At 60.4% G+C, this 54,870-nt stretch carries 60 protein-coding genes and 4 tRNA genes (2 of these 64 cut by a window edge); 42 read left to right on the top strand and 22 right to left on the bottom strand.

Annotated elements, in window-relative coordinates:
* Positions 1 to 1,017, bottom strand: the start of a protein-coding gene (locus BJN45_RS07285; protein ID WP_076093501.1) for an Rne/Rng family ribonuclease. Its footprint begins 1,638 nt before the window's first position; the window shows 1,017 of its 2,655 coding nt (coding positions 1-1,017); the start codon lies at positions 1,015 to 1,017; the stop codon falls past the left edge of the window.
* Positions 1,018 to 1,416: 399 nt separating this feature from the next.
* Here BJN45_RS07285 and BJN45_RS07280 point away from each other — a divergent pair, with 399 nt between their 5' ends.
* The 4 genes from BJN45_RS07280 to BJN45_RS07265 are packed head-to-tail and all read left to right on the top strand — an operon-like array spanning position 1,417 to position 4,358.
* Positions 1,417 to 2,421 carry an RluA family pseudouridine synthase gene (locus BJN45_RS07280; RefSeq protein ID WP_076093499.1) on the top strand — a complete coding sequence of 335 codons (1,005 nt, stop codon included), beginning with the start codon at positions 1,417 to 1,419 and terminating at the stop codon, positions 2,419 to 2,421.
* Positions 2,418 to 3,068: an HAD family hydrolase gene (locus BJN45_RS07275; protein ID WP_076093497.1), complete on the top strand. Its 651-nt coding sequence runs from the start codon at positions 2,418 to 2,420 to the stop codon at positions 3,066 to 3,068. The genes BJN45_RS07280 and BJN45_RS07275 overlap by 4 nt, the downstream gene beginning before the upstream one ends.
* Positions 3,047 to 3,406 (top strand): Rieske (2Fe-2S) protein, encoded by a 360-nt coding sequence (locus BJN45_RS07270; RefSeq protein ID WP_076093495.1) that lies wholly within the window; start codon positions 3,047 to 3,049, stop codon positions 3,404 to 3,406. Before BJN45_RS07275 ends, BJN45_RS07270 begins: the two co-directional genes overlap by 22 nt.
* Positions 3,399 to 4,358, top strand: a complete 960-nt coding sequence (locus BJN45_RS07265) for a S49 family peptidase (protein WP_076093494.1) — start codon at positions 3,399 to 3,401, stop codon at positions 4,356 to 4,358. Before BJN45_RS07270 ends, BJN45_RS07265 begins: the two co-directional genes overlap by 8 nt.
* Here the strand turns inward: BJN45_RS07265 and BJN45_RS07260 are convergent, their stop codons facing one another.
* Together BJN45_RS07260 and BJN45_RS07255 are read right to left on the bottom strand one after the other, a co-directional pair.
* Positions 4,359 to 5,066, bottom strand: coding sequence for an SAM-dependent methyltransferase (locus BJN45_RS07260; protein WP_076093492.1), 708 nt, complete (start codon positions 5,064 to 5,066; stop codon positions 4,359 to 4,361).
* Complete coding sequence (locus tag BJN45_RS07255) at positions 5,066 to 5,647, bottom strand: Maf family protein (protein ID WP_083650999.1); 582 nt, start codon at positions 5,645 to 5,647, stop codon at positions 5,066 to 5,068. Before BJN45_RS07255 ends, BJN45_RS07260 begins: the two co-directional genes overlap by 1 nt.
* A gap of 110 nt (positions 5,648 to 5,757) precedes the next feature.
* On the opposite strand from BJN45_RS07255, the gene BJN45_RS07250 reads away from it, so the two are divergent.
* From BJN45_RS07250 to BJN45_RS07210, 9 genes are all read left to right on the top strand, one after another.
* Positions 5,758 to 6,246 carry a YceD family protein gene (locus BJN45_RS07250; protein WP_076093489.1) on the top strand — a complete coding sequence of 163 codons (489 nt, stop codon included), beginning with the start codon at positions 5,758 to 5,760 and terminating at the stop codon, positions 6,244 to 6,246.
* A gap of 21 nt (positions 6,247 to 6,267) precedes the next feature.
* A complete protein-coding gene (gene rpmF / locus BJN45_RS07245; protein ID WP_076093488.1) occupies positions 6,268 to 6,447 on the top strand; it encodes a 50S ribosomal protein L32 in 180 nt (59 codons plus the stop codon).
* 54 nt (positions 6,448 to 6,501) lie between these two features.
* Positions 6,502 to 7,530: a phosphate acyltransferase PlsX gene (plsX, locus tag BJN45_RS07240; RefSeq protein ID WP_076093486.1), complete on the top strand. Its 1,029-nt coding sequence runs from the start codon at positions 6,502 to 6,504 to the stop codon at positions 7,528 to 7,530.
* The gene (locus BJN45_RS07235) at positions 7,531 to 8,490 is read left to right on the top strand and encodes a beta-ketoacyl-ACP synthase III (RefSeq protein ID WP_076093484.1); all 960 of its coding nucleotides are present in this window, start codon (positions 7,531 to 7,533) and stop codon (positions 8,488 to 8,490) included. It begins immediately after the preceding gene.
* Between the two features lie 17 nt (positions 8,491 to 8,507).
* Positions 8,508 to 9,434: an ACP S-malonyltransferase gene (gene fabD, locus BJN45_RS07230; RefSeq protein WP_076093482.1), complete on the top strand. Its 927-nt coding sequence runs from the start codon at positions 8,508 to 8,510 to the stop codon at positions 9,432 to 9,434.
* Positions 9,435 to 9,438: 4 nt separating this feature from the next.
* Complete coding sequence (gene fabG, locus BJN45_RS07225) at positions 9,439 to 10,179, top strand: 3-oxoacyl-ACP reductase FabG (protein WP_076093480.1); 741 nt, start codon at positions 9,439 to 9,441, stop codon at positions 10,177 to 10,179.
* Between the two features lie 72 nt (positions 10,180 to 10,251).
* Positions 10,252 to 10,488: an acyl carrier protein gene (gene acpP / locus BJN45_RS07220; RefSeq protein ID WP_028995618.1), complete on the top strand. Its 237-nt coding sequence runs from the start codon at positions 10,252 to 10,254 to the stop codon at positions 10,486 to 10,488.
* 75 nt (positions 10,489 to 10,563) lie between these two features.
* The gene (gene fabF / locus BJN45_RS07215) at positions 10,564 to 11,799 is read left to right on the top strand and encodes a beta-ketoacyl-ACP synthase II (protein ID WP_076093478.1); all 1,236 of its coding nucleotides are present in this window, start codon (positions 10,564 to 10,566) and stop codon (positions 11,797 to 11,799) included.
* A 23-nt stretch (positions 11,800 to 11,822) separates the two neighbouring features.
* Positions 11,823 to 12,260 (top strand): protein YgfX, encoded by a 438-nt coding sequence (locus tag BJN45_RS07210; RefSeq protein WP_076093476.1) that lies wholly within the window; start codon positions 11,823 to 11,825, stop codon positions 12,258 to 12,260.
* Here the strand turns inward: BJN45_RS07210 and nadB are convergent.
* Positions 12,235 to 13,812 (bottom strand): L-aspartate oxidase, encoded by a 1,578-nt coding sequence (gene nadB, locus BJN45_RS07205; protein WP_430793414.1) that lies wholly within the window; start codon positions 13,810 to 13,812, stop codon positions 12,235 to 12,237. The two genes, BJN45_RS07210 and nadB, sit on opposite strands and share 26 nt — an antisense overlap.
* Before the next feature lie 163 nt (positions 13,813 to 13,975).
* Between nadB and rpoE the strand changes: the two genes are divergently transcribed.
* From rpoE to recO, 10 genes are read left to right on the top strand one after another with little or no spacing between them, the layout of a single operon-like run.
* Positions 13,976 to 14,575, top strand: a complete 600-nt coding sequence (rpoE, locus tag BJN45_RS07200; RefSeq protein WP_076093473.1) for an RNA polymerase sigma factor RpoE — start codon at positions 13,976 to 13,978, stop codon at positions 14,573 to 14,575.
* Positions 14,575 to 15,036: a SoxR reducing system RseC family protein gene (locus BJN45_RS07195; protein ID WP_076094204.1), complete on the top strand. Its 462-nt coding sequence runs from the start codon at positions 14,575 to 14,577 to the stop codon at positions 15,034 to 15,036. Before rpoE ends, BJN45_RS07195 begins: the two co-directional genes overlap by 1 nt.
* Complete coding sequence (locus tag BJN45_RS07190; protein ID WP_076093472.1) at positions 15,033 to 16,460, top strand: DegQ family serine endoprotease; 1,428 nt, start codon at positions 15,033 to 15,035, stop codon at positions 16,458 to 16,460. Before BJN45_RS07195 ends, BJN45_RS07190 begins: the two co-directional genes overlap by 4 nt.
* A gap of 10 nt (positions 16,461 to 16,470) precedes the next feature.
* Positions 16,471 to 16,695 (top strand): glutaredoxin family protein, encoded by a 225-nt coding sequence (locus BJN45_RS07185; RefSeq protein ID WP_076094202.1) that lies wholly within the window; start codon positions 16,471 to 16,473, stop codon positions 16,693 to 16,695.
* 57 nt (positions 16,696 to 16,752) lie between these two features.
* Positions 16,753 to 18,543 (top strand): translation elongation factor 4, encoded by a 1,791-nt coding sequence (gene lepA / locus BJN45_RS07180; RefSeq protein ID WP_076093470.1) that lies wholly within the window; start codon positions 16,753 to 16,755, stop codon positions 18,541 to 18,543.
* Between the two features lie 16 nt (positions 18,544 to 18,559).
* Positions 18,560 to 19,348, top strand: coding sequence for a signal peptidase I (gene lepB, locus BJN45_RS07175; RefSeq protein ID WP_076093468.1), 789 nt, complete (start codon positions 18,560 to 18,562; stop codon positions 19,346 to 19,348).
* Between the two features lie 10 nt (positions 19,349 to 19,358).
* A complete protein-coding gene (locus BJN45_RS07170; protein ID WP_076093466.1) occupies positions 19,359 to 19,709 on the top strand; it encodes a DUF4845 domain-containing protein in 351 nt (116 codons plus the stop codon).
* Positions 19,710 to 19,711: 2 nt separating this feature from the next.
* Complete coding sequence (rnc, locus tag BJN45_RS07165; RefSeq protein WP_076093464.1) at positions 19,712 to 20,380, top strand: ribonuclease III; 669 nt, start codon at positions 19,712 to 19,714, stop codon at positions 20,378 to 20,380.
* Entirely contained in the window at positions 20,377 to 21,261 is an 885-nt protein-coding gene (gene era, locus BJN45_RS07160; protein ID WP_076093463.1) for a GTPase Era, read from the top strand. Before rnc ends, era begins: the two co-directional genes overlap by 4 nt.
* 15 nt (positions 21,262 to 21,276) lie before the next feature.
* Positions 21,277 to 22,005: a DNA repair protein RecO gene (gene recO, locus BJN45_RS07155; RefSeq protein ID WP_076093461.1), complete on the top strand. Its 729-nt coding sequence runs from the start codon at positions 21,277 to 21,279 to the stop codon at positions 22,003 to 22,005.
* Here recO and BJN45_RS07150 read toward each other — a convergent pair whose 3' ends face one another.
* Positions 22,006 to 22,743 carry a trypsin-like serine peptidase gene (locus BJN45_RS07150; RefSeq protein WP_076093459.1) on the bottom strand — a complete coding sequence of 246 codons (738 nt, stop codon included), beginning with the start codon at positions 22,741 to 22,743 and terminating at the stop codon, positions 22,006 to 22,008. It lies immediately after the preceding gene.
* A gap of 203 nt (positions 22,744 to 22,946) precedes the next feature.
* On the opposite strand from BJN45_RS07150, the gene BJN45_RS07145 reads away from it, so the two are divergent.
* Genes BJN45_RS07145 through nagZ form a run of 3 tightly spaced genes read left to right on the top strand, consistent with a single transcriptional unit; the run spans position 22,947 to position 25,077 of the window.
* Positions 22,947 to 23,702, top strand: coding sequence for a pyridoxine 5'-phosphate synthase (locus BJN45_RS07145; protein WP_076093457.1), 756 nt, complete (start codon positions 22,947 to 22,949; stop codon positions 23,700 to 23,702).
* Entirely contained in the window at positions 23,699 to 24,070 is a 372-nt protein-coding gene (acpS, locus tag BJN45_RS07140) for a holo-ACP synthase (RefSeq protein WP_076093455.1), read from the top strand. Before BJN45_RS07145 ends, acpS begins: the two co-directional genes overlap by 4 nt.
* Complete coding sequence (gene nagZ / locus BJN45_RS07135; protein ID WP_083650985.1) at positions 24,067 to 25,077, top strand: beta-N-acetylhexosaminidase; 1,011 nt, start codon at positions 24,067 to 24,069, stop codon at positions 25,075 to 25,077. The genes acpS and nagZ overlap by 4 nt, the downstream gene beginning before the upstream one ends.
* On the opposite strand, the gene arfB is transcribed toward nagZ, so the two are convergent.
* Positions 25,074 to 25,478 carry an alternative ribosome rescue aminoacyl-tRNA hydrolase ArfB gene (gene arfB, locus BJN45_RS07130; protein WP_076093453.1) on the bottom strand — a complete coding sequence of 135 codons (405 nt, stop codon included), beginning with the start codon at positions 25,476 to 25,478 and terminating at the stop codon, positions 25,074 to 25,076. The genes nagZ and arfB overlap by 4 nt on opposite strands.
* 103 nt (positions 25,479 to 25,581) lie before the next feature.
* On the opposite strand from arfB, the gene BJN45_RS07125 reads away from it, so the two are divergent.
* A complete protein-coding gene (locus BJN45_RS07125; protein ID WP_170873045.1) occupies positions 25,582 to 26,604 on the top strand; it encodes a class I SAM-dependent methyltransferase in 1,023 nt (340 codons plus the stop codon).
* A gap of 33 nt (positions 26,605 to 26,637) precedes the next feature.
* Here BJN45_RS07125 and BJN45_RS07120 read toward each other — a convergent pair whose 3' ends face one another.
* The 5 genes from BJN45_RS07120 to earP form a co-directional block, all read right to left on the bottom strand.
* On the bottom strand, positions 26,638 to 27,480 hold the full coding sequence (locus BJN45_RS07120; protein ID WP_076093449.1) for a putative RNA methyltransferase: 843 nt from the start codon (positions 27,478 to 27,480) through the stop codon (positions 26,638 to 26,640).
* A gap of 8 nt (positions 27,481 to 27,488) precedes the next feature.
* Positions 27,489 to 29,162, bottom strand: a complete 1,674-nt coding sequence (locus tag BJN45_RS07115) for an ABC-F family ATP-binding cassette domain-containing protein (RefSeq protein ID WP_076093448.1) — start codon at positions 29,160 to 29,162, stop codon at positions 27,489 to 27,491.
* A complete protein-coding gene (gene argC / locus BJN45_RS07110) occupies positions 29,159 to 30,109 on the bottom strand; it encodes an N-acetyl-gamma-glutamyl-phosphate reductase (RefSeq protein WP_076093446.1) in 951 nt (316 codons plus the stop codon). The genes BJN45_RS07115 and argC overlap by 4 nt, the downstream gene beginning before the upstream one ends.
* 129 nt (positions 30,110 to 30,238) lie before the next feature.
* Complete coding sequence (gene efp / locus BJN45_RS07105; RefSeq protein ID WP_076093444.1) at positions 30,239 to 30,796, bottom strand: elongation factor P; 558 nt, start codon at positions 30,794 to 30,796, stop codon at positions 30,239 to 30,241.
* Between the two features lie 39 nt (positions 30,797 to 30,835).
* Entirely contained in the window at positions 30,836 to 31,930 is a 1,095-nt protein-coding gene (gene earP / locus BJN45_RS07100) for an elongation factor P maturation arginine rhamnosyltransferase EarP (protein ID WP_076094197.1), read from the bottom strand.
* Between the two features lie 39 nt (positions 31,931 to 31,969).
* Between earP and uvrC the strand changes: the two genes are divergently transcribed.
* From uvrC to BJN45_RS17625, 9 genes are all read left to right on the top strand, one after another.
* On the top strand, positions 31,970 to 33,787 hold the full coding sequence (uvrC, locus tag BJN45_RS07095) for an excinuclease ABC subunit UvrC (protein ID WP_240494513.1): 1,818 nt from the start codon (positions 31,970 to 31,972) through the stop codon (positions 33,785 to 33,787).
* 6 nt (positions 33,788 to 33,793) lie between these two features.
* Entirely contained in the window at positions 33,794 to 34,372 is a 579-nt protein-coding gene (pgsA, locus tag BJN45_RS07090; protein WP_076093442.1) for a CDP-diacylglycerol--glycerol-3-phosphate 3-phosphatidyltransferase, read from the top strand.
* 54 nt (positions 34,373 to 34,426) lie between these two features.
* Positions 34,427 to 34,502, top strand: a tRNA-Gly gene (locus BJN45_RS07085).
* A 52-nt stretch (positions 34,503 to 34,554) separates the two neighbouring features.
* A tRNA-Cys gene (locus BJN45_RS07080) sits at positions 34,555 to 34,628 on the top strand.
* Positions 34,629 to 34,635: 7 nt separating this feature from the next.
* Positions 34,636 to 34,711 (top strand) — tRNA-Gly (locus tag BJN45_RS07075).
* Positions 34,712 to 34,777: 66 nt separating this feature from the next.
* A tRNA-Leu gene (locus tag BJN45_RS07070) sits at positions 34,778 to 34,862 on the top strand.
* 9 nt (positions 34,863 to 34,871) lie between these two features.
* Positions 34,872 to 35,330 carry a DUF1178 family protein gene (locus BJN45_RS07065; protein WP_076093440.1) on the top strand — a complete coding sequence of 153 codons (459 nt, stop codon included), beginning with the start codon at positions 34,872 to 34,874 and terminating at the stop codon, positions 35,328 to 35,330.
* A 171-nt stretch (positions 35,331 to 35,501) separates the two neighbouring features.
* Entirely contained in the window at positions 35,502 to 37,868 is a 2,367-nt protein-coding gene (locus tag BJN45_RS07060; RefSeq protein ID WP_076094194.1) for a phosphoketolase family protein, read from the top strand.
* Positions 37,869 to 38,007: 139 nt separating this feature from the next.
* Positions 38,008 to 38,157: a lmo0937 family membrane protein gene (locus BJN45_RS17625; protein WP_139326312.1), complete on the top strand. Its 150-nt coding sequence runs from the start codon at positions 38,008 to 38,010 to the stop codon at positions 38,155 to 38,157.
* 42 nt (positions 38,158 to 38,199) lie between these two features.
* On the opposite strand, the gene BJN45_RS07055 is transcribed toward BJN45_RS17625, so the two are convergent.
* The 3 genes from BJN45_RS07055 to BJN45_RS07045 are packed head-to-tail and all read right to left on the bottom strand — an operon-like array spanning position 38,200 to position 39,130.
* A complete protein-coding gene (locus BJN45_RS07055) occupies positions 38,200 to 38,487 on the bottom strand; it encodes a hypothetical protein (protein WP_076093438.1) in 288 nt (95 codons plus the stop codon).
* Positions 38,488 to 38,520: 33 nt separating this feature from the next.
* Entirely contained in the window at positions 38,521 to 38,940 is a 420-nt protein-coding gene (locus BJN45_RS07050; protein ID WP_076093436.1) for a BON domain-containing protein, read from the bottom strand.
* A 31-nt stretch (positions 38,941 to 38,971) separates the two neighbouring features.
* Positions 38,972 to 39,130, bottom strand: coding sequence for a DUF3309 family protein (locus tag BJN45_RS07045; RefSeq protein WP_076094192.1), 159 nt, complete (start codon positions 39,128 to 39,130; stop codon positions 38,972 to 38,974).
* A gap of 398 nt (positions 39,131 to 39,528) precedes the next feature.
* On the opposite strand from BJN45_RS07045, the gene tssA reads away from it, so the two are divergent.
* The gene (gene tssA / locus BJN45_RS07040) at positions 39,529 to 40,626 is read left to right on the top strand and encodes a type VI secretion system protein TssA (RefSeq protein WP_076093434.1); all 1,098 of its coding nucleotides are present in this window, start codon (positions 39,529 to 39,531) and stop codon (positions 40,624 to 40,626) included.
* 9 nt (positions 40,627 to 40,635) lie between these two features.
* On the opposite strand, the gene BJN45_RS07035 is transcribed toward tssA, so the two are convergent.
* From BJN45_RS07035 to BJN45_RS07010, 6 genes are read right to left on the bottom strand one after another with little or no spacing between them, the layout of a single operon-like run.
* The gene (locus tag BJN45_RS07035) at positions 40,636 to 41,412 is read right to left on the bottom strand and encodes an OmpA family protein (protein WP_083650981.1); all 777 of its coding nucleotides are present in this window, start codon (positions 41,410 to 41,412) and stop codon (positions 40,636 to 40,638) included.
* Positions 41,413 to 41,414: 2 nt separating this feature from the next.
* Positions 41,415 to 42,398 (bottom strand): type VI secretion system-associated protein TagF, encoded by a 984-nt coding sequence (tagF, locus tag BJN45_RS07030; protein WP_076093429.1) that lies wholly within the window; start codon positions 42,396 to 42,398, stop codon positions 41,415 to 41,417.
* Positions 42,395 to 46,222, bottom strand: a complete 3,828-nt coding sequence (gene tssM / locus BJN45_RS07025; RefSeq protein WP_083650978.1) for a type VI secretion system membrane subunit TssM — start codon at positions 46,220 to 46,222, stop codon at positions 42,395 to 42,397. Before tssM ends, tagF begins: the two co-directional genes overlap by 4 nt.
* 16 nt (positions 46,223 to 46,238) lie before the next feature.
* Entirely contained in the window at positions 46,239 to 47,645 is a 1,407-nt protein-coding gene (locus tag BJN45_RS07020; RefSeq protein WP_139326311.1) for a hypothetical protein, read from the bottom strand.
* 26 nt (positions 47,646 to 47,671) lie between these two features.
* Positions 47,672 to 47,938, bottom strand: a complete 267-nt coding sequence (locus BJN45_RS07015; RefSeq protein WP_076093425.1) for a PAAR domain-containing protein — start codon at positions 47,936 to 47,938, stop codon at positions 47,672 to 47,674.
* Between the two features lie 40 nt (positions 47,939 to 47,978).
* Entirely contained in the window at positions 47,979 to 48,791 is an 813-nt protein-coding gene (locus tag BJN45_RS07010) for a M15 family metallopeptidase (protein ID WP_240494512.1), read from the bottom strand.
* Positions 48,792 to 49,031: 240 nt separating this feature from the next.
* On the opposite strand from BJN45_RS07010, the gene BJN45_RS07005 reads away from it, so the two are divergent.
* Complete coding sequence (locus BJN45_RS07005) at positions 49,032 to 49,547, top strand: PepSY domain-containing protein (protein ID WP_139326310.1); 516 nt, start codon at positions 49,032 to 49,034, stop codon at positions 49,545 to 49,547.
* An 11-nt stretch (positions 49,548 to 49,558) separates the two neighbouring features.
* Positions 49,559 to 50,539 (top strand): extracellular catalytic domain type 1 short-chain-length polyhydroxyalkanoate depolymerase, encoded by a 981-nt coding sequence (locus tag BJN45_RS07000; RefSeq protein ID WP_076093419.1) that lies wholly within the window; start codon positions 49,559 to 49,561, stop codon positions 50,537 to 50,539.
* 13 nt (positions 50,540 to 50,552) lie between these two features.
* Here the strand turns inward: BJN45_RS07000 and BJN45_RS06995 are convergent, their stop codons facing one another.
* Together BJN45_RS06995 and BJN45_RS06990 are read right to left on the bottom strand one after the other, a co-directional pair.
* On the bottom strand, positions 50,553 to 50,945 hold the full coding sequence (locus tag BJN45_RS06995) for a group II truncated hemoglobin (RefSeq protein ID WP_076093417.1): 393 nt from the start codon (positions 50,943 to 50,945) through the stop codon (positions 50,553 to 50,555).
* An 18-nt stretch (positions 50,946 to 50,963) separates the two neighbouring features.
* Positions 50,964 to 53,105, bottom strand: a complete 2,142-nt coding sequence (locus tag BJN45_RS06990) for a YgiQ family radical SAM protein (RefSeq protein ID WP_240494511.1) — start codon at positions 53,103 to 53,105, stop codon at positions 50,964 to 50,966.
* A 169-nt stretch (positions 53,106 to 53,274) separates the two neighbouring features.
* On the opposite strand from BJN45_RS06990, the gene BJN45_RS06985 reads away from it, so the two are divergent.
* The 3 genes in view from BJN45_RS06985 to BJN45_RS06975 are tightly spaced (each overlapping or abutting the next) and all read left to right on the top strand, a layout consistent with a single transcriptional unit that may run on beyond the window.
* Positions 53,275 to 53,625 (top strand): STAS domain-containing protein, encoded by a 351-nt coding sequence (locus tag BJN45_RS06985; RefSeq protein WP_205750555.1) that lies wholly within the window; start codon positions 53,275 to 53,277, stop codon positions 53,623 to 53,625.
* Positions 53,622 to 54,584: an MBL fold metallo-hydrolase gene (locus tag BJN45_RS06980; RefSeq protein ID WP_076093413.1), complete on the top strand. Its 963-nt coding sequence runs from the start codon at positions 53,622 to 53,624 to the stop codon at positions 54,582 to 54,584. The genes BJN45_RS06985 and BJN45_RS06980 overlap by 4 nt, the downstream gene beginning before the upstream one ends.
* Positions 54,581 to 54,870: the 5' end (the start) of a CHASE2 domain-containing protein gene (locus BJN45_RS06975; protein WP_076093410.1), read on the top strand. 1,837 nt of this gene lie beyond the right edge of the window; the window shows 290 of its 2,127 coding nt (coding positions 1-290); it begins with the start codon at positions 54,581 to 54,583; its stop codon lies beyond the right edge, outside the window. The genes BJN45_RS06980 and BJN45_RS06975 overlap by 4 nt, the downstream gene beginning before the upstream one ends.

Raw genomic sequence — 54,870 nt, 5'->3', positions numbered from 1 at the left:
ACCACCCAGGTCGCGCAGACGCAACTGGCGGGCCAGTTCGTCGGCAGCTTCGAGGTTGGTCTTCAGCGCCGTTTCCTCGATGTCGGCACCCTTGGTAGCACGACCGGAGTTGACGTCGACGGCAACCAGGGCTTCGGTGTGATCGATGACGATGGCGCCACCGGACGGCAGGTTGACCTGGCGAACGAAAGCGGTTTCGATCTGGTGCTCGATCTGGAAGCGTGAGAACAACGGCACGTCGTCGCTGTAGCGCTTGACGCGATTGATGTTGCCCGGCATCACCGTCTCCATGAAGGCACGGGCCTGCTCATAGACTTCGTCGGTGTCGATCAGGATTTCGCCGATGTCCGGCTGGAAGTAATCGCGAATGGCGCGGATCACCAGGCTGCCTTCGAGGTAAATCAGGAAGGCGCCGTTCTGCTGCTTGGCTGCGCCTTCGATGGCGCTCCACAGTTGCAGCAGATAGTTCAGGTCCCATTGCAGTTCTTCAGCCTGACGGCCGATGGCTGCGGTACGGGCGATCAGGCTCATGCCACCGGGGACTTCCAACTGATCCATGATCTCACGCAGTTCGGCGCGCTCGTCGCCATCGACACGGCGCGAAACGCCACCGCCACGCGGGTTGTTCGGCATCAGCACAAGGTAACGGCCGGCCAGGGAAACGTAGGTGGTCAGGGCTGCGCCCTTGTTGCCACGTTCGTCCTTGTCGACCTGAACGATCAGTTCCTGACCTTCCTTGAGGGCGTCCTGGATACGGGCCTTGCCCGGTTCGACGCCGGCCTGGAAATAGGCGCGGGAAACTTCCTTGAAGGGCAGGAAACCATGGCGGTCGGCACCGTAGTCGACGAAGCAGGCTTCGAGCGACGGTTCGATGCGGGTAATGACCCCCTTGTAAATATTGCTTTTACGTTGTTCCTTGGCGGCGGATTCAATGTCGAGATCAATCAGTTTCTGACCATCGACAATGGCGACACGGAGTTCTTCCGCCTGTGTCGCATTGAAAAGCATGCGTTTCATTGTTTTTTGGGCTCCAGCTCGCTGGTGCACACTGCAACGAAACGCCCATGCAGGCAGCGACAGGTTCAGTTATCGGGTTGCGTCATGTTGTGGAGGCAAAGGCGATGATGAATGTGCTGATCGTTAGTTAATCGCGAGTCTTTTTATGAAATGCGCGATCTGGAATTCCTGCAACGGGCGATCCGTGCGTGCTTATGGCGAGCTAATCCGTTAACATCACTACTTTTGGTGAGTGAACTTAACCAGTCGTTTCACGTTGGTTTGTCCCGGGCAATTGGCACAGGAGAGACTTCGTAGCCTGCCGCATGGCGGTCGCGCATGGAGCGCGAGGGCGGACGGTCTGACGGTTCGGCATCCCTTGCAAACAGAGACGTAAAACGCAGGCAGTATATTAGAAAAATGAATGGCGCAGGTAACAATTCGGTCACCCATGTCGTGATCGGCGAAGAAGCCCAAGGCCAGCGCCTTGACAACTACTTGCTCAGGCATTGCAAGGGGGTGCCGAAGAGCCATGTCTATCGCATCCTGCGCAGTGGCGAGGTGCGGGTCAACAGCGGTCGTGTCGATGCAACCTATCGCCTGCAGCTTGGCGACAATGTGCGCATTCCGCCGATCCGCATTGCCGAGCGGCCGCAGAACGAGGTCGAGGAAGCCGCCAAGGCCCGCGTCGATCTGCCGATCATTTTCGAAGACGACGCGATGCTGGTCATCGACAAGCCCGAGGGCATTGCCGTGCATGGTGGCAGCGGCGTCAGCTTTGGCGTCATTGAAGCCTTGCGCCGGCAGCGGCCGCAGGCGAAGTTCCTCGAACTGGCGCACCGGCTCGACCGCGAAACCTCGGGCATCCTGCTGGTCGGCAAGAAGCGGCTGGCGCTGACGGCGCTGCACGACATGTTCCGCGAGCACGGCGCCGGCGCCGACAAGCGCTACCTGGTGCTGGTCAAGGGGCGCTGGATGAACAACACCCAGCACGTCAAGGCGCCGCTGCTCAAATACCTGACCGACAGCGGCGAGCGCCGGGTGTCGGTGCACGCCGAGGGCAAGGCATCGCACACGGTATTCCGGCTGCTCGCCCGCTGGCCGGAAATGAGCCTGCTTGAGGCACAGTTGAAGACCGGGCGGACGCACCAGATCCGCGTGCATCTGGCGCATCTCGGCTTTCCCATTCTTGGCGACGAAAAATATGGCGATTTCAATCTCAACAAGCGGCTGCGGCCGGCCGGCCTGAAACGGATGGCGCTGCACGCCTGGCGCATGGCTTTCCGGCATCCGCTGCTGGGGACACCGGTGGAGTGCGTGGCGCCGCTGCCCGATGGTATCCGTAGCTACATTGCTGCGGTCGACGCGGCAAATTCGCGCGAATTCGTCGCCGACAACCTGCAACACATCCTGGAGCAACAATGAAATACGAACTCGTGGTCTTCGATTGGGACGGCACACTGCTGGATTCCGCCGGTGCCATCGTCAAGGCCATTCAGGCCGCCTGTCGCGACCTGGGTCTGCCGGTACCCGATCGCGAGCGGGCCAGCCACGTGATCGGCCTCGGTCTGGCCGATGCGATGCGGCACGCGGTGCCCGATCTGGCGCCGGAGAACTACCAGGCGATGATCGACCGTTACCGCTTCCATTACCTGTCCGGCGACCACGAGCTGACGTTGTTTGACGGCGTACCGGCGATGCTGGCACGCTTGCAGGCGGCTGGTCACATCCTGGCGGTCGCCACCGGCAAAAGCCGGATGGGTCTTGAGCGCGCCTTTGATCACGCCGCGCTGCGTCCATATTTCTCCGCCTCGCGCTGCGCCGACGAATGCCACTCCAAGCCGCACCCGCAAATGCTTGAGGAACTGATGGCGGAATTTGGCGTTTTACCGGCGTCGACCGTAATGATCGGCGATACCTCGCACGATCTGCTGATGGCCCGCAATGCCGGAGTCGATGCACTGGCGGTAACCTACGGCGCACACCCGCACGACCATCTGCTTGAACATGCGCCGCTGGCCTGCCTGCACGACGTCCGCGAGCTTGATGCATGGCTGAAGACAAACGCCTGATCTGTGCCGGCTGCGAACTGGCCGAGGCAGGAAAAGGCGTGCGATTCAGTGTCGAACGCTACGGCCGCAACGTTCCCGCCTTCGTCATCCGCTACCGGGGTCGCGTCCATGCCTACCTCAACGAATGCGCCCATGTGCCGGTTGAGCTGGATTGTCAGCACGGCGAGTTCTTCGATCATTCCAAGCTATACTTGATTTGCGCCGTACATGGCGCGCTTTATGCACCGGATAGCGGACGCTGCCTCGGCGGACGCTGCCAGGGCAGGGGCTTGAAATCCCTGCCGGTGATTGAATCCGATGGCAATGTCTTTTTGGTGCTGGAAAACAGAAATGGATAATTCCCAACGTCCCGACAACGATCCCGCCTGGGAGCGCAAGACGCTCGAGAAGCTGGCTTTCGCCACGCTCAGCGAACAGCGCGCCCGCCGTCGCTGGGGCATTTTCTTCAAGCTGCTCGGCTTCGGCTACCTGGCTTTCATCCTGTTCGCCATGGTCGAATGGGACAGCACCAAGGTCGAGGACAAGCACGTTGCGATGATCGACCTGCAAGGCGTCATTGCCCCCAAGGCCGAAGCCAGTGCCGAAAGCCTGATTTCAGCGCTCAACGCCGCTTTCGATGCGCCGAACTCGCAGGCGGTCGTGCTGCGCATCAACAGCCCCGGCGGCAGCCCGGTGCAGGCGGGGATGGTCAATGACGAAATCCGTCGCCTGCGCGCCAAATTTCCGGACAAGCCGCTCTACGCCGTCGTTGAGGATGTCTGCGCATCCGGCGGCTACTACGTTGCTGCGGCGGCTGACCGCATCTACGTCAACAAGGCCAGCGTCGTCGGCTCGATCGGCGTGCTGATGGACGGTTTCGGCTTCACCGGCACGATGGAAAAGCTCGGCGTCGAACGCCGCCTGCTCACCGCCGGCGAAAACAAGGGCTTCCTTGATCCGTTCTCGCCCCAGGCCGAAGAGCACAAGGCACACGCCCGCGTTCTGCTGGCCGATATCCATGCGCAGTTCATCGAGGTCGTCAAGGCCGGACGCGGCGAACGCCTGAAGGACAATCCCGAGATTTTCTCCGGCCTGATGTGGACCGGCGCACAAAGCATCCAGCTCGGGCTGGCCGACGATTTCGGTACCGTCGAGTCGGTGGCCCGCGATGTCGTCAAGCTCGAGAACGTGCTTGACTACTCGGTCAAGGAAAACATCGCCGAACGTTTTGCCAAGCGCCTCGGCGCTGGTGCGGTCGACAGCTTCTGGCGCGGATTTTCCAGCAGCGCTTCCGGGGTCCGTTTGAACTGATCAGGCCAGCAGCAGGAAAACCGTCGGACGCCGCTCGATTTCGGGCGGCGTTTGTTTTTTCCACTGGGCGATGGTTTGCGTACGGACCGACTCACCGGGCAAGGTCAGATCGGTGGCGACGCATAGCCGGGTCGCCGGCTGGCAGGCCTGCAGGACAGCATCGAACATTGCCCGGTTGCGGTAAGGCGTTTCAATGAATAACTGCGTCTGCCGGTGCTTGCGTGATTCGCTCTCGAGTTCGCGCAGCGCCTTGTTGCGGTCAACGTCCTTGGCGGGCAAATATCCCAGAAAGGCGAAACGCTGACCGTTGAGCCCGGAAGCCATCAGCGCCAGCAGCAGCGACGAGGGGCCGACCAGCGGTACGACGCGGATGTTCTCGCGCTGGGCCAGCGCTACCAGATCGGCGCCGGGATCGGCGACAGCCGGACAACCGGCTTCGGACAGCAGACCGACGTCGTGACCCTCGCGCAGCGGCGCGAGCAGGCGATCCAGGGCATCGGCCCGGGTATGTTCGTTCAGTTCTTCGAGTTGCAATTCCTGCAACGGCAAGTCGGTGCCGGCGGCCTTCAGGAAGGCGCGGGCAGTTTTGGCCTGCTCGACGACAAAGTGGCGCAAAGGACGGATGCACGCCAGGACGCCGGCGTGCAGGTTGTCCTGCGGCGACACCGGGCCGAGCGGGACAGGAATCAGGAACAGTGTGCCGGTCATCAGAGTACCGCCACGCCCTGCTGGCGCAGCATGTCGCACAAGGCAATCAATGGCAGCCCGACCAGGGCGTTGGGGTCATCACCTTGCATGGCGGCGAGCAGGGCAATGCCCAGTCCTTCCGATTTGGCCGAACCGGCACAGTTGTAGGCCGGTTCGCGCCGCAGGTAATTCTCGATCTCGGCATCACTGAGCTGACGGAAGGTGACCAGTGTCGACACCCCTCGGACCAGGCTTTCGCCAGTGCGTGTGTTGTGCAGACACAGGCCGGTGAAGAAATTGACGGTCTTGCCGGACAGTTCGCGCAACTGCGCGACGGCACGCTCGTGCGTGCCGGGTTTGCCATAAATCTTGCCGTCGACCGTGGCAACCTGGTCGCTGCCGATGATCAGTGCGTCGGGGTGGTCGCCGGCAACGGCCCGGGCTTTCGCCTCCGACAGACGCAGGGCGAGGGCGTCTGGGGCTTCGCCGGGCAGGGCGCTTTCGTCGGTTTGCGGATTGGCAACCGAAAACGGCAGACCCAGGCGGCCGAGCAATTCGCGGCGGTAAGGCGAGGTTGAAGCGAGAATGAGGTTTGGCATCATGAAAGTTTTTGTGCAACAAGGCGTTGCGTCGATTACTTGAAGCAGCACTTTGTTTTGACTTGGCGAGCCAAAAATAATATCATCCCTCGTTTAAGTCGCACAGGTTCAGTTTGAAAAGGATCAATGACGCCTTCGCCTTTGCCAGGGACGCGCGTGTTCTGCAAGGAACACTGGCGGTTTCGGCGATGGAACGCCTGCATGATTTGCTGGCAGAAGTGTCCGGGGAGGTTTCCTGGCAACTCGAAGGATTCAGGGGCGAACGTGGCGAACCCATGCTGCACTTGACGGTTGGCGGATGTATTCCGCTGGCGTGTCAGCGTTGCCTGGAAGCCATCCCTTTTGAACTGGGGGTCGATAGTCTGCTGGAAGTTGTTCCGGCAAATGCCGATCTGTCGCAAGACGAACTGGAAGACGATAGCCGGGATTTTTTGCCGGTGGAAAAAGAACTGGATGTGGCTGAACTGGTCGAGGACGAAATACTTTTGTCCCTGCCCGTTGCGCCACGGCACGAAAGATGTGGTTTGCCTGGCGCAGCCGGCGCCGGCGAGCGGATCAATCCGTTTGCCGCACTGGCCGAGCTCAAAGGCAAGCCGAACTGATTTTTTTTGGAGTAACACAAAATGGCCGTTCAACAGAACAAGAAGTCCCCGTCCAAGCGTGGCATGCACCGCGCTCATGATTTCCTGACCGCTCCCCCGCTGGCCGTTGAAACGACCACGGGCGAAACGCATCTGCGTCACCACATCTCTCCGAACGGTTTCTACCGTGGCAAGAAGGTCCTGAAGGCCAAGGGCGAGTAATCGTTCAGCAAAGGGCAGGTGGCTCCTTCGGGAGAGCCTGCCTTTTCTTTTGCCATGACAACCCGCATCGCCATTGATTGCATGGGGGGTGACCACGGACCGTCAGTGACGGTACCGGCGGCTATCCGTTTTCTTGCAGAACACCCGGCGGCTCATCTCGTCCTGGTCGGTCAGGAGGAGGTCTTGCGCCCGCTTCTCGCTGCCAGGATCGACGACCCGCGCCTGCGTCTTGTGCATGCCAGCGAAATCGTTGGCATGGACGAGTCGCCCGCGCTCGCCCTGCGCAACAAAAAAGATTCGTCGATGCGCGTGGCCATCAACCTCGTCAAGTCTGGCGAGGCGGATGCCTGCGTTTCCGCCGGCAACACCGGCGCGCTGATGGCGATCTCACGCTTCGTGCTGAAAATGCTGCCCGGCATCGACCGGCCGGCAATCTGCGCGCCGCTGCCGACGGTCAACGGCCATACGCACATGCTGGACCTTGGCGCCAATGTCGATTGCGCACCGGAGCACCTGCTCCAGTTCGGCATCATGGGCGCCATGCTGGTAGCCGCGATGGAACACAAGGAACGGCCGACGGTCGGCATCCTCAACATCGGCGAAGAAGAGATCAAGGGTAACGAAGTGGTCAAGGCCGCAGCCGAACTGCTGCGTGGCTCGGATCTCAACTTCATCGGCAATGTCGAGGGAGACGGCATCTACAAGGGTGAAGCGGACGTCATCGTCTGCGACGGCTTTGTCGGCAACGTCGCCCTGAAGACATCCGAAGGCTTGGCGCAGATGCTTGCGTCGTCGCTGCGCAGCGAATTCAAGCGCAACTGGCTGACCAAGCTGGCCGCACTGATCGCCATCTCTGTCCTGAACAACTTCAAGCGGCGTTTCGACCATCGCCGCTACAACGGCGCGATCCTGCTGGGGCTCAAGGGCATCTCGGTCAAGAGCCACGGCTCGGCCGACGAGTTGTCTTTTGGCAATGCCATATCCCGCGCCTACGATGCCGCGGAAAATCGCGTGCTGGAGCGCATTACCGGGCGCCTGACCCAAACAAGTGCGGCACCGCTCGCCACTGTGGAGAATGTCTGAATGTATGCACGTGTGATTGGCACCGGCAGCTATCTGCCGGGCAGCCCGGTCAGCAATGCCGATCTGGCGGCACGCGGTATCGAGACCAACGACGAGTGGATCGTGACGCGTACAGGCATCCGCAGCCGTCATCTGGCAGAGCCTGGTACGACCTCGAGCGAACTCGGCCTGATCGCCGCGCAGCGTGCGCTGGAAATGGCTGGTATCGCTGCCGCCGACCTCGATTTGATCATCGTCGCAACCTCGACCCCGGACTACATATTCCCAAGCACCGCCTGCATCATCCAGGGCAGGCTCGGCAACAAGGGCGCCGCGGCTTTCGACGTCCAGGCCGTGTGTGCCGGTTTCACCTACGCACTGGGCATTGCCGAGAAATTCATCGCATCCGGCAGCCACAGCAAAGCGCTGGTGATCGGCGCCGAAGTCTTTTCCCGCATCCTTGACTGGAGCGACCGTGGCACCTGCGTGCTGTTCGGCGACGGCGCCGGCGCCGTCGTGCTGGGAGCCTCCGACAAGCCTGGTATCCTGGCCACCGCGATGCACGCCGACGGCAGCCAGAGCGGCATCCTCAACGTCCCGGGGCAGATCTGTGGTGGCCAGGTGACCGGCGACCCCTTCCTGCGCATGGATGGTCAGGCCGTTTTCAAGTTTGCCGTGAAGGTGCTGGCCGAGGTCGCCGAAGAAGTCTGTGCAACCGCCGGCATTGCCACCACCGCGGTTGACTGGCTGATTCCGCATCAGGCCAATATCCGCATCATCGAGGCCACCGGCAAAAAGCTGGGTGTTGATCGCGAACGGGTGATCGTCTCCGTCGATCGCCATGGCAATACCTCTGCCGCCTCGGTGCCGCTGGCGCTTGACGAGGCCGTCCGTGACGGACGCATCCAGCGTGGCCACAAGGTCCTGCTTGAAGGCGTCGGTGGCGGTTTCACCTGGGGCGCAGCCCTGCTCGAATTCTGACATCAGGAGACTGGACCATGTCTTTTGCTTTCGTATTTCCCGGCCAGGGCTCGCAGAGCGTTGGCATGATGGCCGCCTACGGCGATGCCGCAGTGGTTCGCGCCACCTTTGACGAAGCCTCCGCCGCCCTCGGCGACGACCTGTGGGCGATGGTTGCCGAAGGTCCGGCCGAAGTGCTGACACAAACCGTCAATACCCAGCCGGTGATGCTCACCGCCGGTATCGCCGCCTGGCGTCTGTGGTGCGAGAAGGGCGGCAAGATGCCGACCGTCGTCGCAGGGCACAGCCTCGGCGAATATTCGGCGCTGGTCGCCGCCGGTGTCATCGACTTCAAGGATGCCGTGCCGCTGGTTCGCCTGCGCGCCGCTGCCATGCAGGAAGCCGTGCCGCTCGGCACCGGTGCGATGGCTGCCGTGCTTGGCCTGGACAACGCCGGCATCGTTGCCGCCTGTGCCGAAGCCGCGCAGGGTGAAATTGTCGAACCGGTCAATTTCAACGCCAACGGTCAAACCGTGATCGCTGGCCACAAAGGCGCCGTCGAACGCGCCATGGATGCCTGCAAGGCACGGGGTGCCAAGATGGCCAAGGCCCTGCCAGTGTCGGCGCCGTTCCATTCGTCGCTGATTCGCCCGGCTGCCGACAAGCTGGCGGCACGATTGGCCGAACTGACGCTGAACGCGCCAAAAATTCCGGTGATCAACAATGTCGATGTCGAGATCGAGATCGATCCAGCCCGGATCAAGGATGCGCTGGTGCGCCAGGCCTACAACCCTGTGCGCTGGGTCGAGACCATCCAGAAAATGGCCGCCATGGGCGTGTCGACCGTAGCAGAGTGCGGCCCGGGCAAGGTCCTGGCCGGACTGACCAAGCGTTGTGCCGATGGCGTTACTGGCGTTGCGCTGGCTGACGCTGCGGCTATCGAAGCCAACCTCGGCCTGGAGTGATCGCATGCTGAATGACAAGATTGCGCTGGTTACTGGCGCCACTCGCGGCATCGGCCGCGCCATCGCGCTCGAACTGGGTCGCCAGGGGGCAACGGTGATCGGCACGGCGACCAGCGAAGCCGGCGCCGGACAGATTTCGACTTACCTCGGCGAAGCCGGCATCAAGGGCCGTGGCGTAGTGCTCAACGTCACCGATACAACCCAGACCGATGCCGTCCTGGCTGAAGTCGCCAAGGAATTCGGCGCCATCACCGTGCTCGTCAACAACGCCGGCATCACCCGCGACAACCTGACGATGCGCATGGGCGACGACGAATGGGATGCCGTCATCGATACCAACCTGAAAGCGGTCTTCCGCCTGTCGCGTGGCGTCATGCGCGGCATGATGAAGGCCCGCTTCGGCCGTATCGTCAATATCTCGTCGGTGGTCGGCTATTCCGGCAATGCCGGGCAGGCCAATTACTGCGCGGCGAAGGCCGGTGTCGCCGGTCTTTCCCGGTCGCTGGCCCGCGAACTGGGCAGCCGCAACATCACGGTCAACTGTGTTGCGCCAGGTTTTATTGCGACCGACATGACGCATGCCTTGACCGAAGAACAAAAAGCCACGATGCTGGCCTCGATTCCGCTGGCGCGTGCCGGCACACCTGAAGACGTCGCCGGTGCGGTCGGCTTCCTGGTTTCTCCCGCTGCCTCTTATGTTACGGGTACCACCGTGCATGTGAATGGCGGCATGTTCATGGATTGATTTCACCAAGTCCCGGCTTTTGGTAGAATCAACACGTTTTTTTTCGTACCCCGAGGGGAAGGAGTTTTTCGAATGGATAACATCGTAGAGCGCGTCAAGAAGATCGTCGCCGAACAACTGGGCGTGAACGAAGCGGACATCAAGAACGAGTCCTCTTTCGTCGACGATCTGGGCGCGGATTCCCTGGACACTGTCGAGCTGGTCATGGCGCTGGAAGAGGAATTCGAATGCGAAATTCCGGATGACCAGGCCGAGAAGATCACGACCGTCCAGCAGGCTGTCGATTACATCCTCGCTAACAAGCAGTAAGCCAATTCCGGTTTCAACCAGGCAAGGCCGGCCACCAAGGCCGGCTTTGCTATTTTTGCTTTCGGAGTGCATATCTTGGCACGTCGTAGAGTCGTCATCACCGGCCTCGGGCTGATTTCCCCGGTCGGCAACAGCGTTGAAGAAGGTTGGCAGAACATCATTGCCGGCCGTTCCGGTATCGCCCCTGTTACCCGCTTCGACACCTCCACCTTCCCGGTCCAGTTTGCCGGCGAGGTCAAGAATTTCGACATAACCCAGTACATTTCCGCCAAGGATGCCCGCCGGATGGACCGGTTCATCCATTACGGACTGGCTGCCGGCATGCAGGCCGTACGTGACGCTGGTCTCGACCAGGAAGGCGCTGCCGACCCCGAGCGCGTCGGTGTTGCCATCGGTTCCGGCATCGGCGGTCTGCCGCTGATCGAGGAAACCAAGGACGAATACAACGCCGCCGGTGTGCGCAAGGTCTCGCCGTTCTTCGTTCCCGGTTCGATCATCAACATGATCTCCGGCAACCTGTCGATCGAGTTTGGTTTCAAGGGGCCGAACCTGGCCATCGTCACCGCCTGCACGACCGGTACGCACTCCATCGGCGAAGCTGCCCGCATCATCGAGTACGGCGACGCCGACGTGATGGTTGCCGGTGGTGCCGAATCGACCGTTTCGCCGCTGGGCATGGGCGGTTTCTGCGCGGCCCGTGCGCTGTCCACCCGCAACGACGACCCGGCAACCGCCAGTCGTCCGTGGGACAAGGATCGCGACGGCTTCGTGCTGGGCGAGGGCGCCGGCGTTCTGGTGCTCGAAGAGTACGAGCACGCGAAGGCCCGTGGCGCAAAAATCTACGCCGAAGTGGCTGGATACGGTCGCAGTGCCGATGCTTATCACATCACCGCACCGAACATGGATGGCCCGCGTCGCTCCATGGTCAACGCACTGAAGAATGCCGGCATCGCGCCGTCCGACGTCCAGTACGTCAACGCTCACGGCACCTCGACGCCGCTTGGCGACAAGAACGAGTCGGATGCCATCAAGGCCGCTTTCGGTGACGCAGCCTACAAGATCGTCGTCAATTCGACCAAGTCGATGACCGGTCACCTGCTCGGTGGCGCCGGTGGCGTTGAATCGTTGTTCACGGTGCTGGCGATTCATCACCAGATCTCGCCGCCAACCATCAACATCTTCAACCAGGATCCGGAATGCGACCTGGACTACTGCGCCAATGTGGCGCGGCCAATGAAGATCGACGTGGCGCTGAAGAACAACTTCGGCTTCGGCGGGACCAACGGTTCGCTGGTTTTCAAGCGCATCTGACGGTCTTTGCAAGGAAGCGAACGTTGCAGTTTCCGATCACCCTCGGACTGCACCGTTCGCTTTTTCTCGATCGCGCGCTGTTCGGCCTGATGCTTGGCGGCTCGCTGGTCATCCTGTTTTATCCGCGCGATACCGGGCTGCAGGCACTCCTGCTGGCTATTTTCTGGGGTATCGGCATTCACGCCTGGCGGCAACTCGAACCAGCAGTTTCCGCGTTGCGACTGGCCCGCGACGGTAGCCTGCAGGCCCTGCTGACGGGCGAAACCGACTACCAGCCTGTTTCCTGCCTGCCAGGTGCGACGGTGCATCCCTGGCTGAGCGTGCTCCGGCTGAAACTGGCCAGCAACAGGAAAACGACGCTGCTGATTGCGGTCGACAGCACAAATCCTGAAGATTTCCGACGCCTGCGGGTATTCCTGCGCTGGCGCGCCGGATTCAACGACCCCGTCGACGCTGCCTGAGCAGCGTGTTGCGCGGCTTGCTGGCAGTTTCCGGATAATCGCGGGAGTAGTGCAGACCGCGACTTTCCTTGCGCAGCATTGCACAGCGGATGATCAGTTCGGCCGTCAACACCAGGTTGCGCAATTCGATCAAGTCGTGGCTAACGCGGAAGTGCGAGTAGAACTCGTGAATTTCGCGCTTGAGCAGGCGTACGCGATGTTCGGCACGCTTCAGGCGCTTGGTTGTGCGGACGATGCCGACGTAGTCCCACATGAAGCGGCGCAATTCGTCCCAGTTGTGGGAAATGACCACTTCCTCATCGGCATCGGTGACGCGGCTCTCGTCCCATTGCGGCAACTCGGGAAGTTCCTGCGTTTCTTTCGCCAGCATGTCGTTGACCGCAGCTTCCGAAAACACCAGGCACTCCAGCAGCGAATTGGAAGCCAGGCGATTTGCACCGTGCAGGCCGGTGCATGAAGCTTCGCCGGCGACGTAAAGGCCTTCGACGTCGGTATGTCCCTTCAGGTCGCAGACGATGCCACCGCACGTGTAATGCGCCGCCGGCACGACCGGGATCGGCTCGCGCGCGATATCGATGCCAAGTTCCAGACAGCGTGCGTGGATGTTCGGGAAATGCTCGAGGATGAAAGCTTCGCCCTTGTGCGAAATATCCAGATAAACGCAGTCAAGGCCGCGTTTCTTCATTTCGAAGTCGATGGCACGGGCGACGATGTCGCGCGGCGCCAGTTCCTCGCGTTCGTCGTGTTCGGGCATGAAACGCGTACCATCCGGCAGCTTGAGCAGACCGCCTTCGCCACGCACGGCTTCCGAGATCAGGAAGGACTTGGCCTTGGGGTGGTACAGGCAGGTCGGATGGAACTGAATGAATTCCATGTTGGCGACCCGACAACCGGCCCGCCAGGCCATGGCGATGCCGTCGCCGGTCGAGGTGTCGGGATTGGTGGTGAACAGATAGACCTTGCCGGCACCGCCGGTGGCGAGCAGGGTGCTTGAGGCGCCGATGGTCAGCACTTCGCCGGACTGGCTGTTGAGCACGTAAGCGCCGTAACAGCGGTTTTCGCTGGTGCCGATTTTTGGACCGGTAATCAGGTCGACCGCAATATGGTCCTCGAACACCGTGATATTCGGATTCTTGCGGACTTTTTCGGTCAGCGTCTGCTGCACCGAGGCGCCGGTGGCATCGGCCACGTGGATGACGCGGCGGGCGCTGTGGCCGCCTTCACGGGTCAGGTGATAGCCCGACTCGTCCTTGGTGAAGGGAACACCCTGTTCGATCAGCCAGTCGATGGCGCGGCGGCCGTTTTCAACGACGAAGCGGGTCGCCTTCTCGTCGTTCAGCCAGGCGCCGGCAACAAAGGTGTCCTGAATGTGGGCTTCGATCGAATCACGGTTATCAAGTACTGCGGCAATACCGCCTTGCGCCCATCCCGAAGCCGAATCCTCAAGCTTGCGTTTGCTGATCAGTGCAACGCGTCGATGGTCGGCAAGCCGTAAAGCAGCCGACTGGCCGGCAAGGCCGCTGCCGATGATGAGCACATCAAAGTTACGCACGATGATTCCCGGAGATATTTGATCCGGCGCGCAATATAGCACGCAGGAAAGGATTCATGCCGTTACAGAAAAATCACAATTAAGGATAACTACCTAGGCTTGAGGCCAAATAGCCTGCGTTATACTGCGCCTCAACAAGAACATTCCCCGGGAAAACAGAGTCATGAGCGAGCGCGAGGTCGATCAGTTGCTGGTCGAGCGGGCGCAAGGCGGCGACCAAGGCGCCTTCGACCAATTGGTGAACAAGTACCAGCGCAAGCTGGGTCGCTTGTTGTCGCGTTACATCCGCGACTCGGCCGAGGTCGAGGATGTCTCGCAGGAAGCATTCATCAAGGCCTACCGCGCCTTGCCTTCCTTCCGCGGCGATAGCGCCTTTTACACCTGGCTGTACCGGATTGGCATCAATACAGCCAAGAACTATCTGGTATCGCAAGGACGCCGGGCGCCGACCAGCACCGAATACGACGCCGACGAGGCCGAAGGCTTCGAGGATGCAACGCTGTTGCGTGACATCAACACGCCGGAAAGCCTGTTGATGTCGAAACAGATCGGCCAGACGGTCAACAGCGCCATGGACGCCTTGCCGGAAGAATTGCGCACCGCCATCGTGCTGCGCGAAATCGAAGGCCTGTCGTATGAAGAGATCGCCGGCATCATGGATTGCCCGATCGGCACGGTGCGTTCGCGGATATTCCGCGCCCGCGAAGCCGTCGCGTTGAAACTTCGCCCCTTGCTCGACACGGCTCCCGACAGGCGCTGGTGATGACCGGGGAAGCCAACACCATCCAGGCGGTGGTACGGCACGTCGACGGCGGCCAGGCTACCGTTGAAGTGGCGCAGGGCGGTTGCGGCCGTTGCCACGAAGAAGGCGGTTGCGGCGGCCAGCATCTGACCCAGATGTTTTGCGGCGGGCCGCGCCACTACCATGTGGACAATGCAATCGGTGCCGAAGTCGGCGAACGCGTGCTGGTTGCAGTATCAGCCGGCAGTCTGCGGCGCGGCGCGAACCTGGCCTACGGCCTGCCGATCCTCGGCCTGATTGGCGGCGCCTTGCTCGGCGGCCAGGTGTTTGACGACACCGGGGCAATGTTCGGCGGGGCATTCGGGCTGATCCTGGCCTTCGTGCTGGTGGTGCAAAAATCCCGTCGCCCGGCTGGAAATTCCGACAGCCATCCCCATATCATTTCCCGTTTGCCACGGAAACAGGAGGAGCGCAGCCAATGAAACGTCTTCTTGCCCTTTGTTCACTGCTATTCGCTTTCAATCTCGCCAGCGCCCAGATGCGTGGCTTGCCGGACTTCACCGAACTGGCCGAAAAGCAGGGGCAGGCCGTCGTCAATATCAGCACCACCCAGGTGATGCGCGGACAGAGTCAGGTGATGCCTTTCCCGTTCGACGAGAACGATCCGGCCTTCGAGCTGTTCAAGCGGTTCTTCCCGCGCGTTCCCGGTGGTGGTGCGGCACCGCGCGAATTCGAGAACAAGTCGCTGGGTTCGGGTTTCATCATCAGCGGCGACGGCTACATCCTGACCAACGCCCACGTGGTCGACGGTGCCGATGAAGTTACCGTACGCCTGACCGACAAGCGCGAATTCAAGGCCCGTACCATCGGTGCCGACAAGCGTACCGATGTCGCGCTGCTCAAGATCGAGGCCACTGGCCTGCCGGCGGTCAAACTGGCCGACCCATCGCAACTCAAGGTCGGCGAATGGGTGGTGGCGATCGGCTCGCCTTTCGGTTTCGACAACTCGGTGACCGCCGGCATCGTCTCGGCCAAGGGCAGGGCATTGCCGCAGGAAAACTACGTGCCCTTCATCCAGACCGATGTGGCGATCAATCCCGGCAATTCCGGTGGCCCGCTGTTCAACCTGAACGGCGAGGTGGTCGGCATCAATTCCCAGATCTACAGCCGCAGCGGTGGTTACATGGGCGTTTCCTTCGCCATTCCGATCGATGTCGCGATGGAAATACAGCAACAACTGCGGTCGACCGGAAAAGTCAGCCGTGGCCGGTTGGGCGTGGTCATTCAGGAAGTCAGCAAGGAGCTGGCCGAGTCGCTCGGGCTGTCGCGGCCGATCGGCGCCGTGGTCAATGCCGTCGAGCGCGATGGTCCGGCGGAAAAGGCCGGTATCGAAGCCGGTGACGTCATCCTCAAGTTCGATGGCAAGGTCGTGAACAATTCGGCCGACCTGCCGCGCATGGTTGCCGCGACCAAACCGGGAACACGTTCGGTGGCCCAGGTCTGGCGCAAGGGCAAGGTGCGCGACATTCCGGTACTGGTCGGCCAGATCGTCGACGAACGCCAGGCCAGCAGCCGCCCGACTCGCGGTGGACGGGCGCCGGAACAGGCTGCCAACCGGCTGGGGCTGGTTGTCAGCGAGCTGTCGCCGGAGCAGCGACGCGAATTGCGTCTGGAGGGCGGCCTGCTTGTCGAAGAGGTGCGCGGCACCAGCGCCCGTTCCGACCTGCGCCAGGGCGACATCATCGTCGCCGTGATCAGCCGCGGCAGCACCACCGAGGTCAGGACGGTCGAGCAAATGAACAAGCTGCTCGCCCAATTCGACAAGGGTGCCAATGTGACGCTGCTGATCCGCCGGGGCGAGATGCAGACTTTCGTGACGATCCGGGGCCTGAACGGTGGCAATTGAACTGACCCTGATGAGCCGCGGCTACTGCCACCTCTGTCACGACATGGAGGTGGCGCTGGCACCGCTGGCGGCCGAGTTCGGCGCAACGGTGACAGTGCTCGACGTCGATGCCGACCCGGCGCTGGAAGCAAAGTACGACGAACTGGTGCCGGTATTGCTGCATGGCGACACCGAGCTCTGTCACTACTTCCTCGACGCGGCCAAAACCCGTGAATATTTGGCCCAAATCCGCTAGAATTCAGGGTCTTCCGAATCGCTAGGGCGCCGTTAGCGCCCTTTTTTACTGGCTGCAATGGACCACATCAGAAACTTCAGCATCATCGCCCACATCGACCACGGCAAATCAACCTTGGCCGATCGCATCATCCATCTCTGCGGCGGCCTGTCCGACCGGGAAATGGAGGCGCAGGTGCTCGATTCGATGGATATCGAGCGCGAGCGCGGCATCACCATCAAGGCGCAGACAGCGGCGCTCCAGTACAAGGCGCGCGACGGCAAGGTGTACAACCTGAACCTGATCGATACGCCGGGACACGTCGACTTCTCCTACGAGGTCTCGCGTTCGCTGTCGGCCTGCGAAGGCGCGCTGCTGGTCGTCGATGCCTCGCAGGGTGTCGAGGCGCAGACGGTGGCGAACTGCTACACGGCGCTCGAACTCGATGTCGAAGTGCTGCCGGTGCTGAACAAGATCGATCTGCCGTCGGCTGATCCGGACAACGCCCGCCAGGAAATCGAGGACGTGATCGGCATCGATGCCACCGACGCCGTGCTGTGCTCGGCCAAGACGGGTCTCGGCGTCGAGGATATTCTCGAAGCCGTGATTGCCCGCGTGCCGGCTCCCAGGGGCGATCTTTCGGCACCGCTGAAGGCGCTGATCATCGATTCGTGGTTCGACAATTACGTCGGCGTCGTCATGCTGGTGCGCGTGGTTGATGGCGAGCTGAAGCCGAAAGACAAGCTGCAGTTCATGTCGACCGGCACCACCCAGCTGTGCGAGCAGGTCGGCGTATTCACGCCGAAGTCGCTGCAGCGTACTTCGCTGAAAGCCGGCGAGGTTGGTTTCGTGATCTCCGGGATCAAGGAACTGAAGGCCGCCAAGGTTGGCGACACGATCACTCTGGCCGACCGCAAGGCAGCCGAACCGCTGCCGGGTTTCAAGGAAATCAAGCCGCAGGTTTTCGCCGGTCTGTACCCGGTCGAATCCAACCAGTACGATTCGCTGCGCGAAGCGCTGGAAAAACTCAAACTCAACGACGCCTCGCTACAGTACGAGCCGGAAGTCTCGCAGGCGCTGGGCTTCGGCTTCCGTTGCGGCTTCCTCGGCCTGCTGCACATGGAAATCGTCCAGGAACGCCTCGAGCGCGAATTCGACCAGGATCTGATCACCACGGCACCGACGGTGGTCTACGAGGTGGTCAATCGCGACGGCTCGATCATCCAGGTCGAGAATCCGGCCAAGCTGCCCGAACTGAGCAAGGTCGAAGAAGTCCGCGAGCCGATCATCACCGCGACCATCTTCGTGCCCCAGGATTACCTGGGCAACGTCATCACGCTGTGCAACCAGAAGCGCGGCAACCAGGTGGACATGCACTACCACGGCCGCCAGGTGAAGCTGATCTATGAAATGCCGATGGCCGAAGTGGTCATGGATTTCTTCGACAAGCTGAAGTCCTGCTCCAAGGGCTACGCCTCGCTCGACTACGATTTCAAGGAATATCGCGCGGCCGATGTGGTCAAGCTCGACATCCTGATCAACAGCGAGAAGGTCGATGCATTGTCATTGATCGTGCACCGCTCGAATTCGCAGTACCGCGGCCGCGAACTGGCGTCGAAGATGCGCGAACTGATTCCCCGGCAGATGTACGACGTCGCCATCCAGGCGGCCATCGGCTCGCACATCATCGCTCGCGAGAACGTCAAGGCAATGCGCAAGGACGTGCTGGCCAAGTGTTACGGCGGCGACATCAGCCGCAAGAAGAAGCTGCTGGAAAAGCAGAAGGCCGGCAAGAAACGCATGAAGCAGGTCGGCAGCGTGGAGATTCCGCAGGAAGCCTTCCTGGCCGTATTGCGCGTCGATAACTGAGAACCGGACAAACCCGATGAATTTTGCCCTGATCCTCCTTGTCCTGGTTGTCCTGACCGGCATTCTTTATGCGGTCGACATCCTGAAATTCCGGAAATTGCGCGCTGCCAATGACAAGCAGCCATTGTGGGTGGAGTGGGGCGCCGATTTCTTCCCGGTCATCCTGATCGTCTTCGTGCTCCGCTCCTTCCTGTTCGAACCGTTCAAGATTCCCTCTGGGTCGATGATTCCGACGCTGCTGGTCGGCGACTTCATCCTGGTCAACAAGTTCACCTACGGCATCCGCCTGCCGGTGATCAACACCAAGATCATCGACATCAACGAACCGCAGCGTGGCGATGTCATGGTCTTCCGCTACCCGGAAGATCCGTCGCTCGATTACATCAAGCGCGTCGTCGGCATGCCGGGCGACACGGTGGCCTATCAGGACAAGAAGCTCAGCATCAACGGGCAAGCCGTCGAGATGAAGCAGGTCGCCGATTTTCTCCATCCCGAGCGCCTCTATTACTCCGAGCAATACACCGAGAAGCTGGGCGATGTCGAACACCGCGTGCTCAACGACGCGGATGCGCCGGCATACATCCCCGGGGTTTCTTCCTTCCCTTACCGGGAAAATTGCACTTACAATGCCAGTGGCGTGATCTGCAAGGTGCCGGACGGGCATTATTTCATGATGGGTGACAACCGCGACAACAGCCGTGACAGTCGCGCCTGGGGCTTCGTACCGGAGCAGAACATCGTTGGCAAGGCATTTTTCATCTGGCTGAACTTCAGCGATTTCAGCCGTATCGGTGCATTCAGGTAAGGTGAGAACAATGAAATATCAACGTGGCGTGGCACTTTCCGGCTTGATCTTCTGGGGCATAGTCCTGATTCTCGTCGCTGTGCTCGCGATGAAAGTGACACCGACGGTCATCGAGTATTACAAGATTCTCCAAGGCAGCAAGGCCGTTGTCGGCCAGGCGTCGCCCGAGGCAACAGTGGCGGAATTGCGCCGGTCATTCGACAAGTATGCAGAAGTCGACCATCTTGCCTTCTCATCGAAGGAACTCGAGATCTATAAGGACAAAGGGCAGATCGTCATTGAATTCGGCTACGAAAAGCGCATTCCGCTGTTCGCCAACGTCAGCCTTTTGATCGATTACAAGGGGTCGACCGCGAAATAGGCATGACTGCGCAGACCATCGCCCAGGAACTCGGCCATTCGTTTTCCGATCCCTCCCTGTTACGTACGGCGCTGACGCATCGCAGCTTCGGCACGCCGAACAATGAACGCTTGGAGTTTCTCGGCGACGGCATCCTCGACTGCGTCATCGCCGCCGTACTCTATCGCCGCTTCCCGGAACTGCCGGAAGGCGACCTGTCGCGTCTGCGTGCCAACCTGGTACGCCAGGAAGCGCTGCATGGCCTGGCACTCAAGCTCGACATCGGCAACAGCCTGCGGCTGGGCGAGGGCGAACTGAAAAGCGGTGGCGCCAGCCGTCCGTCCATCCTGGCGGATGCACTCGAAGCCCTGTTCGGTGCCATCTATCTCGACGCCGGTTTCGACGCCGCCAGCGCGGTCATCGCCCGTCTCTACGCGCCGCTGCTGGAAGGCCTGAAACCCGGGCAGTTCCAGAAGGATGCAAAAACCCGCCTGCAGGAACTCCTGCAGGGACGGAAAAAACCGCTGCCACGCTACCACCTGCTGGAAACCAGCGGCGCGGCCCACGAACAATCCTTCGTCGTCGCCTGCGAAATCGACCAGCCGGCACTGCGTACCACGGGCGCCGGCAGCAGCCGGCGCATCGCCGAACAGAATGCGGCCGAACAGGCCCTGAAAGCACTCAGTCCATGACCCAATATCATTCCGGCTACATCGCCATCGTCGGCCGCCCCAACGTCGGCAAATCGACGCTGCTCAACCACCTGATCGGCGAGAAGATCAGCATCGTCTCGCGCAAGGCGCAGACGACGCGACACCGGATCACCGGCATCCTCACCGATGAAACCTCGCAGTTCGTCTTCGTCGATACGCCGGGTTTCCAGACCAAGTTTTCCAATGCGCTGAATCGCGCGATGAACCGTGGCGTCACGCAGACGCTGAACGACGTGGATGTCGTGTTGTTCGTCGTCGAAGCCGGGCGCTACGACGCCAAGGACAAGGCGGTCGTCCGTCTGCTGCCGAAGGACCGGCCGGTGATCCTGGTGGTCAACAAGACCGACCTGCTGAAGGAGCGCAACGCCTTGCTGCCGTTCCTGGCCGAGGTTGCCGCCGACTTTGAATACACTGCCGTAGTGCCGGTCAGCGCTGCCAAGGGGCGCCAGACCAAGGATCTGCTCGATGAAGCGCGCAAGCATCTGCCGAACGAAGGCCTGATGTTCCCCGAGGACGACCTGACCGACAAATCCGAGCGCTTTCTTGCCTCGGAATACATCCGCGAGAAGGTTTTCCGCCTGCTCGGCGATGAATTGCCGTACGCCACTGCCGTCGAGATCGAGAAGTTCGAAACCGAAGGCAATCTGCGCCGGATCTTTGCCGCCATCGTCGTTGACCGCGAAGGCCACAAGGCCATCGTCATCGGCAAGAACGGCGATTCTCTGAAGCGCATCGCCAGCGAGGCGCGCCAGGACATGGAGCGCCTGTTCGGTGGCAAGGTCTATCTCGAAGTCTGGGTCAAGGTGAAATCCGGCTGGAACGACGACGAGCGCCTGCTGAAGAGCCTCGGTTACGAATAAGCCACTGCCACGACGATGAATCAGCGCAGCAAGGTCGATGGCCAACCCGCCTACGTCCTGCACAGCTATCCCTTCCGCGAAACCAGCCTGATCGTCGAGGTATTCACCCGCGATTTCGGCCGCATGGCCTTGCTGGCCCGTGGTGCCAGACGCCCACGGGCGGCCATTCGCGGCCTGCTGATGGGTTTTCAGCCGCTGGAAATCGGCTGGGCCGGCAAAGGTGAAGTGCTGACGCTGATGAAGGCCGAATGGCAGGGCGGTCAGCCGCTGCTCGCCGGCGAGGCGCTGTTCTGCGGCTATTACCTGAACGAGTTGCTGATCAACCTGCTGCCGCGAGAGGATGCTCACGAACACCTGTTCGGGTGCTATGCGGCGATGCTGCAGCAGTTGGCGGCCGATCCATCGGGCAAGGTGCGCGAAGCCGATCTGCGCAGTTTCGAGAAGGCCTTGCTGCAGGAACTCGGCTACGGCCTGACGTTGACATACGATGCCGATGGCCAGGCCATCGCCGCCGATGACTTCTATACCTACCGGATGGAACAGGGGCCGGTCCGCCTCGAACATGATGAGGCAGATATCCAGGTAGTGCGCGGCAAGACCTTGCTCGATCTGGCCGATGAGGATTTTTCCGATCCGCGGTCAAGGATCGAGGCGAAGGCGCTGATGCGCACGCTGCTGGCCTATTACCTGGCCGGCAAGGAACTGGAAACCCGGCGGATCTTCAAGGATTTGCAGGAGCTTTGATCACACCGGACGCTCGGTCAGCTTGAGCAGTATGTCGGCGTACCAGGCGCCATTCAGTCCCAGCGCCTCATCCTCGATCAAATCGCGGGTGCCGACATCGAAACGCGAGGAATGAATCCCCAGCAGCATCCATGGCAGGTCGCCGTGCGCCGGCAGCGGTTCGGCAATGCGCATGATCACCGGGGCGCCGCTGCTGCCGCGATGGGTTCGGGCATCGGTCAGGAAGAATCCCTCGCCCTGGAAGCGCAGGCCGAATGACGAAGCGATGATGGCATGACGCACAACCGGCGTGTGATGCAAGGCATCATGGAAACCCAGCGGGAAGCCGACGATGAGCAAGGACGAGCCAACCTCGACCTGAGTCAGGCTGCCCAGCAGGTGTTTTGGACTGAAGGCGCGATAAACTGCTGTTTTGGGCAGGGCCTTGCGGTCGATTTCGATGGCCGCGACATCGATGACACCGGCGGCATCGGTGCCATGACGCCACAGACTCTTGCCGTCGCGGTACAGCGGAATGGAAAAGCCGGTGGATTCGGCGATGTTCTCGGCATTGATGTGCAGCTCGATTTCGATCCGGTCGGGATAGTGTTTGCTGTTCTTGCTGAACAGAACATGGCGGCTGGTGACCAGATACAGACGCTCGTCGCGCTCAAAGAAAAAGCCGCTGGCATTGGTCAGCAGCGAACTCTGGCTGTACGTCGAGATACGGGCAGCGGTAAGCAGAATGGGTTCGATCATTGGCGGGCTCGCAGGCAAAGGGAGAACTTGGGGGGAAACAAGCGATGGCAAGCTTGCCGCAATTGGGGATTTCTGCAGGGATGTGCCCCAAGCGTAGCCGAAATTCCCGGCTCATCCCAACTGTTTATCGACTCAGGCTAAAATGCCGGCCGGACCGCGCTAGAGAAAAAGGTCCGTTTCCAGCTCACAAGGAATCACTCCAGATGATCGAACTCGGCGTCAACATTGACCACATTGCCACCATCCGCCAGGCCCGTCGCACCTACGAGCCGGATCCGCTGTGGGGCGCCGTCGAGGCGCATCTGGGCGGCGCCGACGGCATCACCGTACATCTGCGCGAGGATCGCCGGCATATTCAGGACGCCGACGTGCGCCGGCTCAAGGAAACGACGCAGATCAAGCTGAACCTCGAAATGGCGGCGACTGACGAGATGGTCGGCATCGCCTGTGCGATCAAGCCGGAAATGGCCATGCTGGTGCCGGAAGGGCGGCATGAGGTGACGACCGAGGGCGGTCTCGACATTCTCGGCCAGGAAGCCCGGTTGAAGGACATCATCGCCCGGCTGGCCGATGCCGGCATCACGACCAGCGTGTTCATTGACGCCGAATTGCCGCAGATCGAAGCGGCGGCGCGCATCGGCGCCCGCGTTTGCGAAATCCACACCGGTCCCTACGCCCATGCCTTTTACGACAAGGGGCGCGATGCCGAGGCGCCGGCGGTGCTGGCGGAACTGGCCAAGATTCGCAGCGCCGGCCAGCTGGTACAGCAACTGGGCATGCGCTTCAATGCCGGCCATGCGCTGAATTACTACAACGTGCAGCCGGTCGCCCGGCTGGCCGGCATACGCGAACTGCACATCGGCCACGCCATCGTCAGCCGCGCCGTCTTTGTCGGCCTGCGCGAAGCGGTGCGCGAAATGAAGGCCTTGATGCGCGCTGGCGCAGAGCAGGGCGAGTGATCCACGGCATCGGCACCGACATCGTCGCCGTCGCCCGCTTGCGCGGCATGTGGGAACGCCACGGTGAACGGGCGCTGGACAAGCTGCTGGCGCCGCAGGAGCGCGCCGAATTCGCGCTGGCGGCCGACAAGGGGCGTTTTCTGGCCAAGCGTTTTGCCGCCAAGGAAGCCTTCGCCAAGGCCTTCGGCACCGGCGTGCGACCGCCGGTACTGTTGCCGGCCATCGCCATCGGTCACGACGAACTCGGCAAGCCGGTTTTCGAATTCTGCGGTCAACTGGCCGAAGCGGCCAAAAACCTGACCGCCCATCTCTCGATCAGCGACGAAGCCGAATACGCCGTCGCCTACGTCATCCTAGAGCAACGATGAGCCATTTGCCCTACGGTCCGCTGATGATCGACATCGCCGGCACCGCACTGACCGATGTCGACCGCCAGCGCCTGCGCCATCCGCTGGTCGGCGGCATCATCCTGTTCTCGCGCAATTTTGCCAGTCGCGCGCAGTTGACCGCACTCACCGCTGAAATCCACGCGTTGCGCGAGCCGCGCCTGCTCATCGCCGTCGATCACGAAGGGGGCAGGGTGCAACGCTTTCGCGACGGTTTCACCCGGCTGCCGCCGATGCGTGCGCTCGGCCAGTTGTACGACAGCGATCCGCAAGCTGCGCTGGCCGCCGCCCGCGCCGTCGGTTTCGTGCTGGCGGCCGAGCTGCGCGCCTGCGGTGTCGATTACTCCTTCACGCCGGTGCTCGACCTCGACTACGGTCCGTCGCGGGTCATCGGCGACCGCGCCTTTCACCGCGATCCGGCGGTGGTCGTCGCCCTGGCCGGCGCGCTGGGCGAAGGCCTGAAGCAGGGCGGCATGGGCACCTGCGGCAAGCATTATCCGGGGCACGGCTACGTCATTCCCGACTCACACGTCGAGTTGCCGATCGACGACCGGCCGCTGGCAGCGATGACCGAAGACCTGCAGCCTTACCGCCAACTGCCGCTCGACGCAGTCATGGCAGCACACGTCATTTACGAATGCTTTGACTGTAATACTGCTGTATTTTCAAATAAATGGATAAGTTATTTGAGAAACGACATTAAATTTGATGGCGTCGTTTTCACCGACGATCTGTCGATGGCCGGCGCCGGTGTCGTCGGCGACATGCTGGCGCGCGTGCAGACCGCCTGGGCGGCCGGCTGCGACATGCTGCTGGTGTGCAACTCGCCCGAATCGGTGGCGCTGGTACTGGACAACTGGCAGCCGGAAAGTGATCCCAGCCGCAGCGAACGCATTGCCCGTCTGCTGCCGGCTGAGCCCTGCGCCTACCCCGATCCGCACGTCTATCGTGAGGCGCTGGGCGCGGTGCAGGCAATAACGCCGGTCTAGTCGCCGTCGCCGCGCCGGTCGGCCTTGATCGCCGAGCGGCGGCCCTTGGCTTCCAGCCGGCGTTTCACCGAGCCGTGCGTCGGCCGGGTCGGCCGCCGTTTCTTCTCCACTTTGGCCGCGCTGGCGATCAGCAGTTCCAGGCGTTGCAAGGCTTCGGCCCGGTTCTTTTCCAGACTGCGGAATTCCTGCGCCTTGATCACCACCACGCCGTCCTTGCTGATGCGCTGGTCGCCGAGTGCCAGCAACCGCTCGCGCAGGATTTCCGGCAACGACGAGTTTTTGATGTCGAAACGCAGGTGGACCGCATTCGACACCTTGTTGACGTTCTGCCCGCCCGCACCCTGGGCGCGGATGGCGGTGAATTCGATTTCATCGGGCGAAAGGGTGAACGGGATGGACATGGCGGCAGGTATTGATCGACAGGCCGCCAGTGTACGCCGGGAGTTGCGTAAAATGCCGCAGCATGAATACATCCCCGTCCGCCATTTTGATGAAGAGCCCACAATGATTTCGCCAGCCAAACCCGACGTCTGCCAGCCGACCGGCACGGCCGACCTGCCGATGCTCGATGTCTACATGCCGATGATGAAATCGGCCGCGATCATTTCGGCCGGCCAGCTGGGCTTGTTCGAGGCACTGGCCGACGGGCCGCTGGCGGAGGGCGTACTGGCGGAACGGCTGCAGTCGTCGGCGCGCGGCATCGCCATGCTCGCTGATTTTCTCGTTGCCATCGGCTACCTCGAACGCCACGACGACGCCTACGCCAACACCGCCTCAACGCAGCGCTGGTTCACCGCGCGCGGCGCCGTCGATTACACGCCGGGCCTGCTGTGGACCGCAGAAGCCTGGCCGATGATGGGCGAACTGGCCGGAGCGGTGCAGCGTGGTGGGCCGCAGACGACGCTGTGGCAAGCGATGCAGGCGCGGCCGCAACTCGGCCAGGCGTTTTCCGCCTACATGGGCGCCTTCGCCCGCGACCTCGGCCCGGACCTGCTGGCGCGGGTGCCGGTGCGCGCCGACCAGCGCCGCCTGCTCGACCTCGGCGGCTCCCACGGCCTGCATTCGATCCGTTTCTGCGAGCGCCATCCGCAACTGAGCGCGCAGATTGTCGACCTGCCCAGTGCGCTGACGCAGACGCCAGCGACCATTGCCGCGCACGGCCTGGCCGGGCGCATCGCGCTGACGCCGGGCGATGTTCTCGAGCACGACTGGGGGCAGGGCTTCGACCTCGTTTTCTACCTCTCGGTCGCGCACAACCAGAACGCCGACGACAACCGCCGGGTGATCCGGCGCATACACGACAGCCTCAACCCCGGTGGCCTGCTGGTCATCCACGAATACCTCGACGACCAGCCACCGAGCGCCTACCACGCAGCCTTCAAGCTGACGCTGCTGTACGAGACCGGAACGCAGATCCACCGCGAAAGCGATTATCACGAGTGGTTGGACGAGGCCGGCTTCGCTGCAGTCGAGCGGATCGACCTCGACCCGCGCGAGAAGGGTTCGTTGCTGCTCGCCCGGCGTTGAGACGGTTTTTGCCGGAATCTTGCGGTCGACCGGCTAAATCCGGAAAAAACGCGTCAGGCGCACGTCGACCGTCAGCGTCAGCCGCTCCAGCGCGGCAGCGCGGGCACGGCCAGCCGGTGTCGCGCGGTAGAGATGTGGCGTCATCGTCAGCAGGTCGGCGATCGTCGCCGCACCGTCCAGCATCAGTGAATGGCGCAGGCTTTCCCCGGGGCCGGCGGCGAAACCTTCCGGGATTGCCATGTCGCTGCTGCGCGGCGCTTTCAAGCTGGGATAGATGATCTCGCGCAGTTCGCGCAGGTGATCGGGGCCGGCGTCGAGCATGATCAGCGCACCGCCCGGTTTGAGCACGCGGGCGAATTCCGGGTAAACCGGGAAGCCGAACATGCACAGCACGCGATCAAGCGTGGCCGGGCGCACCGGCAGATTGGCGTTGCTGCCGACGACCCAGGTGGCGCTGCCGCGTTGGGCCTTGGCCGCTGCCTGGACGGCCCATTTCGAGATATCGAGGCCGAGCAGGGCCGGAGTTTGGCCAGCGGTGTCGGCGCGGGCGGCGAGTTGGCGCAGGTAATAGCCTTCGCCACAGCCGGCGTCAAGGCAGGCGGCTTCTGGCGCCAGGTCGGCGAGCACGGCGCTGGCTGCCAGTTCGGCAATTGGCCGGTAGTGTCCGGCCTCGAGAAAGCGGCGGCGGGCAGCGACCATTTCCTTGCTGTCGCCAGGGTCGCGCGAACGTTTGTGCTGCACCGGCAGGAGATTCACGTAGCCTTGGGCGGCGCTGTCGTAGCTGTGGCCGGCCGGGCATTGCCAGCCGGCGGCGCCACGCGTCAGCGGTGCGCCGTCGAGCGGGCAGGCGAGGGCAGTGAACGGCGTCGTGCCCATCGCCGGATTCAGGCCGCCTTGAGCAGCGCCGAGGCTTCCTCGCGGCTGCGCTTGGCTTCGTCGAGCAGGTAGCGCTGGTAGTCGTCGAGGTCGCCGTCGAACGGACCGACGCCGCCACGCGAGACCAGCCAGAACTCGTCGCAGACCGAGCGCAGCATGGCGCGGTCGTGGCTGACCAGCATGACCGTGCCTTCGAACTCGTTGAGGGCGACAGCCAATGCCTCGCGGGTATTGAGGTCGAGGTGGTTGGTCGGTTCGTCGAGCAACAGCAGGTTGGGCCGTTGCCAGACCAGCATGCACAGCACCAGCCGGGCCTTTTCGCCGCCGCTCATGGTACCGACCGCCTGCTTGACCATTTCGCCGCCGAAATTGAAGTTGCCGAGGAAGTTGCGCAGTTCCTGCTCGCGCCCCGGCACATTGCTGCGACCGTTGGCGATGGCTTCCTTGGCCAGCCGGATCATGTGTTCGAGCGGCGTGTCCTGCGGCCGCAACACGTCGAGTTCCTGCTGCGCGAAGTAGCCGATGTTCAGGCCCTTGCCTTCGGTGACTTCACCGCTGACCGCCTGCAGGTCCCGGGCGATGGTCTTGACCAGCGTCGATTTGCCCTGGCCGTTGGCGCCGAGGATGCCGATGCGTTGACCAGCCATCACCGAGCGGTTGATGCCGCGGACGATGACGGTCGGTGACGTGCTGACCGGCGCATCGTCGGCCGGCGGGTAGCCGATGGCGACATCGACCAGCGACAGCATCGGGTTGGGCAGGTTTTGCGGCTCCTGGAATTCGAAACTGAATTCGGCATCGGCCAGCACCGGCGCGATCTTTTCCATGCGCTCCAGCGCCTTGACCCGGCTCTGTGCCTGCTTGGCCTTGCTGGCCTTGGCCTTGAAGCGGTTGATGAAGGACTGCAGGTGGGCGATCTTGTCGGCCTGCTTGGCCATCGTTGCCTGTTGCAGCAGCATCTGTTCGGCGCGCATGTCCTCGAACTTGCTGTAGTTGCCGCCGTAGCGGACCAGCTTGGCATTGTCGATATGCAGCGTGACGGTGGTGATCGCGTCAAGGAATTCGCGGTCGTGGCTGATCATCACCAGCGTGCCCTGGTAGCGCTTGAGCCAGGCTTCGAGCCAGACCAGAGCGTCGAGGTCGAGGTGGTTGGTCGGTTCGTCGAGCAGCAGGATGTCGGACGGGCACATCAGCGCGCGCGCCAGTTGCAGGCGCATGCGCCAGCCGCCGGAGAAGCTGTTGACCGGGTTGTGCAGTTCCGAGACCTTGAAGCCAAGGCCGAGGATCAGCGCCTGGGCGCGTGCCTCGGCATCATGCTCGCCGGCATCGTGCAGCGCCATGTAGGCTTCGGCCATGCGCATGCCGTCGTCGCTGGCTTCGGCATCATGCACCTCGTTGCGGGCGGCGAGCAGCGGCGTGTCACCGTCGATGACGAAATCGGTCGCCGACTGCTCGGTTTCCGGCATGTCTTGGGCGACCTGGCCCATGCGCCACTGGCTGGGCATGGAAAAGTCGCCGCCATCTTCATGCAGCGTGCCGTTGAGCAGCGCGAACAGCGTCGATTTGCCGGCGCCGTTGCGCCCGACCAGGCCGACTTTCTCGCCCGGATTGATGGTGACCGTGGTCTTGTCGAGCAGCACTTTCGTGCCGCGGCGCAGGGTGACTTTGCTGAGGACGATCAAAGCAGACCAACGCTTTCCTCGACGCCGAGATGCACGTTCATCGCCTGCACGGCGGCGCCGGACGCGCCCTTGCCGAGATTGTCGAGCCGCGCCATGACCAGCATGCGTTCGGCGTTGCCGAAGACGGCAAGGTCGACGCGGTTGCTGTCGTTATTGGCCTCGATATTGAAGAAACCGCCTTCGGTGGTGGCTTCAAGATCGACCGGCAGGACGTTGATGAACTGCTCGCCAGCGTAATAGTCGGCGATGATCTTCTGCACGTCGGCCGGCGTCGCGGCACGGGTGAATTGCGCCGGATGCAGGTAGGCAGTGACGGCCAGGCCCTTGTAGAACGGACCGACGATGGGCTGGAAGATCGGTGCTACGGTCAACCCGGTGTACGCCTGCATTTCCGGCAGGTGCTTGTGCGCTAGGGCGAGCGCGTAAGGACGCGGGGCCTTCAGCTGCGTCGTGCTGGCACTGGCGGCTTCGTAATCGGCAATCATCGATTTGCCGCCACCGGAATAGCCGGTGATGGAATTTGCCGCAATTTGCGTGTCGACCGCAATCAGCCCGGCAGCGACCAGCGGGCGCAGTGCCAGGATGAAGGCGGTGGCATGGCAACCGGGGTTGGCGATGCGCTTGCTGGCGCGGATCTTCGCGCGCTGTTCCGGGCACAGTTCGGGCAGGCCGAAAACCCAGTCCGGGTTGACGCGGTGCGCGGTCGAGGCGTCGATGATGCAGGTGTTCGGGTTATCCACCAGGCTGGCCGACTGCTTTGCCGCTTCGTCCGGCAAACACAGGAAAGTCACGTCGGAGGCATTGATCAGGCGCTTGCGCTCGGCGAGGTCCTTGCGCTTGTCGGCGTCGATCTTCAACAGTTCGATGTCGGCACGCTGCGCGAGATATTCGTTGATCTGCAGGCCGGTGGTGCCTTCCTGGCCGTCGACAAAGACTTTGTAGCTCATGGTGGGGTCCGCGGTTGGGGTTGTTTGAGTAAAGAATTCTGGCAGAAAAGCGTGTCGCTTTGGCGACAGCGCCGGAAAAACGCAAGGGCAGCCGAAGCTGCCCTTTGCGGGTTCCGGCAGGAGCGGGAATTACTTGCTGCGGCTGCGGTATTCGTCGGTGCGGGTATCGATTTCGATCTTGTCGCCGATTTCGACGAAGGCCGGGACCGGCAGTTCGAAACCAGTGGAGATCTTGGCCGGCTTCATGACCTTGCCCGAGGTGTCGCCCTTGACGGCCGGCTCGGTGTAGATGACTTCGCGGACCAGCGAGTTCGGCATTTCAACCGAGATGGCCTTGCCGTCGTAGAACACGACTTCGCACGGCATGTCGGCTTCGAGGTACTTGAGCGCGTCGACCATGTTCTCGGCTTCGACTTCGTACTGGTTGTACTCGGCGTCCATGAACACGTACATCGGATCGGCGAAGTAGGAGTAGGTCACTTCCTTCTTGTCGAGGAGGACGATTTCGAACTTGTCGTCAGCCTTGTAAACCGCTTCCGACGGATTGCCGGACAGCAGGTTCTTGAGCTTCATCTTGACGACGGCGGCGTTGCGGCCGGACTTGTTGTATTCGGTCTTCTGCACCACGAGCGGCTCGGTGCCGACCATGATCACGTTACCGGAGCGGAGTTCCTGAGCGGTCTTCATGTGAGATATCCAAAGATTCTGAAAAAGAAAAACGTTAAATTATACCTTGCCAGCGCAAAACTTGACGAGCTTTGTCGCCAGATCGGCATCCCGAGTCAAAAAATCGCGCCAATCCAACGTGTGCCGGGCGATTTCCCCGCGCTGGGCGAGAAACGCCTGCCAGGGTTCGCGGCAATCGTCGCCGTCGTTCCAGGCCAGGAACAATCGACGCACAGCCTGCGCCGCATGACTGTCCATAGCCTGGCAATAGCGCTCGACAAAAGCCGCCAGCTTGACCCGGTGGGCATCGTCTTCCTGGCGATAGATTTGCCAGACGAAAGGCTTGCCGGCCCACTGGGCACGCACGAAGGAATCTTCGCCGCGGACGAAATTGATGTCGCAACGGCACAGCAGCGCGTCGTATTCATCCATCGGCAGGAAGGGAATCGGCTCGATCACCGCCTGGCCTAGTTGCCATGGCCCGTTGCCACCCAGGTGCGACGCCACCGCCGCCAGCGGCTTGCCCGGCGGCACGTGGCAGCGAACGGGCTGGGTCGTGGCGGCGATGGCGTCGAGCAGGCTGCCGACCGGCGCCGTGTCATAGCAGAACAGGCTGATTTCCAGGCATCCCGGGTGCGCCGATGGCGCATCGACCGGCAAACCGGATTCAAGCAGCAAACCGCCGGTCGACGATGAAAATCCGGGGAAAAAGAAATGCTTGACCAACGGCAGCCGCGGATGCGGCGACGCCATACCGTGACAGCTTTCCGCCCAGGGCTCGGCGGTCAGGTATTCGAGATTGATCCAGCACGGCCTGGGCAAGGTCGCCGCCATGGCGTCGATATAAGCCGGCGGCAGTTCGCAGGCGAAGGCTTCGATAATTACCTCGGCCACGCGGTCGACCGCAAAATTTTCGTCCCAGCGTCTGATTTCAACGCCGCAAACCTGTTGCACCGCCAGCGCGGGATCGGCTTCCGGACAGAGCGGCGACAGGCTCGCCGGATCGTCGACCCACAGGCGCACCGCCTTGCCATGCTCGGCCGCCAACTGCCGGGCGAGGCGCCAGCAGACGCCGATGTCGCCGTAGTTGTCGACGACCCGGCAGAAGATGTCCCAATGAAGCTGCATGGCCGGCATGTTAACATCGCGCCCCATGCCTTTCTTCCCGTTTTTCACCCACTTTTACGGTCAACCGTGGCTTTCGACGCAAAATCCTTTCTCGCTTCGCTGACCGAACTGCCCGGCGTATATCGCATGCTCGGCGCCGACGGCGCGGTGCTCTACGTCGGCAAGGCGAAGAACCTGAAGAAGCGGGTCGCCTCCTATTTCCGCGAGAACCTGTCCAGCCCGCGCATCGCCCACATGGTCAGTCAGATCGCCGCGATCGAGACGACGGCGACGCGCACCGAAGCGGAAGCGCTGCTGCTTGAAAACAACCTGATCAAGTCGCTGGCGCCGCGCTACAACATCCTGTTCCGCGACGACAAGTCCTACCCGTACATCGTGCTGACCCGCGGCAACTATCCGCGCCTCGGCTTCTTTCGCGGCAACCCGGACCGCAAGGCCGACTATTACGGCCCGTATCCGTCAAGCTGGGCGGTGCGTGACAGCATCCATCTGCTGCAGAAGATGTTCCGCCTGCGCACCTGCGAGGACAGCGTTTTCGCCAACCGTTCGCGCCCCTGTCTGCTATACCAGATCAAGCGCTGCAGCGGGCCCTGCGTCGACCGCATCACACCGGCCGATTACGCGGCCGACGTGCAACTGGCGGCGATGTTCCTGCTCGGCAAGCAGCAGGAAGTCACCAAGCGCCTGACCCGGTCGATGGAAGAGGCGTCGGCGCAACTGGCTTTCGAGCAGGCAGCAATCTACCGCGACCAGATCCATTCCTTGCATCAGGTTCAGGAGAAGCAGTTCGTTTCCAGCAACAAGGGCGAAGACGTAGACATCGTCGTCGCCCTGAAGCAGGACGGCCAGCTTTGCGTCAATCTGGCGATGGTTCGCGGTGGCCGCCACCTCGGCGACCGCCCGTTCTTCCCCAGCAACGCCGGTGATTCGAGCGCCGCCGACGCCGTCGCCGCCTTCCTGCGCCAGCATTACGCCGCGCATCCGGCACCGGCCCGCCTGCTCGTCTCGCCGTTGCCGAACGAGGAAGAGGAGGGCGGTAGCGCTGCCGTCCTCGGCGAACTGGCCGGGCGCCCGGTTCCGGTCCAGGAAGCGCGCAGCCTGAGCCAGAAAGCCTGGATCGAAATGGCCTTGCAGAACGCCCGCCTGGCCATCCTGGCGCGCAATCAGGCAACGGCACAGCAGGAACAGCGCCTGGCCGCGCTGCAGGAAGCGCTGCAACTGGCCGAGCCGGTGGCGCGCATCGAATGCTTCGACATCAGCCACACCATGGGCGAAAAGGCTGTTGCTTCGTGCGTGGTATACGACGGCAACAAGATGAAGAAGAGCGATTACCGCCGCTTCAACATCCGCGACATCACGCCCGGCGACGATTACGCCGCGATGCGCCAGGCGGTGACGCGACGCTACGACGGCATCGCCAACGGCGAAGGCACGGCGCCCGACCTGATCCTGATCGACGGCGGCAAGGGGCAGGTGGCTTCGGCCTGGGCGGCGCTCGCCGATCTCGGCCTGACCCACCTCAACATGATCGGCGTCGCCAAGGGAGAAGAGCGCAAACCCGGCCTGGAAAGCCTGATTTTTCCGGAGGCTGACGGTCGACCGCCACTCAATCTGCCGTCCGACCACCCGGCGCTGCATTTGATCCAGGAAGTCCGCGACGAGGCCCACCGTTTCGCCATCACCGGGCACCGTGCCCAACGCGGCAAGGCACGCAAGACCTCGACACTGGAAAGCCTGCCCGGTGTCGGCCCGGCCCGGCGCAAGGCACTGGTCGCCCGTTTCGGCGGCATCGCCGGCGTGCTGGCGGCTAGCCCGGAACAACTCGCGGAAGTGCCCGGCATCAGCCGCGAGATGGCCGAAAAGATCCATTCCGCTTTACACTGACGGCTTATGCCTTTCAATATCCCCATCCTGCTGACCTGGATGCGCATCGTTGCCATCCCGTTGCTCATCGCCGTCTATTACCTGCCGCCAGACTGGGCGTCGGCACACGAGCGCAACCTGATCGCAACGCTGATTTTCGTCGCCGCCGCGCTGACCGACTGGGCTGACGGCTACCTGGCCCGCAAACTCGACCAGACTTCCGCCTTTGGCGCCTTCCTCGACCCGGTTGCCGACAAGCTGATGGTGGCCGCTGCGCTGATCGTGCTGGTCCAGCTGGGCAGGGCCGATGCCATCGTCGCCACGATCATCATCGGCCGGGAAATCACCATCTCCGCCCTGCGTGAATGGATGGCCAAGATCGGTGCGGCAAAGAGCGTGGCTGTCTCGATGCTCGGCAAGATCAAGACCACCGCCCAGATGGCCGCAATTCCGTTGCTGCTTTACCAGGCCCCCGTTCATGGATACGACACGATGCTCGCCGGCAACTGGTTGATCTGGCTGGCCGCCTTGCTCACCTTGTGGTCGATGGGCTATTACCTGCGCATGGCGTGGCCGGAAATCGCCCGGCGCAGCGCAGAAAAATAAACGGGGGATGTTGACAAATCCCTTGGGGCATCTATAATGCGCGCTCTGTTTGACGCGGCAGTAGCTCAGTTGGTAGAGCGATACCTTGCCAAGGTATAGGTCGAGAGTTCGAGACTCTTCTGCCGCTCCAAATTCCTCGGGGAAGCATGGCTTCTTCGTTAGTAGTAAAAGTTTTCAGGCGTGGCGCGATAGCAAAGCGGTTATGCACCGGATTGCAAATCCGTGTAGGTCGGTTCGACTCCGGCTCGCGCCTCCAGGAACATGCGGCAGTAGCTCAGTTGGTAGAGCGATACCTTGCCAAGGTATAGGTCGAGAGTTCGAGACTCTTCTGCCGCTCCAAATTAAAGGGAAAGCGCACGTCGCTTTCCCTTTTTCATATCGGGCTCCCGATATAATCGAAACCCCGCCCGGGTGGTGAAATCGGTAGACACAAGAGACTTAAAATCTCTCGCCGAAAGGTGTACGGGTTCGAGTCCCGTCCCGGGCACCAAGGCAAAACATGATCATTTACGACCTGAGCTGCGACAACGAGCATCGCTTTGAAGGCTGGTTTCGCAGTGCCGAAGATTTCGACGCCCAGATCGAGCGTCATCTTGTCCGTTGTCCGCAGTGCGACAGCGCCAGCATCCGGCGCGTTCCGTCAGCAGTTGCGATCGGCGGCCATCAGGCGCCTCGTAGCCAGGAGCCATCCGCAACACCCCGCAACAATGCGACAGCAACCTTGATGCCAGCCGGCACTCAAGTGGCGGCAATATATCGCCAGCTGGTTCAGGCGATCATCAGCAACAGCGAGGACGTGGGAACCTCATTCGCTGACGAAGCCAGAAAAATCCATTACAACGAAGCCCCGGAGCGCTCCATCCGCGGCGAGGCCACTCCCGACGAGTGTGAAGCATTGCGGGACGAAGGCATCGATATCCTGCACCTGCCGGCGTTGAAGGAAGAAGACCTGAACTAGCAGTCCACGCTGCCAGTCCGACAACACTGCATGCTCCGCCCGGCATGTTTGCTGGCGTACCGAACAATTTTCATGGACGATGCATAGTCACGCAGGTAGCACTCGGCTACCCGGCGGTGATTGTCCACGATGACGAAGCCGGTCCCAATGAACTGGAGCAAGGATAACGACATGCAGACAAGCCATACGCCCCTCGCCGCCGAAGAACTCGCGCTCATGAATGCCTGGTGGCGTGCGGCAAATTACCTGTCGGTCGGGCAGATCTACCTGCTCGGCAATCCCTTGCTCAAGGAATCGCTCAGCCGCTCACACATCAAGCCCAGGCTGCTTGGACACTGGGGTACGACACCCGGTCTGAATTTCATCTACGTGCACATGAACCGGGCGATACGGCAGCACGACCTGAACATGATCCTGATCGCCGGCCCCGGCCATGGTGGGCCGGCCGTAGTCGCCAACACCTGGCTGGAAGGCAGCTACAGCGAGCTATACCAGGACATTTCACCGGACGAAGAGGGCATGCGCCGGCTATTCCGCCAGTTTTCCTTCCCCGGCGGCATTCCCAGCCATGCCTCACCGGATACCCCGGGGTCGATCCATGAAGGCGGCGAACTGGGTTATGCCCTGCTGCATGCCTACGGCGCCGTTTTCGACAATCCGCAACTGATAACCTGCTGCGTCATCGGTGACGGCGAAGCGGAAACCGGACCCCTCGCCACTTCCTGGCATTCCAACAAGTTTCTCAATCCGCAGACTGACGGTGCCGTGCTGCCCATCCTGCACCTGAACGGCTACAAGATCGCCAATCCGACGATCCTTGCACGTATCAGCCACACGGAACTGGAATGCCTGTTCGTCGGTTACGGTTACCAGCCGATCTTTGTCGAAGGCGACGACCCGGAAATCATGCACCAGTTGATGGCTGCTGCGGTCGACGCGGCTGTTGCAGGCATTTTCGCCATCCAGCGTCAGGCACGGGAAGGTGGCGACATGACCCGCCCGCGCTGGCCGATGATCATTTTGCGTTCGCCCAAAGGATGGACCGGGCCGAAGGAAGTCGATGGCAAGCGCAGCGAAGGCTCCTGGCGCTCGCACCAAGTTCCGTTCGGTGACATGGAAAAACCCGAACATGTTCAGCTGCTGGCCGAATGGCTGGCCTCCTACAAGCCCGCCGAACTGTTCGATGCCAGCGGCTGGCTCAAGCCGGAGATCGCTGCACTGGCGCCATCCGGAAAGCGCCGCATGGGGGCCAACCCCCATGCCAATGGCGGCTGCCTGATGCGTGACCTGCGCCTGCCGGATTTCCGTGACTACGCCGTGCCAGTGGTGACGCCTGGAAGCATGAAAGCCGAGGCGACCCGTGCCATGGGCGTTTTCCTGCGCGACGTGATGCGCCAGAACCCGGACAATTTCCGTGTCTTCGGCCCTGACGAAACCACATCCAATCGTCTCGGCGCCTTGTTCGAAGTCACCAACCGCAGCTGGATGGCCGAGCACCTAGCCGACGATGACCATCTGGCTCCGGACGGCCGGGTCATGGAAATCCTGTCCGAACACGCCTGTCAGGGCTGGCTTGAAGGCTACCTGCTGACCGGCCGGCACGGCCTGTTCTCCTGCTACGAAGCCTTCATCCACATCGTCGATTCGATGTTCAACCAGCACGCCAAGTGGCTCAAGATGTGTAGCGAGATTCCCTGGCGACGGCCGATCGCCTCGCTCAACATCCTGCTTACCTCGCACGTCTGGCGCCAGGATCACAACGGCTTCTCGCACCAGGACCCGGGTTTCATCGACCACGTGGTCAACAAGAAGGCCGACTTCATCCGCGTCTATCTGCCACCCGATGCCAACACGCTGCTCTACGTCACCGAACGCTGCATGAAAAGCCGCAATCTGGTCAATGTCATCGTCGCCGGCAAGCAACCGGAGTGGCAGTGGCTGGACATGGAAGCTGCGATCAACCACGCCAGTGCCGGCATCGGCCTGTGGGAATGGGCCTGCAACGACCAGCCGGGCGAACCGGACATCGTGCTCGCTTCTGCCGGCGATGTACCGACGCTGGAAATGCTGGCCGCCATCGACATCCTGCACCAGCTGGTACCAGCCCTGAAGATCCGCTACATCAATGTCGTCGACCTGATGACCCTGCAACCGCAGGAAGAGCATCCGCACGGCCTGTCGAGCGACGAGTTCGACTCCCTGTTCACCACCGACAAGCCGATCATCTTCGCCTACCATGGCTACCCGTGGCTGATTCACCGCCTGACCTACCGTCGCACCAATACCAACCTGCACGTACGCGGCTACAAGGAGGAGGGCACCACGACAACACCGTTCGACATGACGGTGCTCAACACCCTGGACCGCTTCCATCTGGTCATGGACGTCGCCAGTCGGGTTCCCAAGTTACAGGCACAGGCGGCACACATCAAGCAGAGTATGCGCGACAAGTTGAACCAACATGCCCAATACATCCTCGAACATGGGGAAGACATGCCGGGTATCCTCGAATGGCAATGGCCGGGGCTCAAGTCCTGAGCCGGATTACGCCAACCGGCCCCGGACTGGGGTATGTGCGTTAGCGAACGGTAAGCGTTCTTCGTTGCCCCTAGACTTGGCACGTGGCGGCCAGCCTTGGCATGCCGCCACAAAAATGGACACGAAAGGGAAAAACACCATGCTATACACGATTGCCGTCATATTGATCATTCTCTGGCTGCTGGGGCTGCTCACTGCCTACAGTGCGGGAGGACTCATTCATATTCTTCTGGTCATTGCCGTTATCGCCATCCTGCTTCGGATCATCCGCGGCGGCAGAATCCTCTAGACGAAAAAAAGGCGCCCGAAGGCGCCATATTCTGTGTTTTAGTTATTTGAATTTGGACTGAGCATCGGCCAGCCCGTTTTTCAGTTCATCCCACATCCGGTCGGCGGTTATCCTGACCTGTTCCCAGGCTTCACCGCTGGCCTTGCCGAGTTCGTGCATTTTCTCGCTGGCAGCGTGCTGCTTGGCACGCAATGCCTGGACTTCCTCCGCCCGCTTGATCTTCATGTCGGCGGCAAAGCCGTCCATCCGGGCTTCGAGCAGGTTGATCTGAGCGCTCCACTCCTTGAGTTGTGCGCTCATTCTTTCCTTGTATTCCTTATGCACTTCCATGATCTTTCCTTTTATCGAGGAGATCGAACGACCTTATTTGGCCGGCCCGACTATCAACTGATTATTGACTTCCTTGACGCCATTGACTGCCGCCGCAACCATCCCTGCCTTTTCCCTGCTGCTGTTCAGATCAACGCTACCACTCAGGGTCACGGCACCGTTGACAGTGTCGACACTGATTTGCAGTGACTTCAGACCTGGTTCAGCAAGGATATCGCCCTTGACCTTGGCGGTGATTTCGGTGTCATCAATGATCTGTGCCGTTTTCTCACCTTGCTCAGTCATTTTTTTTTCAGCCTTGTCGACGACATCATCGACTTTCTTGCCTGCGTCACTGACGACTTGATCCAGTTTCTTGCCGGCTTCCTCGGCCGGACCCGGCTTTTCGCAGGCACTCATGCCAAGGGCGAAGAGCAGCGAGATCGTGATGAGCGTGGTTTTTTTCTGAGTCATGTTTGGATTCTCCAATGTGATGTAATGGTCTCTAGATCTTGCCCAGCAAGACCAGGATGAGCAGGGCGGCCAGCAACAGTCCGATGCCACCGCTCGGGGCATAACCCCAGCCACGACTATGTGGCCAACTTGGTATGGCACCGATCAGCAGCAGTACAAGTACGATCAGCAGAATGGTTCCCAGGTTCATTTCATTTTTCCTCGGTTGCAGGGCAGCGAGGATCGATGCCTTGCCGCTCATCTTACGGAGGCCATGCCAGAGGTCTGTTCGCCAGCGCACAGACCACCCATCTTGCCGCGATGAAAATCGATCCAGAAGGAATGCCCTTCATTCTTTCCTGCACGTATTCAGACTTACCTCACAAGAACGAATTCAAAATTTAACATAATACAAATTATACGCAATTTATCTATGCAAATCAATCCGGAAACCCGATCGCCAACTACGAATGAATTTTCAGCATCGAGGTTTTTTACCACGAAATTTATTAAAATGACATCCATTATTCAAAACAGATAATTTATCTGCGCCAACACAGGCATCCCTGATCAGCAGCAACACCTCACATTCAAGCAAGGGCACGGACGATGGATCTTGGACATCTGCTTCAACCGATAAAATCTGAACGAGGCCACTGTGGCGAGGATTTGATTTTTTCGACCGACTTTGACGAAATACAGGAAGCACGGCGCTTCGATGACCCCTCTCTGTCGCAAGGAGAATGGATCACTTCTGTAAAGGACGCTGACTGGAACACCGTAATTCGTATCTGTGACAGCCTTCTGACCAGCAGAACAAAAGACTTGCGTCTTGCTGCCTGGATGACTGAAGCCATGGGCAAAACCCATGGTCTTGGCGGCTTGGCTAATGGCTACACCCTGCTGGCTGAACTGTGCGAAAAATTCTGGCAGGACATTCATCCTCAATCGGATGATGATGATCAGGAAGCCAGAATCGGCGTACTTGACTGGTTGGTCAACCAGAGCGCACGCCTGATCCGTGAAACAGCGCTGACCAAATCCATCAAGGGCAATTTTTCCTGCATCGATCAAGAATCAGCACGCACAACAGCAAGAAACCTTGAACTAAATCCACAGCTTGCGGATGAGGTAATTCGCTCTGGATGTGTCACTCAGGAGCTATTCGATGCAGCATTGAAAGATACGCCTACCCGTCATTTCGTCGAAGGCATCAATGCAGCAGAACAGCTGAAAGCTGCAGTAAGCAGGCTGCAATTGGTTCTTGAGCGGCAATTGGGCGAAAACGCACCAGCCTTCGGACATACGTTCGATACCCTTGACGATCTTTCGCGGTTTTTCCGACGTTACGCAGGTAACCAATCGGGCAACCCTCAGCCTGACACCAAGGCCGATACCGGACATACATCCGCTCAGACAGGCCGACTGGAGCCCAGCATTGGCGATCCAGGACCAGAGTCTGCTGGCGGGCCAGTTCGCTCCCGGGAGCATGCCATTCGCCAACTGAATGAAATCGCAGCCTTCTTCAAACGTACCGAGCCCCATAGTCCGGTCGCCTATCTCGCTGAAAAGGCTGCTCGCTGGGGGGGCATGCCCCTTCATGTCTGGCTGCGTTCAGTCATCAAGGACGATACCGCGCTATCCAGCATGGAAGAACTGCTTGGTGTGGAGAGAGAATTTCAGGATCAAGCGGGAGCCGGCTCCTGATATGAGATGCTATCCAGCAAGCCGAAATTCGATTCTTCGGTTCTTTGCCCTGCCCTCAACCGTCTGGTTTGAATCAACCGGATGATCAGGGCCGGATCCCACCGCACTCAATGAATCAGCCGGCACACCCTTGTCGATCAAATAACCGCGGACTGCATTGGCTCGCGCCAGGCTGAGCCCTATGTTTGCCAGGCGATTTCCAGAGCTATCCGTATGTCCGATAATCTGAATTCTGGGCATGCCAATCTGCTTCATTGCAAGAAGCATTTCATCAAGGATCGCAATTCCCGCTGGCGTCAGCCTGGCAGAGCCACTCTCGAACTCGACAACTCGATTGGAAAGCGTTTTATCAAGTACGCCTTGCGCACCTTCTGAGACCACCAACCCATTGTTCACCGTATACGTCGGATTCAGCGCAATCGCCATGTTGCTGACCACTTGCTGTCGCATGGCTTCGTTACTGACGTTACCCTTGATGGCGATTTGCGTTCCGTTGACTTGCATCTCTCCGGCATGAACAGCCTTCAGATTGTCGACAAGAAGCTTGGTCATGTACTCCGTCCAGTTTGGTGGAGGAACCACTCCACCTACTTCAAGGCGGTCGACGACGTTTGTCGCACCGTACAGATCGCGCAATTTACCGAGAATCGCAGCTCGCGCAGCTTCATCGGGAACGCTACCGGAAGCGACCACTTTTGAATGCGCCTGCAGTGATGCCGCCGTATCGGCAAAAACTGGCGGACTCAGCGCCAAACAGGCTGCAGTGGTGATGACTCGAAACATCATGCTTACTCCCCTAGAAATATTTCCCTGAATGTCTTTATTCCCTGTTCCAGGGTGATCCCGGGCTGCTCAAGATATGCCGAAAGCTTTGCAATTCCATATTCGCCAGTCACCTCTGGCTGATCGTCTATCCACTCGGGATCAACCAGCGAGATGACCCGTTCAGCCACGCTGTCCGGTGCAAGTGCTGTTAACAGCGTTGTTGATGAACTGCCGTTGAAACCGATAAGCAGCTTTGGCGACTGAGTGCGGCGTTCCATGATGAACTGGGCCTCAACTGCTGTTTTACGAAAAAACGCCGTGACGAGATAAATCCAGAATGCGGCTACCAGATTGCGGTTACGTTCGTCAGCGGGTAATGGCAGATAAACATCCCTGCTGATGGCAAGTTCCCCTTGTCCCAGCACCGGTCGCATCAACAACCCGATCGCAAGGATGCTTCGCCGCAGGGAGGCGCAACTTGAAAACCCAAGCATTCCAGCCAGGGAACCGAGCGTTGTGCGCCTGACAAAGTTGCCAAGGGGATCAGCTTGTATGGCCATTTCAAAATCATTGGCGCAATCGACGGTGTCCAGTTCAGACAGAAGCTGCGAGACATCGGCTCCTTTGACGCCCGATTCACATATCCTTGCCAAGGAACCAAACGAATACCCCATACCTGCCGGTGCGCAGCGAAACATCAGCGAGTCATCACGCTCTACCGTAGCTGCGGCAATAAAAGGGAAACGACGGCCAGACGAATCGCTACTGGGTCTCAGATGTCCCACTACCGATAACCTGCTACGGGCGCCGACGAAAGCAAAATCAACGGCACACGCACTGTCATAGGCAATTTTCCACCGCGGATTTTCGGAAAGATGCTCCATTGCTAGGGAAACCCATTGATCGAGTACATTGATCAGGCGATGCTGCCCTGCTCCCTTGACGAAATCTCCCCTTGAGGGGATCTTGCCGAAACAGGTGGCGGTGGAGGAACCCCTGCCACTCATGACTTACCTCCTGCCACCCCAGCCTGGACAGATAGTTCACGTGAACCCTCCGGAAGCGCTGCAACATTGACATCAGAGGGGGTAGATTGCGGTATCTGCGCATTTTCCATGGCGGTAGCAAGTGCTACACGGTCCGGCAGCACGAGACTGCCAAAGCCACCACTCCCCGGATGCTCGGATCCAGATGCAACCTGAGCCTGTGCACTGCTGAGCAGACGAAGATCAAGAGCAACCTCCACGCCCTTGCTGGACCAGGACAAGCGGAATGTTCCATCATCTTGCCGGCTTCTGGAGGCCGAGTTGATCATTTTTTCCAGCCCGAAACGCCCGGGAATATTGATGACTTCGATGATTTCACCCTCGAATGTCGTGGCAACAATGCGCGCACCGGGTGTTCCTGCAGCATTCGGCCAAATGAAGTTGGCCCATTGAGAAACACCGTTGCGATAGTTCAATTTCTGTCCGTCGATCTCGATCACGTAACCGGTAGTTCCAGGAGCCGGCTGTGGACGGAGCATGAAAACGGTTTGCGCCTGCCCTGCCCCTCCGCCGCCCGCAGCATCGGAAGCGGCACCACCTTCGAGGGGGGCCACCCACCGTGCAAATCCCGCCGTGAAATCTGCCTGCAGCGTCAATCCGAGATCCCCCCACGTACGCGGTGTGATCGTATTGCCACGTCTGACGACCAATCCCCCCATGGACAATTCGACATACTTTGCAATTGCACCTTCCGGACCAAATATCGTGGCAATTTCAGCCGGTGAAGCCTCAATGCCAGCCTTCGGTGAAAACGGATATTTGACAGCCAGCTTGCGATTGAAAGGCTCAAACACCTGAGCAATCCAGGTTTTGTTCAACTCAACGGCTGCCGGCTTGATTACCGAAGCATACGTTTCCAGTAATGGATGCAGCAGAAGAGGACGCAAGACAGCCCGCTGCTCATCCGGCATCCCGGTCAACATCTGCTCATCGACAAACCGCAAGGTCTCGGCCAGTGCCGAATCCCCACCTTCTACCGTCTGCTGCATCAGCTTGAGGGCCCCGGTTCCCGGATCGCCTTGATTTTGCAGCTGATTCAGTTTGGTACGAATCCTGGAAAGCAGCTTCAGATAGGTGTCGACCGGAGAATCCCCCTTGTCGCGCGAGATTACCAGTCGGCCCAAACCGGCAAACTCCTTGCCGATCGGCCCCATGGGTACCTCGGCGGCCTTGGCGGACACATTGACGTCAACCTGGACTCTGGCGGGTGACATTTGCAGCACGGAGCGTTTGAACCACTCGATGAATCCTGTCTGGGCACGCATCAATCCAGCATTGGCCATCGCCGGGTTGTCCCAGGCCGTCTGGTCAAACATCACCTTGACCAGCGTACCGATCGGCGATGTCTGGGGATCACCGAGACGATTCATTGCCGATACTGCGTCGGCGAATGATGCGAATGATGAAACGCTGATGCCCTGCACAAAGCGCTTCCACTCAGCCGCATAATCGCGCTTGTACATTGCAATCAAGGATTTCTGAATCTGTTCGGGACTACCCTCGAGCGTAAGGTCATCCGTTCCGGAAGTCAGCAGAACCCAGTCAACATTCTTCTGTTCATTGGTTGCCGCATCCTTTATTGCATCCTGCACATATTCCCGCCAGGCTTCGACGGTAAATGCACCAGAGACCGTCGAGCTGCCAACGATCAGGCCAGCATTGTCTGGACCGACAATGCTGGCAACAGTCATCGGAACAAAGCGGGTGGATGCCCGAGCCTTGATCTCGGCATATACGCGCTCGGCGGCTGGCATTCCCCGAACCACATGGCGTAATTTGTCGCGTACCTCGTCGACCAATACCAGGTTGGTATCGATCAAAGGCCATTCCGGATCATTCGCCAACTCCAGATGAAATGAAAGAATGCTACCGGCTGATCGGATCATCTGCTCACGACTCATCGATCCACGATTGGCCTCGAGCCAACCACGCCAGAATCGTGTTATCTGGTCCGACAAATGCCCGGTATCCAGGTGCTCGCGCGATGACAGCATCAGATAGGTTTTCAGGGCGTTATAGCCATCCTCCGTATCGGATGGCCTGGCATCCTTGTACGGACTGCCTGCCGAGAGTTTCACAGAGGCTTTGTCTGCCTTCGCCTTCAATTTATCCTGCGCATTGACCTCGATAAGGAAGGCCTCGAGATTTTCCTTCACCGGGGCAAGCATGATGTTGCTGATTCCGGAAAAATATTCGGTACGCAACTTCCTGGCCATTGCTTCGCCCTGATACAACCCCAAACCGATCGAGAGAGGATGCTCATCGTTGAAACGTTCGAGTTGCCCCAGACGGTCCTGAATGATTTCAAGGGCTTCGAGCCGGGATTGCAGATCGATTCTTCCTTCCTGCAATCGAACAGCCTTGACCACGTCCTGCTGGACGTTATCCAGCAGAGCCCGGTTGTTGATATATGACCAGCTCCAACCTCCCAGCGTCAGCCCAAGCAAACACAAGGCCCCAAGGACAGCCAACTGGCGGTATCTCGCCTTCATTCTTGTGGTGTGCCGACGAACCAGTGTCTTGTCCGGAAATATGACCTTTGAAAACAATTCCTTGAGAAAATAGCCATGATTCAGCGCGGTGCGTACGGGTACAGCACCGCCACCCTGCAAGGAGAATTTTTTCAGGACCCGGTCGCTGGAAAGAGGCTTGATATCTGCGCTTTGAATCGCTGAAGTAATGTAGAAACCACGGAAAACCGGCTTGAACTGAAAAGGATTGTCTTCAAACAAGGTGGCGATGAACGACTGGAGCGCCGGCTTGATGGCGGCGAACTCGGCAGGAAAGATAAGCAACCCGGGCAAGGCTCCCTCTCCCTGAATTCTCGATAGCTGGGCTACGCTCATCGCACGCAGCCCTTCATACAGCTCGTCGAAATGACGCCCGAACAAGGCAATCAATTCGTTGCCGGTCGCCTGCTCATAAGGAATGGTTGCGCCCCAGACCCGGTCGCGCTCGGTCCAGTCGAGATCAAGAAAGAAATCATGAAAACCGGGAATCAGGTCCACCTTGGTGAACAAGACATAGACTGGAGCAAAAACCTCCAGTCTTTCAGTCAGTTCCTGCACACGCTGGCGCAGATTCTTCGCCAGCGTAATGGCGAAACCTGGTGAACTTCCCATGAGTTCACCAATGCTGACAGTTACCAGTATCCCGTTGATCGGTGCGTGCGGTCGGTTTTTCCTGAGCAATTCGAGAAACCCCAGCCATTCCTCCCGATCTTCTTCGTGAACCGAATACCGACCTGCGGTATCAAGCAGGATACCCTCGGTGGTAAAGAACCAGTCGCAGTTCCGGGTACCACCGATGCCCTTGATGATTGCATTGCCACCGTCGTCAAAAGGAAACTTCAGTCCGGAATTGACGATGGCAGTGCTTTTCCCGGCTGCCGGATTGCCAATTGTGATGTACCAGGGCAATTCGTACAGCGCCTCCGACCCGGATATCTGTCCGAGCTTGGATGTCTTGATCGTCTTGATCGCATCGTGCATGCGCTTCTTCAATGTCTCGATTTCCGCACCCGAACTGGCACCGCTGCGCTTCTGCAAGACCTCACCCTGCTTCTCGAGCATCGAGCCGATGGCTTCACCAGCCTTTCTGGCGCGATGCCGGCGAACAAGCCACATCCCGGCCCAGACCAGAAGGATCATTACGCTGGCCATGAGGGCCCAGATCATTGCTACTTTGAGCGTCCTTGCTCCAAGGAAAAGAAATGCCGTGATGGCTGCGATGCCAATGAAGGAAAGAAAGCGTGAGTCGGTAATCAATGAGCGGATTCGGGACATCGGATTTGGGCTTCGATCAAGAAATACGGGGTTCGGTTTTGTCAGAGGCAACAAAAGGGCTGACAATCAGCATCGCCCTTTCCAGGGCATGCTGATTGCTTAAACAGATCACGGGGCTCTGGCCTGCAAGTACTTTTGTCCTCGCACAGGCAAGTGCTACCAGGCTGCCAATGGGATCGAGGGCGCCACAGGCTGAACCAGTCGCCAGAAAATCACTGACTGGATCGAGATGGGGCAAGCTTCCCAACACCCCCTCCATGGCCTCTGCCACATGCCCGACGCGGTGGTCGGTATCAAGAACGACAGCCTTGATGGACTCGCCTTCCAGACCGCTTGAGTCAAGCAGGCCGGCAAGCAGTTGCTCGACAAGTCTGCCGCTGATCCGGCCTCCGGCATCCAGCCGTTTGTCTCTCGCACCAAGCATCACCCGGCTCACCTCTGCGACATCCTCCAATCGCAGAAACTCGACCGCATTGCGCTCAGCCAGCAGCAGGGCAACAGCCCCTTCCCCGGGAATCTGCCCCTGCTGATGCCCTGCCGAGAACAATCCCTGACGGGAAGACCATCGTGCGACCACTTGTTCATCCACGGCTGATACTGCTCCGGCGATCAGCATCAGCGTCTTGTCAGGCAAACTTCGATTCGCACGCAATATCAGTTCATCAAGCTGCTTCATCGCATCTGCTTCGCTCGCGACGGAAATCAGGTGCACGTCATGCGTGCTGGCGAAATGCCCTGCCCCGCAGGTTTTTTCGAACCAGCCCCGCAAGGCATCGCGATGCGCCGGATCCCAATCGCCCGGCAGCAACCAGAACACTTGCAGGGATATCTTTTCCCCAGCGGACTCCATGATCTCTTTGGCACGGTCCATCGCCGCTGCCATGACACCATCCAGCAAGACGATCGAGCGAAGTATCGCGGGTATCGCCAGGGCAGGATGGATATCCTTGCCGTCGCGCAGCAGTTGCTCGTTCATGCCGTCAACATCGATATCCTTCACCTCGGCAGCAAAAACGGGGAACCCTGCATCGTCCATGATTTCCTCACTGGGCCCGGGACGCGAACCCGCTTCGACGGCAGCCACGATGTCATCGGCTGAATTTCCTGCCGCCACATGTACCCAGGCATCAACCAGAAATAATGAAAATCCGCGCTCGGTTGCCGTACTGATCGCCCGCGCACCAGACAATGGGTCGTCATCCGGCACAAGCGGTGCTGGAGAAAGAGCGAGCGGAGGCGCTTTCAGCTGTTCAATAACGCCCCGCAGCAACCAGTAGCCGGCGATCAATGCGCCTGGCACAGCTACAAGGTAGAGCAGGAGATCCGCACTGCTCGGCTGATGGTCGTTGGATTGCCACCATGCGAGGACCAGTATCCAGATGAGCAGTGTCAGACCAAGCCCGCTCAGCACCCTGTATGCCATCGCCCGCATGCCTCGACCTGCCCCTTTCAATCGGTGGTCAGCGACTGGCTGGCCAGGAGAATTGCGCCACAGGCAGTTCTGTCACCATGCCGGGCAGCCGGCTGACCATCGATGATTGCCGTCGGATCCCCGGTAACGATGATCGTGACACTGCCATGCCCCTTTCGCGGGCAGGTAACCTTGTCGCCGATCCTGGCGATTCCCTTGCCGTTGCAATCGCTTGAGCCGGATGCCGAGATCACGACACCACCGTGATCGGTCTTGTCTCCCAGCAGGATGAATGGCCTGGTCATTGATTTCTCCAATGTTGTTTCTGTGGAAGAGACATGAATCTCAACGTCCTGATTGCCCAAGAACGCCTTTGCGACGCATCTCGACATGACCGTAGTCACGCATCTGCCAACGCCCCCCCCAGGTCAGCCCGACCAGTTCGGCAGTTTCCCCGTACAACTCGTAACCTCTCATGGCCCAGGAATCCCGCTCGGAGATGATGACCTGCCCGTTCCTGAGGAAGGCCGAGTCGGCAGCCAGCCCGTACTGGTGGTAACTCATGTTGGCCCCGGCCCGGGTGACATGACTTCCCTGTGCCAGCAAGGCTTCCTGCCGCTCAGGGCTGCGATAGCCCTCGATGAGAACCATGTCATATCCATGTCGTTCTTTCATCAGTTTGAATACAACGAGAAGACGCTGCGTGAATTCGGCATCCAGCAAATCCCAGTTCCGGCTGGCATGAATGGCGTCGGGGCGCACCAATTCCACCTCACGCGTGGCGAACGCCTCTGGCGGCAGGGATGGCGGGGGAACCAGCTGTTCCCCTTCCAGCAACACGGCAATCTGACGATCCCCGCCACTTCCGTTTTCAGAAAAATCGAACACCACAGGACTACCCAGCACCCAGGCAAACATCGACGGCAGGACGAGCATCAGGATTGCCGCTAGCGACAGTGCTGAATGAGAGATGACCAGTATCCGCAGGCGATGAATGGCTGAGGTCGAGCCAAGATGAATGCGCCGGAGATTCGTGAAAAAACCGTGGGCAAATCGAGTGACAGGTTTCGCACCGTTGTTCAAGGTCAGGCGGCATATCGACGCCAGACGATAACGCCATGCGGGAAAAGCAACCATCAGGACAATGGCGGCGATCAACAGGAAATAGCTGACCGCACCAAGGATTAGCACGTCACCGAACCCTCTTCACACCCACCAGCGGATAATTCATTCAACATATTATTTCCCCATTAATAAACTGAAAACCGGCAGATTTTAGTACATATGAGTAGCTTAGTGAACTTCCATTTTTCATATTACAATGCCTTCAGTATATTCATAACCCCACGAAAACGAACCCCGAGACGGTTGAGTTCCACGAAAAACGAAGGCACGACAATGAGCATCCTGCAAGATCTTGACCCGCAAAACGCCAGGCTTTCCGGGAACGCCTCCTCCCTGAATGCCGACAAAATGTCCTGGACTGCACCACTGGTACTGTTCGGTATCGCCGCGACCGGATTGTTTCTTGCTCTGCATTACGGCAATCAACTGGCCTCCATGTTTTCAGCAACTTCGGAAAAACCAGCTCACGCCAGCCCTCAGCTGATTGCACAAACCGGAAAATTGCCCCAGCAACTAGCTGCAAAGGAAACGCAGGCTGCCTTGATCACTGTCAGTCCGCCCACGGAAGATGGCGCAAAGGAAAAAGACAGCTTGCCGGCCGCAGGAAAAACAGCACAGCAGAGAAATGACGACGTCAAACAACCATCAAAAAAACCGGCAACACCACGTAAAAACATCAACAAGACAGCGCTCGCCAAGAAAACCGGCAAAGGAAAAACCGAGACGAGCTCAAGTACACGCAAGGCAGCCGAACGGGATGTTGATATCATCACGGCCATCGTTCGATAACTGCCCAGAGCATGCCAGGCCACTACTGCAAACAACTTGTCCTTGCACTGCTTCTTGCCGTCAATCTGACCGGAGTGCTGGCGGCAGGCTTGCGCGAGCACTCCGAACAAACACCAGCCAAGCCAGCCAGCATCGGCAGTCATGAACTGAAATTGCGTTTTCAGGGCGTGCTGCGAAACTACGTGCTGCACATCCCGCGCACCCATGACCCGGCCCGGCCTGCGGTGCTGGTGATGGCGTTCTACGGCGGAGGCGGACACGCTGCACACATGGCCGACGACGAGCGCTACGGACTGATCGCCAAGGCGGAACGTGAAGGTTTCATCGTCGTATTCCCCAACGACTACAGCAAATTTCCGCGCGGCCGGCTGGCGACCTGGAATGCCGGCGGGTGTTGCGGGGATGCACGGGATCGGAACAGCGACGACGTCGGTTTCGTGCGTGCGCTGGTGGACGAAATCGGCGCGCAGGTGCGTATCGATCGGCAACGGATTTTCGCCACCGGCATGTCCAACGGCGGCATGATGGCCTATCGCCTGGCCTGTGAAGCAGCCGACCTGTTCCATGCCGTGGCGTCGGTGGCAGGAACCGAGGCGCTGGCCGATTGCCGCCCGGCACGACCGATCCCGGTGCTGCACATCCATGCCCGCAACGATACGCATGTGCTGTTCGATGGCGGTGCCGGACCGGATGCGTTCCGCGATTCGGCCAAGGTCATGAATTTCGTCTCGGTGCCCGAGACGGTAGCGCGCTGGGTCAAGCGCAATCGTTGCGACAGCCGCCCGCGCCGCGTGCTGGACAAGCCTGGCGCCTATTGCGACGAATATTCCGGCTGCGCCGAGACGGCGACAGTCCGGCTATGCGTGACCGATGCTGGCGGCCATTCGTGGCCCGGCGTCCAAACCACGCGCCGGGGCAAGGAAGAAGCTTCGCAGGCCCTGCAGGCCAACGACGTGATCTGGGACTTCTTCAAGGCCAGCGCAGCGCGCTGACCCGGGGCAGCGCTCAGCCTTCCTTGTTGCGCATGAAGTCGGCGGTGTTGAAGAAATTCTCCAGCAGCTTGGCGCGGATGCCCTCCTCGATACCGACATCCTCCATCGCCAGCACCATGCAGGCGACCCACTGATCACGCTCCTGGGTGCCGATGGCGAACGGCATGTGGCGGGCGCGCAGGCGTGGATGGCCGTAATTCTCGACGAACAGGTCCGGACCACCGAACCAGCCGGAGAGGAACATGAAGAGCTTTTCCCGCGATCCCTTCAGGCTTTCCGGGTGCATCGCGCGCAGTTCGGCGAACTGCGGCACGGTATCCATCAATTCATAGAAGCGATCGGCCAGTTTGCCGACGGCTGCTTCGCCGCCGATCTTTTCGTAAGTCGTCGTGGTGCTGTTTTCCATGGGTTCTCCCTGTCTTGTTTATCTGCCCGGCCGTGGCTTGCGTGCCGGCTTGCCGGCGACAAACGGCCGGCCTGGCACCGGACGCTGAGCGGCGGCAGGTGCGGCTGACGGTTTTTTGCGATTTTCTGCGGTCGACCGCGAAAATTCGGCATTTTTCACGCTGTGCTTCAAGCCTGTGCCGGCGGGCTGCCAGGCTGGCACCAGTTGCTTCTTGCCGTTGCCGATCAGGTCGGAGCGGCCCATTTCCTTCAGCGCTTCACGCAGCAGCGGCCAGTTCTCGGCGTCGTGGTAGCGCAGGAAAGCCTTGTGCAGCTTGCGCTGGCGCCCGTTGCGCACCGCCCCGACATGCTCGCCACCCCGGCGCTGCAGTTTCTTCAGCGGATTCTTCTCGGTGTGGTACATCGTCGTTGCCAGCGCCATCGGCGTCGGCAGGAAGGTCTGCACCTGGTCCAGGCGGAAGTTGTTCTTCTTCAGCCACAGCGCCAGGTTGAGCATGTCCTCGTCGGTCGTTCCCGGATGCGCGGCGATGAAATACGGGATCAGGTACTGTTCCTTGCCGGCCTCGCGCGAAAAGCGGTCGAACAACTGCTTGAAGCGGTCGTAGGCGCCCATGCCGGGCTTCATCATCTTCGACAGCGGGCCCTCTTCCGTGTGTTCCGGCGCGATCTTCAGGTAACCGCCGACGTGATGGGTGACCAGTTCCTTGATGTACTCGGGCGAGCGCACGGCCAGGTCGTAGCGCAGGCCGGAGCCGATCAGCACCTTCTTCACGCCCTTCAGTTCGCGCGCCTTGCGGTACAGCGAAATCAGTTTCGAATGGTCGGTACCGAGGTTCTCGCAGATGTCCGGGTAAACGCAGGACAAGCGGCGACAGGCCGATTCGATCTTTTCGTCCTTGCACTTCAGGTGATACATGTTGGCGGTCGGGCCGCCGAGGTCGGAGACGATGCCGGTGAAACCCGGCGTCTTGTCGCGCATTTCCTCGATCTCGCGGATCACCGAGTCTTCCGAGCGGCTCTGGATGATGCGTCCCTCGTGCTCGGTGATCGAGCAGAAGGTACAGCCGCCGAAGCAGCCGCGCATGATGTTGACCGAGAAGCGGATCATTTCCCAGGCCGGGATCTTGGCGTCGCCGTAGGCCGGATGTGGCCGGCGGGCATACGGCAGTTCGTAGACGCCGTCGAGTTCCTCGGTGGTCAGCGGGATCGGCGGCGGGTTCAGCCAGACATCGCGCTCACCGTGCGCCTGGCGCAGCGCGCGGGCGTTGCCCGGGTTAGATTCGAGATGGAAGGTACGCGAGGCGTGCGCGTAGAGCACCGGATCGTCCTTGACCTGCTCGTAGGCCGGCAGCCGGACGACGGTGTGGGCACGACGCTCGCGCCGGGCGGCCAGACGTTCGGCACGCGAGATGATGCGCACGACCTGCTCGCCTGCTGCGGTCGCCGGCGCATCCTGCGTATTTTTTGCCGGTTCCATCGCGTACGGGTCGGCGTGCTTGACCAGCGGTCCCGGTGTGTCGACCTCGGTCGAGTCCATCTCGTCCCAGTCGGCCGACGGCAGCCAGCCATGCGGCACCATGAAGGCGGTACCGCGCAGGTCGCGGATGTCGGCGATCTTTTCACCCTTGGCCAGCCGGTGCGCCAGTTCGACGATGGCGCGCTCGGCATTGCCGAAAACCAGCAGGTCGGCCTTCGAATCGGGCAGCACCGAACGGCGCACCTTGTCCGACCAGTAATCATAGTGCGCGATACGGCGCAGACTGGCCTCGATCGAACCGATCACCACGGCGGTACCGGGAAAGGCTTCGCGGCAGCGCTGGGCATAGACGGTGACGGCCCGATCCGGGCGCTTGTTCGCCTCGGCATGCGGCGTGTAGGCATCATCCGAGCGCGGCTTGTGGTCCGACGTGTAGCGATTGACCATCGAATCCATGTTGCCGGCGGTGACGCCGAAGAACAGGTTGGGTTTGCCCAGTTTGCGGAAGTCGACCGCAGAATTCCAGTCCGGCTGGCAGATGATGCCGACGCGGAAGCCCTGTGCTTCGAGCAGACGCCCGACCAGTGCCATGCCGAAGCTGGGGTGGTCGATGTAGGCGTCGCCGGTGATCAGGATGATGTCGCACGAATCCCAGCCGAGCTGGTCCATTTCAGCCCGGGACATGGGCAGGAAGGGGGCTGGACCAAAGCGGTGCGCCCAGAATTTGCGATAGGAAAAAAGAGGCCGCTGGGCCGGCTGTGTCGTGTTGGAGAGCATTGCAATATTTTACCTGAGTGCGCTGACCGCCATGGCATACTTGCCCTTCACCCTATAGCCTGAAACCGTTCAAGCAATGATGAATCTCCCAACCCGCGAACAGGCTGGCGTTCTGGTTGTTTCCGTCAGCGGCCGGATAGACCACGCCATTGCCGAAGAGTTCACTCAGGCGCTCGATCCCCTGCTCGCCCGCTGCGTCCAGGGCCAGGCGCCCGTGCTGCTCGACTTCTCCCAGGTCACTTACATCAGCAGTGCCGGCCTGCGCGTGCTGATGATGGCCTCACGCCAGGCCAAGGCCCAGCAGGGCGGTTTTGCCATTGCCGCACTGACGCCGCTGGTGCAGGAAGTATTCACGATCAGCCGCTTCAACCTGATCGTTCCCTGCTACACCAGCATCGAAGCGGCCTGCAAGGTGCTCGGCCAATGAAACAGGTCATCTTCTGGGGAACCCGCGGCTCGCTGCCGACAGCACTGACCAGCCGCGACATCCGTGACAAGATCGCCTCGGCACTGGTTTCGGCCAATGGTCGCAATTTCCGCAACCGCGCCGCCCTCGACGAATTCGTCGATTCGCTGCCTTTTGCGGTCAACGGCACTTTTGGCGGCAATTCGTCGTGTGTCGAAATCCTGACCGACGAACGCGAACACATCATCTGCGACATGGGCAGCGGCGCCCGTCCGCTCGGCCAGGCCAAGATCGCCCGTTACGGCGTGCCCAATCCGCAGACCTACCACATCTTCATTTCGCATCTGCACTGGGATCACCTGATGGGTTTCCCGTTCTTTGCGCCGATGTACATCCCGGGCAACCGCATCATCGTCCACGGCTGCCATGAACGCATCGAGGAAGCCTTCCGCCTGCAGATGCGGGCGCCCTGCTTCCCGGTCGATTACTCGCAGGCCGGCGCGAAGATCGAATTCGACCTGATGACCCCGGGCAAGCCGCATTTCATCTGCGGCCTCAACGTCACGCCCAAACTGCAGCTGCACGCCGGCGATTCCTACGGCTACCGTTTCGACAGCCTCGACAAGTCGGTGGTGTACAGCACCGATTCCGAACACAAGCTCGACGACATCGAATCCTTCAACGGCTTCGTCGAATTCTTTGCCAAGGCCGACCTCGTCATTTTCGATGCCATGTACTCGCTGGCCGAAGCCGCATCGGTCAAATCCGACTGGGGACATTCGAGCAACGTAGTCGGCGTCGAACTGTGCCAGGCTGCGGCCGTCAAGCGTCTGGCGCTGTTCCACCACGAACCGATCCACGACGACAAGCAGTTGAGCCGCCTGGCCACCGAAACCCGCCGTTTCGAACAGATCACGCGCGGTGAAAACCTGCCACTGGATGTCGTTTCCGCCTACGACGGACTGACCCTCGACCTGTGAGCAAGTCGCTTGCCCTGGCCGTCGCCCTGCTGCGCGCCGGGCAGGGGCGGCTGCTTCCCGGCCTGCTGCTGATACTCGCGGCAGTCCTCCTGCACAACATCGAAGCGACGCCGCTGCACAGCATGCAGTCGAGCCAGTTCGACCGCTATCAGCGCTTGCTGCCGCGAACGCGCGCGAACGAGCCGGTGATCATCGTCGGCATCGACAGCCAGAGCCTCGTCGCGCTGGGCCAATGGCCGTGGCCGCGCGACCGCGTCGGCGAACTGCTGGCGCGCATACAGGCCGG

The organism is Azonexus hydrophilus (genome assembly GCF_001956855.1).
In the GTDB taxonomy this organism is placed as follows: domain Bacteria; phylum Pseudomonadota; class Gammaproteobacteria; order Burkholderiales; family Rhodocyclaceae; genus Azonexus; species Azonexus hydrophilus_A.
Note: the sequence above shows the minus strand (reverse complement) of the source record. Positions and strands in the feature narration are given on the sequence as shown.

Excerpts from the sequence above, each read along its gene's own strand:
- BJN45_RS07005 (WP_139326310.1), top strand. The coding sequence starts at position 49,032 with ATGAGCATCCTGCAAGATCTTGACCCGCAAAACGCCAGGCTTTCCGGG.
- plsX (WP_076093486.1), top strand. The coding sequence starts at position 6,502 with ATGACAACCCGCATCGCCATTGATTGCATGGGGGGTGACCACGGACCG.
- acpP (WP_028995618.1), top strand. The coding sequence starts at position 10,252 with ATGGATAACATCGTAGAGCGCGTCAAGAAGATCGTCGCCGAACAACTG.
- fabD (WP_076093482.1), top strand. The coding sequence starts at position 8,508 with ATGTCTTTTGCTTTCGTATTTCCCGGCCAGGGCTCGCAGAGCGTTGGC.
- era (WP_076093463.1), top strand. The coding sequence starts at position 20,377 with ATGACCCAATATCATTCCGGCTACATCGCCATCGTCGGCCGCCCCAAC.
- arfB (WP_076093453.1), bottom strand. The coding sequence starts at position 25,478 with ATGTCCATCCCGTTCACCCTTTCGCCCGATGAAATCGAATTCACCGCC.
- BJN45_RS07270 (WP_076093495.1), top strand. The coding sequence starts at position 3,047 with ATGGCTGAAGACAAACGCCTGATCTGTGCCGGCTGCGAACTGGCCGAG.
- BJN45_RS07120 (WP_076093449.1), bottom strand. The coding sequence starts at position 27,480 with ATGGGCACGACGCCGTTCACTGCCCTCGCCTGCCCGCTCGACGGCGCA.
- argC (WP_076093446.1), bottom strand. The coding sequence starts at position 30,109 with ATGAGCTACAAAGTCTTTGTCGACGGCCAGGAAGGCACCACCGGCCTG.
- BJN45_RS07280 (WP_076093499.1), top strand. The coding sequence starts at position 1,417 with ATGAATGGCGCAGGTAACAATTCGGTCACCCATGTCGTGATCGGCGAA.
- rpoE (WP_076093473.1), top strand. The coding sequence starts at position 13,976 with ATGAGCGAGCGCGAGGTCGATCAGTTGCTGGTCGAGCGGGCGCAAGGC.
- rnc (WP_076093464.1), top strand. The coding sequence starts at position 19,712 with ATGACTGCGCAGACCATCGCCCAGGAACTCGGCCATTCGTTTTCCGAT.
- BJN45_RS06980 (WP_076093413.1), top strand. The coding sequence starts at position 53,622 with ATGAAACAGGTCATCTTCTGGGGAACCCGCGGCTCGCTGCCGACAGCA.
- BJN45_RS06990 (WP_240494511.1), bottom strand. The coding sequence starts at position 53,105 with ATGTCCCGGGCTGAAATGGACCAGCTCGGCTGGGATTCGTGCGACATC.
- efp (WP_076093444.1), bottom strand. The coding sequence starts at position 30,796 with ATGAAGACCGCTCAGGAACTCCGCTCCGGTAACGTGATCATGGTCGGC.
- BJN45_RS07045 (WP_076094192.1), bottom strand. The coding sequence starts at position 39,130 with ATGAACCTGGGAACCATTCTGCTGATCGTACTTGTACTGCTGCTGATC.
- BJN45_RS07000 (WP_076093419.1), top strand. The coding sequence starts at position 49,559 with ATGCCAGGCCACTACTGCAAACAACTTGTCCTTGCACTGCTTCTTGCC.
- fabG (WP_076093480.1), top strand. The coding sequence starts at position 9,439 with ATGCTGAATGACAAGATTGCGCTGGTTACTGGCGCCACTCGCGGCATC.
- BJN45_RS07255 (WP_083650999.1), bottom strand. The coding sequence starts at position 5,647 with ATGATGCCAAACCTCATTCTCGCTTCAACCTCGCCTTACCGCCGCGAA.
- BJN45_RS06985 (WP_205750555.1), top strand. The coding sequence starts at position 53,275 with ATGATGAATCTCCCAACCCGCGAACAGGCTGGCGTTCTGGTTGTTTCC.
- BJN45_RS07275 (WP_076093497.1), top strand. The coding sequence starts at position 2,418 with ATGAAATACGAACTCGTGGTCTTCGATTGGGACGGCACACTGCTGGAT.
- BJN45_RS06995 (WP_076093417.1), bottom strand. The coding sequence starts at position 50,945 with ATGGAAAACAGCACCACGACGACTTACGAAAAGATCGGCGGCGAAGCA.
- tagF (WP_076093429.1), bottom strand. The coding sequence starts at position 42,398 with ATGAGTGGCAGGGGTTCCTCCACCGCCACCTGTTTCGGCAAGATCCCC.
- nagZ (WP_083650985.1), top strand. The coding sequence starts at position 24,067 with ATGAGCCATTTGCCCTACGGTCCGCTGATGATCGACATCGCCGGCACC.
- BJN45_RS07260 (WP_076093492.1), bottom strand. The coding sequence starts at position 5,066 with ATGACCGGCACACTGTTCCTGATTCCTGTCCCGCTCGGCCCGGTGTCG.
- earP (WP_076094197.1), bottom strand. The coding sequence starts at position 31,930 with ATGGGGCGCGATGTTAACATGCCGGCCATGCAGCTTCATTGGGACATC.
- BJN45_RS07020 (WP_139326311.1), bottom strand. The coding sequence starts at position 47,645 with ATGGCATACAGGGTGCTGAGCGGGCTTGGTCTGACACTGCTCATCTGG.
- BJN45_RS07195 (WP_076094204.1), top strand. The coding sequence starts at position 14,575 with ATGACCGGGGAAGCCAACACCATCCAGGCGGTGGTACGGCACGTCGAC.
- BJN45_RS07185 (WP_076094202.1), top strand. The coding sequence starts at position 16,471 with ATGAGCCGCGGCTACTGCCACCTCTGTCACGACATGGAGGTGGCGCTG.
- BJN45_RS07035 (WP_083650981.1), bottom strand. The coding sequence starts at position 41,412 with ATGATGTTTCGAGTCATCACCACTGCAGCCTGTTTGGCGCTGAGTCCG.
- BJN45_RS07050 (WP_076093436.1), bottom strand. The coding sequence starts at position 38,940 with ATGACTCAGAAAAAAACCACGCTCATCACGATCTCGCTGCTCTTCGCC.
- lepB (WP_076093468.1), top strand. The coding sequence starts at position 18,560 with ATGAATTTTGCCCTGATCCTCCTTGTCCTGGTTGTCCTGACCGGCATT.
- rpmF (WP_076093488.1), top strand. The coding sequence starts at position 6,268 with ATGGCCGTTCAACAGAACAAGAAGTCCCCGTCCAAGCGTGGCATGCAC.
- recO (WP_076093461.1), top strand. The coding sequence starts at position 21,277 with ATGAATCAGCGCAGCAAGGTCGATGGCCAACCCGCCTACGTCCTGCAC.
- BJN45_RS07235 (WP_076093484.1), top strand. The coding sequence starts at position 7,531 with ATGTATGCACGTGTGATTGGCACCGGCAGCTATCTGCCGGGCAGCCCG.
- BJN45_RS07055 (WP_076093438.1), bottom strand. The coding sequence starts at position 38,487 with ATGGAAGTGCATAAGGAATACAAGGAAAGAATGAGCGCACAACTCAAG.
- BJN45_RS07150 (WP_076093459.1), bottom strand. The coding sequence starts at position 22,743 with ATGATCGAACCCATTCTGCTTACCGCTGCCCGTATCTCGACGTACAGC.
- BJN45_RS07145 (WP_076093457.1), top strand. The coding sequence starts at position 22,947 with ATGATCGAACTCGGCGTCAACATTGACCACATTGCCACCATCCGCCAG.
- tssA (WP_076093434.1), top strand. The coding sequence starts at position 39,529 with ATGGATCTTGGACATCTGCTTCAACCGATAAAATCTGAACGAGGCCAC.
- BJN45_RS07170 (WP_076093466.1), top strand. The coding sequence starts at position 19,359 with ATGAAATATCAACGTGGCGTGGCACTTTCCGGCTTGATCTTCTGGGGC.
- BJN45_RS07190 (WP_076093472.1), top strand. The coding sequence starts at position 15,033 with ATGAAACGTCTTCTTGCCCTTTGTTCACTGCTATTCGCTTTCAATCTC.
- BJN45_RS07125 (WP_170873045.1), top strand. The coding sequence starts at position 25,582 with ATGATTTCGCCAGCCAAACCCGACGTCTGCCAGCCGACCGGCACGGCC.
- BJN45_RS07265 (WP_076093494.1), top strand. The coding sequence starts at position 3,399 with ATGGATAATTCCCAACGTCCCGACAACGATCCCGCCTGGGAGCGCAAG.
- tssM (WP_083650978.1), bottom strand. The coding sequence starts at position 46,222 with ATGTCCCGAATCCGCTCATTGATTACCGACTCACGCTTTCTTTCCTTC.
- BJN45_RS07015 (WP_076093425.1), bottom strand. The coding sequence starts at position 47,938 with ATGACCAGGCCATTCATCCTGCTGGGAGACAAGACCGATCACGGTGGT.
- BJN45_RS07060 (WP_076094194.1), top strand. The coding sequence starts at position 35,502 with ATGCAGACAAGCCATACGCCCCTCGCCGCCGAAGAACTCGCGCTCATG.
- lepA (WP_076093470.1), top strand. The coding sequence starts at position 16,753 with ATGGACCACATCAGAAACTTCAGCATCATCGCCCACATCGACCACGGC.
- BJN45_RS17625 (WP_139326312.1), top strand. The coding sequence starts at position 38,008 with ATGCTATACACGATTGCCGTCATATTGATCATTCTCTGGCTGCTGGGG.
- pgsA (WP_076093442.1), top strand. The coding sequence starts at position 33,794 with ATGCCTTTCAATATCCCCATCCTGCTGACCTGGATGCGCATCGTTGCC.
- BJN45_RS07065 (WP_076093440.1), top strand. The coding sequence starts at position 34,872 with ATGATCATTTACGACCTGAGCTGCGACAACGAGCATCGCTTTGAAGGC.